This is a genomic window from Vibrio sp. YQ_11, from assembly GCF_043103065.1.
Lineage (GTDB): Bacteria > Pseudomonadota > Gammaproteobacteria > Enterobacterales > Vibrionaceae > Vibrio > Vibrio parahaemolyticus.
The window spans coordinates 1-57,671 of record NZ_JBICJM010000047.1 but is presented as its reverse complement, the minus strand read 5'-3'; the positions used below and the strand labels follow the sequence as shown (position 1 = coordinate 57,671).

The following is a 57,671-nucleotide window of genomic DNA, read 5'->3' as shown; positions in this document are numbered from 1 at the left end:
AAGAATATGGGTACGTCGAAGATGGACGTCGTTACTGGTTAGGGTTAGACGTAGCATTCTAATCTCTTTCAAAGAAGGCTGGGCTATGTCCCAGCCTTTTTAAATCATGCTTTACTATGATTCATTAGGTGCGTTTTTCAGCCTTATCAGGTACTATCTGTGCCACGAAATTTTTGGTGGGGCGAAGGATAAATGCTAAAAGTTGCGATCAATGGATTTGGACGTATAGGTCGTAATGTTCTGCGAGCTGTCTATGAAAGCGGCAAACATCAGCAGATTAAAGTGGTAGCGGTTAATGAGCTTGCTCAACCAGAGGCAATGGCTCACCTTCTACAATATGACACCAGTCATGGCCGTTTTGGTAAGAAAATCTCCCACGATCAAGAGCATTTGAATGTTCACCATGAAAGCGGTGAATATGATGCCATCCGAATTCTTCATCTCTCTGAAATTGAACTGCTTCCGTGGCGCGACCTTGAAGTCGATATCGTTTTAGATTGTACCGGCGTTTATGGTTCAAAGGCGGATGGTCTTGCCCATATCGAAGCCGGAGCGAAGAAAGTGCTCTTCTCTCACCCAGGAGCGAACGATCTCGATAACACCATTATTTACGGTGTGAACCACGAAACCCTTAAAGATGAACACCGCGTGGTGTCCAATGGTTCATGTACCACCAACTGTATTGTTCCCATCATCAAAGTATTGGATGAAGCATTTGGGATTGAGTCAGGTACCATTACCACAATCCACTCATCCATGAACGACCAACAAGTTATTGATGCTTACCATAATGACTTACGTCGTACTCGAGCTGCGAGCCAATCTATCATTCCTGTTGACACCAAGTTGCATAAAGGAATTGAAAGAATCTTCCCGAAATTTTCCAACAAATTCGAAGCCATTTCCGTTCGAGTTCCGACAGTTAACGTCACTGCAATGGATTTAAGTGTCACAATTAATACAAATGTGAAAGTTAATGACGTAAATCAAACCATTGTTAACGCATCTCAGTGTACATTACGTAACATTGTTGACTATACTGAATCGCCACTCGTTTCCATCGACTTTAACCACGATCCCCATAGCGCGATAGTGGATGGAACTCAGACAAGAGTGAGTAACGGGCAATTAGTAAAAATGCTCGTTTGGTGCGATAACGAATGGGGCTTTGCTAACCGGATGCTGGATACCGCTTTAGCAATGAAAGTTTCTTCACAAGTGGAGCTATAAAGGTGAAGAAGTGATGGAGAGAATTTTTATTTCAAGCCTTGAAATAAATCTGACGTATCTCCATATCTATAACCAGTTTGAAGAATTAACAGGCTTGGCAGGGTTGCCGAGTTTTCAAAAACTTTAATTATTAAATATTTGAGAGGACACATCATGTCTGTAATCAAGATGACTGACCTGGATCTTGCAGGTAAACGTGTATTCATCCGTGCTGACCTAAACGTGCCAGTAAAAGACGGTAAAGTAACTTCTGATGCACGTATCATCGCATCTCTTCCAACTATTAAGCACTGCCTAGAAGCTGGCGCTAAAGTAATGGTTACTTCTCACCTAGGTCGTCCAACTGAAGGTGAATACGCTGAAGAGTTCTCTCTACAACCAGTTGTTAACTACCTAAACGACGCACTAGATTGCGAAGTTAAACTTGCTAAAGATTACCTAGATGGCCTAGAGCTAAACGCTGGTGAGCTTGTTGTTCTAGAAAACGTTCGCTTCAACAAAGGCGAGAAGAAAAACGAAGAAGAGCTATCTAAGAAATACGCAGCACTATGTGACGTATTCGTAATGGATGCATTCGGTACGGCTCACCGTGCTCAAGCGTCGACTCACGGCGTTGGTATGCACGCTCCTGTAGCTTGTGCTGGTCCTCTACTAGCAAACGAACTAGAAGCTCTAGGCAAAGCAATGGACAAGCCTGCTCGTCCAATGGTTGCTATCGTAGGTGGTTCAAAAGTTTCTACTAAGCTAACTGTTCTTGAATCTCTATCTAAAATCGCTGACCAACTTGTTGTTGGTGGTGGTATTGCTAACACATTCATCGCTGCTGCTGGTCACAACGTTGGTAAATCTCTATACGAAGCTGACCTAGTAGACACTGCTAAGAAGCTAATGGACGAGTGTGCAATTCCAGTGGCAACTGACGTTGCATGTGCGAAAGCATTCGACGAGAACGCAGAAGCAGAAATCAAACACGTTTCTGAAGTACAAGACGACGACATGATCTTCGACCTTGGTCCAGAATCAACAGCTGCTCTAGCTGAAATCCTTAAAAACGCGAAAACTATCCTATGGAACGGTCCTGTAGGTGTATTCGAATTCAAGAACTTCGAAGCAGGTACTAAAGGTATCTCTGAAGCTATCGCAGCTTCTGAAGGTTTCTCTGTTGCAGGTGGTGGTGACACGCTAGCAGCTATCGACAAGTTCGGTATCAAAGCTGACGTATCTTACATCTCTACTGGCGGCGGCGCTTTCCTTGAGTTCGTAGAAGGTAAAGTTCTTCCAGCAGTAGAAATGCTAGAAGCACGCGCTAAGTAATTAAAGCAAAGCGGGGGAGTTACTCTCCCGCTTTCTTGTTTGCTGCAACGTGAGAGGAACTCTGCTAGAATAGCCTCAGTTGTGAGCAAACGTTTGCAAGATTTTCAACTTAACAAGTTTTGTTTAAAAACGACAGATAAATAGGATTACATCCATGTCTAAGATCTTCGACTTCGTAAAACCAGGTGTTATCTCTGGCGATGACGTTCAGAAAGTATTTGAAGTTGCAAAAGAAAACCACTTTGCACTTCCAGCAGTAAACTGTGTTGGTACTGACTCTGTAAACGCAGTACTTGAAGCAGCTGCAAAAGTTAAAGCTCCAGTTATCGTTCAGTTCTCTAACGGTGGCGCTGCTTTCTTTGCTGGTAAAGGTCTAAAACTTGAAGGTCAAGAAGCTCAAATCCTAGGTGCTGTTGCTGGTGCGAAATACGTTCACGCTGTAGCTGAAGCTTACGGTGTTCCAGTAATCCTACACACTGACCACGCTGCTAAGAAACTTCTACCATGGATCGACGGTCTACTAGACGCAGGTGAAGAGTACTTCGCGCAAACTGGTAAACCTCTATTCTCTTCTCACATGATCGACCTTTCTGAAGAGTCTCTAGAAGAGAACATCGAAATTTCTGCTAAGTACCTAGAGCGCATGGCTAAAATGAACATGACTCTAGAAATCGAACTTGGTTGTACTGGTGGTGAAGAAGACGGCGTTGACAACTCTGATATGGACGCGTCTGAGCTATACACTTCTCCAGAAGACGTTGCATACGCATACGAGAAACTAAACGCTATCAGCCACCGTTTCACTATCGCAGCATCTTTCGGTAACGTACACGGCGTTTACAAGCCAGGTAACGTTGTTCTAACTCCAACTATCCTACGTGATTCTCAAGCGTACGTTTCTGAGAAATTCGGTCTTCCAGCGAACTCTCTAAACTTCGTATTCCACGGTGGTTCTGGTTCTTCTCTAGAAGAAATCCGTGAATCTATCGGCTACGGTGTTATCAAAATGAACATCGATACTGATACACAGTGGGCAACTTGGGATGGTATCCGTCAGTACGAAGCTGAAAACCACGATTACCTACAAGGTCAAATCGGTAACCCAACTGGCGAAGACGCGCCAAACAAGAAGTACTACGATCCACGCGTATGGCTACGTGCTGGTCAAGCTTCAATGGTTACTCGTCTTGAGCAAGCATTTGCTGACCTTAACGCAATCGACGTACTATAATTCGTCTGAATTGAGTTATCTAAAAACCCGCTCTTTGAGCGGGTTTTTTTGTGTCTGTCATTTGGCTTTCTTCAACGTCAATAGATTTATACCCATGCTGAATAGAAGAATGGATGGGGCATGTAAGTACATATCAATAATGCGCCAATAATCATTAGGTTGTTTTTTAGTCGCTTCGCATGAAACTAGGTAATAGAAGTGGCGAAATGTTAAAGCATTGCGTACTCTGTAACAGGTCGATGTCAGAAAATTCTGATAAAGCCTTGTTTTGCATATCTTTGCGAAACTCTGACTTTGCAAAATGTCAAAGTTGGGATATCGTGCCAAAAATCTGACACTGTTCAGTTGGGCAATAGGGATATTGTTGTAGATAAGGGCCTATAGAAAACAAGGCTCATAAGTTAACGGCAATTAGATTTATATATCTTTATTTTTGAGGATAAGAATTATGGCAGGTGAATCGATGGGTATCGATACCACTCTAACAGATGGGCTGACTCAAGCTGAGACTTGGCTTACAAACAACTCAGACCTACTTATTCAGTACGGTGTGAACATTATTTCAGCGCTGATTATCCTATTTATCGGTAATATTATCGTTAAAGCAGTCGCTGGCAGTGTTTCCAAAGTACTTGAAAAGAAAAACATGGATAAGGCGGTCGTAGAATTTATTCACGGTCTTGTTCGTTACCTACTATTCGTTATCGTACTTATCGCAGCTCTGGGCCGTTTAGGTGTTCAAACGGCATCTGTTGTTGCTGTAATCGGTGCGGCAGGTCTTGCTGTTGGTCTTGCTCTACAAGGTTCTCTATCAAACTTTGCGGCAGGCGTACTGATTGTTGCATTCCGTCCATTTAAATCTGGCGACTATGTAGAGATTGGCGGCGTAGCGGGTAGTGTTGAAGCGATTCAAATCTTCCAAACAGTTCTAAAAACACCAGACAACAAAATGGTTGTTGTACCTAACTCGTCTGTTATTGGTGGTGCAATCACGAACTACTCTCGCCATGCAACGCGACGCGTAGATTTGGTTATCGGTGTTTCATACAAAGCCGATCTTAAGCTAACGAAGAAAGTGATTCGCGAAACGCTAGAAAAAGATCCTCGTATCTTGAAAGATCCTGATATGACTATCGGTGTTCTAACACTAGCAGATTCTTCAGTTAACTTCGTAGTGCGCCCTTGGGTTAAAACTGAGGATTACTGGGGTGTGTACTTTGATTCAATGCAAGGCATTAAAGAAGCATTGGACGAGAACGGTATCGAAATTCCATTCCCACAAATGGATGTTCATTTGAACCGTGTCGAATCTTAATTCGAACGATAGATAATCTAAAAAGCGAGGCACTAGCCTCGCTTTTTTTATATTTCAAACAGAGGGTTATTACCTATCTGTAAGAGTGGTATTAAATGAATGCCTGCAATACCGAAGGTGCGCTCTGGTAGCCCTGGTGTATAAAGCAACTCTTCGTGATGATAGAGCTTGGTATCCACCACGATCGCAACCTCTGGTGGTAAACCTATCGGGCAAACAGCACCGGGTAGGCAGCCAAGTAATTCCTGCATGAGTTCATCACTGCCAATAGAAGGTCGCTTGCCAAATATTGAGTTAATCGTTTTGGCATCAAGGCGAGAGTCTTTATCGGTAATGAACACCATACCCGCCACCTTTGAGTGTTAAAAACAAGCTTTTGCTATGTGTGCCTTTCCAGCCGAGTTCTTTCGCGACTTTAAGGTCGGTGTCGAAGTCGAGAATGGCTTCGTGTTGCCATTCTCGAAATGGAGTCGAGAGCGAATGCAATCGCTCTTTGTTGATGCGATAGATGTTTTCCAGTGACTCCATGTCATTCATATCCTTTGGTTTGGATTACCAGTATTTAGTGATGAGCTCGCTCGCGAGTACATAAGCAATGGTGAACATCATCAGTGCAACGGCGATATCGATGCCTTTTTTTACTTTCGGTTTAGATAGCGTAGGCCCGAGTTTTGCGGCGCCCATCGACAAGGTATAGAACCAAACAAATGACGCCATAATAGTGCCTAACGCGAAAGCGATTCGATCATGGCCTTCAAATTGTCCACCGATTGAGCCTAAGATAACAACGGTATCTAAGTACAAATGTGGGTTGAGCACGGTGACAGCTAATGCGCCTAAAATTACCGTTCGGCGTCCACGAGCTACGACTTCCCCTTTTGATTCCGATTCATTCTCTGGCTTGAATGCGCTTTTAAGCGAAAGTAGTCCATAGAAGCTCAGGAAGGCAATACCACCAAGCGTCACCGATGTCAGTAGAATTTCATTTTGAGACAGAATAGCACCACCACCAAAGATACCTAGAGAAATGAAGATCATATCTAGGACGCTACAAATAGTGGCTGTCGTCAGGTGGTGATTGCGCTTTATGCCTTGATTCAAGACATACGCATTTTGTGCTCCGATCGGAATGATCATCGATGCCCCTAAACCAAATCCTTGCAATAAAACCCAAAAGCTCACAATACACCTCAGATAATTAAGAAAACGACAGAGAGGGGAAAGATAATGGCTTTGGTTAAATAAGTATAATTAATGATTTTAATATATTATTAGAGTTACTTATTTAATGGTTTGGTGTTGGTTTTTTTTTGGGGGGAGAAAGTGAATGCGAGGGTTGGATTACAAATGGATAGAAGCCTTGGATGCCGTTGTTTATCAAGGCAGTTTTGAACGAGCTGCTGAGCATCTGTTTGTCTCACAATCTGCCATTTCGCAGCGTATTAAACAGCTCGAAAAGTTCTTAGCGCAACCTGTGTTAATTCGAGAGCAGCCACCCAAGCCAACTCCTATTGGGAAAAAACTATTGGGGCTTTACCGTCGAGTTCGGTTGCTAGAGCACGAAATTTTACCTGAGATAAAAAACGATACTACAACGCGCCCAGTACAACTGTCTTTAGCTACTAACGCCGACAGTTTGGCTACGTGGTTACTGCCTGCTTTGCAAGACGTCATGAAAACTCGTCAAGTAGAGTTGAAGCTGACGATTTACGGTGAATCACGTTCAATAGAAAAACTGAAAAGTGGTGAGGTCGCAGGGGCGATCAGTTTAGAGTCTCAAGCGATACCAAATTGTCGCGCCGATTACTTAGGACGAATTGATTACGTTTGCGTGGCTAACCCTGAGTTTTATCAGCGTTACTTTTCTGAAGGTGTAAACAATCAGACCTTAGCAAAGGCGCCAGCGGTTTCCTACGATCAGTATGATGACTTACATAAAAAGTTTCTCACGGAGCATTTCAATGTGCGTCCTGATAGCGTGATTCATCACAACATCAGCAGCTCAGAGGCTTTTCTCAAAATGGCGTTAGCTGGAGTGGCATATTGTTTGATCCCTCGTTTGCAAATTACTGATGAGTTAGAGCAAGGCTCGTTAATTGATATTACGCCTGGCTTCCTGATGTCTTATCGTATTTATTGGCACCATTGGCAGTTGGAAACTGGCGTATTGCAGGAGATTTCACAAGCGATTGTCAATTATGCACAGCGTCATTTACCACAGTAGTGATTGAATAGACGACCATTTCTGACGAATATTAAATGACGAATGGTTGAAATTACACCAAAGTTACACAGTCAAAGTTGTGTTAGAAGTGAAGTTAGGAGCTTGGATAATCACCGGAAGTTTCTATTATGAAACCACTTACTCCTACAGCTCGGCGACTTAACAAAGTCGGTGATGCTGATTTGTGGAGACACTTCACTATTGATATGGATGGATTTGTCGAATGAAACTGTATTCGTGTTTGCTGGCTTCAGCTCTTAGTCTTAGCAGTGTTTCAGTCTTGGCTGATGTGCCTGAATTTGCTCACGTAACAACAACGGGTTACGGTGAGGTGGTCGCAACACCAGACATGGCGACCTTTTCTGTAAAAGTGGTGGATACCACCATGACAGCGGAACAAGCAAAACAATCCGTCGATAAAACAGTCGAAGATTTTCTCCAATATCTGTCTGATGCTGGTTTATCAAAGGACAATATCACCAGCTCAAACCTGTATCTTGCGCCTCAGTATCACTACCCTAAATCGGGCAAAGCGGAGTTGGTTGGATACAGAGCATCACGCAGCATCAATGTAACAGTGACAGATTTAGCCGATCTTAACCAGTATTTGGATATGGCGTTGAAAGCTGGCATTAATCAGGTCGACAACATCCAATTGAAAGTGAGCAATCAAGCGGAATACCAACAAAAAGCACGCATGGCTGCGATCAAAGATGCGAGAGAAAAAGCGGCATCGCTTGCATCTGGCTTTGATAAAAAACTCGGCGGCATCTGGCAAATTAACTATAACCAAATGCATGTACAGCCTGTGTTGATGCGCTCAATGGCGATGGACAGCAAGCAAGGTGCGAACAGTTACCAAGACTCGACTCTTGTAATTCGTGACCAAGTGGATGTGGTTTACAAATTAAAATAATTTGTTTTGGTAACACAAAAAGAAAAGGCAGGGATAATCCCTGCCTTTGTTGTATGGATTCTTCTTAATGAAGAATACGAGCACGAATCGTGCCTTCAATGCTTTTCAGCTTAGTTAGTGCTTCTTCTGAACGCTCAGTTTCCACATCAATAACTACGTAGCCGATCTCAGCTTCAGTTTGTAGGTACTGCGCTGCGATGTTGATGCCTTCTTCTGCGAAGATGGTGTTAATTTGAGTCAGAATACCTGGGCGGTTTTTGTGAATGTGCAGTAAGCGAGAGCACTCACGACCGTGTTCAGGCAGAGATACTTCAGGGAAGTTAACGCTTGATAGTGTTGAACCATTATCTGAATATTTCGCCAGTTTACCCGCAACTTCCACGCCGATGTTTTCTTGTGCTTCTTGAGTAGAGCCGCCCACGTGTGGTGTTAGAATGACGTTATCGAATTTCTGTAGTGGAGATTCAAACGGGTCAGCGTTTGTTTTTGGTTCAACTGGGAATACGTCGATTGCTGCGCCAGCTAAGTGACCTGCTTCTAGGCTGTGGCAAAGCGCAGGAATATCAACAACGGTACCGCGAGCGGCGTTGATGAAGATTGCGCCAGGCTTCATGCGAGCAAATTCTTCTTCGCCCATCATATTCTTCGTTTCAGGTGTTTCTGGTACGTGCAGCGAAATAACATCACATTTGTTTAGCAGCTCGCTCATCGTGTGGATTTGCGTTGCGTTGCCAAGTGATAGTTTGTTTTCGATGTCGTAGTAGTACACGCGCATACCTAAGTTTTCAGCAATAATGCCCAGCTGAGTACCGATATGGCCGTAACCAATGATACCAAGGCGTTTACCACGCGCTTCGTAAGAGTTGTCTGCGCTCTTCTTCCAAATACCACGGTGTGCTAAAGCGTTCTTTTCAGGAATCCCACGAAGGAGCAGAAGAATCTGACCAAGCACTAGCTCAGCTACACTTCGTGTATTTGAAAACGGTGCATTGAATACAGGAATGCCACGTTTTGCCGCCGCACCAAGATCGACTTGGTTAGTTCCGATACAAAAACAGCCAATCGCAACCAGTTTGTTTGCCGCATTGATCACTTCCTCGGATAGATTCGTTCGGGAGCGGATACCGATGAAGTGCGTATCTTTAACTGCTTCAATCAGTTCTTCCTCTGAAAGCGAACCTTTGTGATATTCAATGTTGGTGTAACCAGCTGCTTGAAGAACTTCAACTGAAGAAGGGTGAAGTCCCTCGAGTAAGAGGATCTTAATCTTTTCTTTTTCCAGTGAAACTTTGGCCATTTTTTCTCGTCCTTAAAATGGAAAGGTGGGCTAATGTGGCGCACATTGGGCAAAACCATTAAAAAGGGGATAATTAATAGTTTTGTAGGAGGACAAACGTTTCCTTGTGCGTCTTCTGTTCAATAAAGTAACAAAAAAAAATTGCTTTGGGTAAGAAAATTACGGAATAAGAGATAATTTTCTTAGAGAAAGGAATAAAAAACGGTGCCTTGCAGCACCGTCTGTAATGAAATAACAGAAAACTGAATCAGATAGACCGATTCATGGCTGTTATTTACTCTTCAATTTTTGCGCCTTCTGGCGTACCAGTGATCACAACATCAGCACCACGGTGAGCAAAAAGACCAACCGTTACCACACCCGCGATACCGTTGATTTTGTCTTCCATCTCTTTCGGGTTGGTGATTTGCATGTTGTGCACATCTAGGATGATGTTGCCGTTATCCGTTACAACACCTTCACGGTATGCAGGGTCGCCACCAAGTTTCACCAACTCACGAGCAACGTAAGAACGTGCCATTGGAATCACTTCCACTGGAAGAGGGAACTGGCCAAGCACGTCAACCGCTTTCGTGTCGTCAACGATACATACAAACTTTTCAGAGATTGCTGCAACGATTTTTTCACGAGTTAGCGCTGCACCGCCACCTTTGATCATTTCACGCGCAGGGTTGATTTCGTCTGCACCATCAACATATACGTCTAGCTTAATTACGTCGTTGCACTCAAAAACTTCAATACCAAGCTCTTTTAGACGCTCTGTAGAAGCAACTGAGCTAGACACTGCACCTTTGATATCATCTTTGATAGTGCCTAGTGCATCGATGAAGTGATTCACGGTAGAGCCTGTGCCAACACCGACAATGCTGCCTTTCTCAACATATTTAAGTGCTGCCCAACCAGCCGCTTTTTTCATTTCATCTTGAGTCATGCCAATCTCCTGAATAGATGTTCGTTAACGTTTGCGGGCGTGATTATAGCGGCTAAGCGTTACTTTTCCCATTGCCATATTTGGCTTGGAGTCACGATCTTAGGTAATGGAATATCCCAGCTTTCAATTGGTAAGCGTTCTACATGCTGGCAATCGTGAGCAATGCCAATCGGTTTGCCTCCTTCTCCTGTCTTGAACCAATGAGAAAGAGTGCGATCGTAGTAGCCTCCACCCATACCTAAGCGGTGTCCGATACTGTCGAAGCCGACCAAAGGCGTGCAGATTACATCTAATTGTTTGACGGGAAGAAGGTGGCGAATATCGAGTTTTGGCTCGAGAATGCGGTACTTATTGTAGACCAGTTGATCTTCATTCACGTATTGAAGAAACAATAACTGGCCTTTTGAGAAAGGATGGATGACGGGTAAATACACCGACTTTCCCTGTTGCCATAACCATTCAATCAGTGGCTTCGTATCGAGTTCACCATCGGCAGAGAGATAAATGGCAATGTTCTGCGCTTGTTGGATTTCTGGAAGTTGGGCGAATTGAGTAACTAGGTCTAGCCCCGCTTGAAACTGCGTATCGCTACACAAGGCGTTGCGTTTTTCACGGATAAGTTTGCGGAAGTCTTGTCGGGAGCGTGATGATATGGATTGTGATGACATAAAGGAATACCCCAGGGTGCCGTTGAGGATTGTGGCCCTTGAACCAGCTGGTTCAAGGCGGATCAGCAATGATAACCGTAGGCTTCTCGGTGCATGCCAAGCTTGCTCAATAGCTATCAAGTACTAACCCTTTGGTATTGCTTATCGGCTCAGGGACTTAAATCCGTCTGACGAACACCCCAGGGTAAATTTTGTATCTACGGCTGTCCTTGCGTAACTTTGCTTAGTGCGTTCTCTAAAGACGCGGTGAGCTTTTCCATGCGCTCAGTAATTTCTTGCTGTTGACCGTTTGATTCGTATGACTTGGTGTGCAACTCATAACAAATGTTTAATGCAGCAAACGTCAGCAGTTGAATTTCATTGGTTACCTTAGTACGTTCGCTCATCTCTTTCAATCGGCGATCAAGATCTTTTGCTGCTGCAACGAGAGACTCTTCTTGCCCTGCTGGACAATTTACTCGTGTAACTTTGCCTAGTATTTCTACGTCGATCGCTTGATTGCTCATGATGAATAAACTCTATATTCGCGCTATCTAAGGTGTTGCTACGTGCAACTACCGAGGAGGAAACTATAGGAAAACCGTTATTAAGATTCAAGCATTTCCCATCACAGAAAGAGAAATGATGACGTGATCACACAGGAATTGGGCAAATTGAACAAATGGTGTTCAAAATTGAATTTGATAGCCGTTTCAGACGACTAACCTTGATGGTAGGATATGTCGATACATTATTACGCAAGAATGAGCCAAGTTATGAGTGAAATCACCCTTCCAGAATATCAATCTATTGCTGCAGAGCTACAATCTGCAAGTTTAGCTGTGACACCTGCGGAGCTGCACGGTTTGCTTGTCGGCATGCTAAGTGGTGGATTGGCGATTAACGATCAAACCTGGCAACCAATTCTATTCGATTACACCAATGATGGCATGGGCTGGCCAACGACTGCGTTAGCTTTTGCACAGACGGTCTTCAAAGTGACGGCGAACGAGCTAACGGGTTCATCCATGGAGCTGTCACTACTTCTGCCGGATGAGTCGGGCGAAGAGGGTTTATTCGCGTTGGCAGATAGCTTGTCTGATTTTGTGAATCACTTTATATCTGGTCTTGGTTTAGCAGGCATTGCGCTGAACAATGCATCGGATGATGCAAAAGAAGCGTTGGCTGACCTAGAAGAAATTGCCAAGTTAGGCATTGATGAAGATGACGACTTTGGTGAACAAGCACAATTGCTGGAACAAGTCATTGAACACGTGAAAGCTTGCGTACTTACCATTCATGCAGAGTTCGGAGCTCGCCCAGAAAGCAGCGAAAGCAAACCGACGATTCATTAATCTAGATAGACCAGAGGTTAACATGAAGCAATATGACGTAGTAATTGCTGGTGGTGCCATGGCTGGGGCTACACTAGCTTTAGCGATTGAGCATTTGTCTCAAGGGGCTTTGCGTGTTGCCGTTGTTGAACCGTTTAAAGCGCAATCTGATCAGCATCCGGGCTTTGATTCGCGCTCGATTGCTTTGTCTTATGGTACGGTTAACCTGCTGCGTCACTTAGAGTTATGGTCTGCGATTGAACCTTTTTCGACCCCGATTGAACACATCCATGTGTCTGATCGTTCTCATGCGGGAATGACGGACATCACTAAGCACGACGTTGGCGTTGAAGCGTTAGGTTATGTCGTAGAGTTAGCCGATGTTGGTCGTGTTTACCAAGAATTGCTGACTCACAGTACCGCTATCGATTTGTACTGCCCAGACTCCGCGAAGCACATTACCCGAACTCAAGAAAATGTGACGCTTGAGCTTGCTAGTGGTGAGTTGCTTAATGCGAAATTACTTGTTGCCGCCGATGGTGCGGTTTCGCAATGTTGTCAGCAAATTGGTTTGGAGCTTTCTGAGCATGATTTCGACCAAGTTGCCGTAATTGCCAATATTGTGACTCAAGAGCCGCATCAAGGTCGCGCATTTGAGCGTTTTACTGAAAACGGCCCAGTTGCCCTGCTGCCGATGAGTGATAATCGAATGTCGCTCGTATGGTGCTTACGTCCTGATGACGCTCAAATTGTAATGGAATTGTCCGAAAGCGAATTTCTTGAACGGCTTCAGCAAGATTTTGGTTGGCGATTAGGTGCGATGCAAAAAGTGGGGCTCCGTGCGAGCTATCCGTTGTTGCTTCGCCACCGTAAGCAAAATATTTCACACCGTTTTGCGATAGTCGGTAACGCAGCACAAACGCTGCATCCCATTGCTGGGCAGGGCTTCAACTTGGGGATCCGAGACGTGGTCACTCTCGCTGAAGAACTGGTCAAGCAAGGTGAAGATGTTGGGCGTTACCAAGGCCTGATCCGCTTTAGTCAACGCCGAGAAGCAGACCGCAACGAAACCATTTGGCTAACAAGCTCGTTAGTCCATGTTTTTTCAAACGATTTACTCGCGATGCGAATTGGGCGAAATACAGCCTTAGCCGCGATGGATAACCTTTCTATTTTTAAGCAGCCGCTCTTGCGCCATACTCTTGGCTTAGTGAAACGATGATTGACTGCAACAAACTAGGTAACAACCAGTTATTAGGTAATAAATAGCAATGATGCAAAGTGTAGATATCGCCATCATCGGCGGAGGGATGGTTGGGTTGGCGCTTGCCGCCGCATTCAAAGACAGTGACCTGCGTATCGCCGTGATCGAAGGTAACGTGCCAGATGAAACGTTGAATGAACTGCCTGATGTGCGAGTTTCTGCACTGAGCCGCTCAAGTGAAACCATTTTACGTAAGCTAGGAGCTTGGCAGGGTATTGAGCAACGCCGTGCTGCACCTTACTACGGTATGGAAGTGTGGGAGCAAGACAGCTTCGCAAAAATAGAGTTTGATGCACAAAGTATGGCGCAACCTGATTTGGGTCACATCGTTGAAAATCGCGTGATTCAGTTAGCGTTGTTGGAACAAGTGCAAAAGCTAGAGAACGTAACGTTATTCATGCCTGCGCGCTGTGCGACACTCGCGGTCGGTGAACAAGAGAGTTGGTTAACGCTCGATAACGGCCAAGCGATGACAGCGAAGCTGGTGGTGGGCGCAGATGGCGCGAATTCGTGGCTGCGTAACCAGATGGATATTCCTTTGACGCATTGGGACTACGGTCACCATGCGTTGGTTGCTAATGTGAAAACAGCGGATCCGCACCACAGCATCGCGCGTCAGATTTTTACACCTCACGGGCCTTTGGCATTCTTGCCAATGTCTCAACCAAACATGTGTTCTATCGTTTGGTCGACAGAGCCAAACCGAGTGGAAGAATTGCTGGTCATGAGCGATGAAGCGTTCAACAAAACGCTAACCAGCGAATTCGATGCTCGTTTAGGCGTGTGTGAAGTGGTGGGAGAGCGAGCGGCGTTTCCGCTAAAAATGCGTTATGCCCGAGACTTTGTAGTTGAGCGTGTTGCACTGGTTGGCGATGCGGCTCATACCATCCACCCATTAGCAGGCCAAGGCGTGAATCTCGGCTTATTGGATGCAGCCAGTCTGGCGCAAGAAGTACTGACTCTTTGGAAACAAGGGCAAGACATTGGTAGTAAACGCAATCTGCGTGGCTATGAGCGTTGGCGTAAGGCTGAAGCGGCGAAGATGATTGCGGCGATGCAAGGTTTCCGTGATTTATTCTCTGGTGGCCATCCAGCGAAAAAACTGGTTCGCGGTATTGGCTTGAGTTTAGCGGGACAATTACCGGGTGCTAAAGATGAGATCATGAAGCGTGCACTGGGTTTGAAGGGGCACCTACCAGAACTGGCTCGTCAATAGCTCTGAGTTACATTACCTAAAAACACAAAAGGCTGGATAATCCAGCCTTTGTTTTACTTGTCTTTTTGACATCGATGAAGTGCTAAGCGTATGCGCATCGGAGTTTCATTATTTCTTGGTTAATCTCTTTTACCGCTCGAAAATGACGTTGCTCCGCTTTTTCCGGTAGTATCAATTTACCGTTATCAAACTCGAATCTTCCGACCCCGTAAATATAGATTCTTCCCTTAAAAAGACGACTTATATGTTTAGCAATCATACTTGGTGTATAGCGCTTAAACAGTCTCATATTTACTTTCCTTTTCTCTTACCTAGCCCAGTTATTTTACGTTTTGGACGTAAAAATTATTGTGACAGCAATAGTATTAAGTACAGGTGAAATGTATCGCTTTGGAGAATTGTGCTGCCTTAGACAAATTGACAGACTGATATCTCAAATAGCGTGAGGATTACCCCAAAAAATTACACTGGAAGGAACCCAAATGTTTCTGTTCTCCTTCATACGTGGTGCATTAAGCAATAGTTTTGTTACAGAAATAAGAATAGAAGGAAAATGATTGTTTGCTAATTGTTTCCTTTTCAAACCTACACCTTCTATCTAAGTGTTATAGCTTGCTTACACAAGATTAGATGAGACTGCTTGAAAAAAGTTCCAAGCAAAAAAAAGCCCGCTTGAGCGGGCGAATAGTCACAGATGCATTACACAAAAGTGGATAGCTGACATCACGAGCGTGGTCATGCCTGTCAGCCGATTCACTTTATGTTGGTTAAGTGCTTGTTGAAAACTTAACCAACAGAATCAGCATATACGAGTTTTATAATGGTGACTATTTATGTTTTAATTTTGATTAAAAATTCTGTGGCGTGTTTTTATAGATATGAGGGAGATCACGCAGTGATGAGAACACTGCGCTTTATTGCATTATGAATTGGATGTTAACGACAGATTTCGGCCACGGTGGGTTGGCATAGCTGAACCAAATCGTCGATGGATAACGCCAGCCCTGCCATGCGGTCCCCACTGCTGATGGTGACTTCACGTTCTTCCAATAAGCTTGGGTCAAACACAATCGGCATCTGTCGTTTGAGTAATAACGGCGTCACAGTGCCAATTTTATAACCAGTGATGGCTTCTACATCGGCCTGGTCGACACAAGTCATGCGGCGACATTGCAGTAAAGCTCGTACCTTTTTCGGATCCACACTGCGATCACCAGGGGCGCAGGCGAGGGCGTATTGATTGCCCATGTCTCGCAGCAATATCGCTTTGACCATTTGAGAAGGGCGAATGCCGCGTTGTTGCGCGGCATCCTCAATTGTTGTGGCTGGTCTTTGATGCGGAAGCAGACGAAACGTGATGTTTTGGTCGGCAAGAAACTGCATCAAAGGAGTATGAATGGCATTATTCATCATCAAGGCTGTAAGGCAATTCTGCGATGGTCCATTCACAATCAGGCTGAGACGTCAAACGAAGGCGAGTGTCGTCATCCAGATTATTTGGTAACACGATCAAACCCATAGCTTGGTTATCACTGAATTGATAGTGAGTCAGTAACGTGCCGACTGAGCGCCAGTTGTCGCCTACGCTGCGTTCTAGTTCAATCGCATCATCGTTTAACGCGGTCGACGTTACGCCTTTCACGATGTACATAGCGCGCTTGTTTGTGCCGCGGTATTTCGCTCGAGCTACGGTTTCTTGGCCTGTGTAACAGCCTTTAGTGAAGCTAATGCCACCTAGGGCTTGAATGTTCAAGGCTTGTGGAATGTGCTCGTTTTGCGCTGTAGCAGAAACGAATGGCAGTGCTGATTCAATGTCGAAACGAGTCCAAAGCTCGCGTGTTGTCAGCGTAGCATCGCTGTTTTCGATCAGTGCTTGCGCCGCTTCTTCTGTCACAACAAGTAACCAACGGTTCGCCTCTACTTTTACCGCAGTGCCGCCATTGATGATGCGTACATCACCGGCATCTTCATTTAAAGCAGACACAAACGCATCGGCGTTGACACCTGCAACGCCAAGAATCACATCGTTAGATTCTTCAATCGTGACTTTGGAAAATACGGCGTATTTTTTTATTTCTTTCAGTTCGATTTCAATCGCAGATTTCGGCTGGATCATGCCGTAGCCATCACCATGATGGAACAAGCGGAATACACTCCACACTTTACCTTTCGCGTCGCAGTGCGCACCGAGTGTTGATTGGTCTTTTTCTAGAGAAACCACATCACAGGTAACTTGACCATGCAGGTACGATTTTTTGTCATCGCCTACCATGGTGATCATGCCTAGATGATCGAGTCGTGAGATAGACAGTTCTGGTAGAGCATCTTGAGTCGATAGGTTGAGCGGTGAAAAGCGAGTTTGCCATTCCATGATTACAATGCCTTTTGAAGATATTTTTCAGCTATGTTAAATGCAGATTCACCATTTGTCAGCTTTCAATATGCCCAAGTCACCTTAAGGTGTTCGGTTTAGCGAGAACCGCTCAGTTTTCAGATGTAGCGGTAATTTGGAAATCTAATCAACCTTGAGTAAGAAACGTCAACAACGTATGCCAATCAAGGATAGGTGACGTTTTCTATCGTGATTTCATGGCAGAATAATTAGGAAAGAGCTCGCTGTTGCTAAACGTGAGGTTCAGTGGTGTTGAATCAGTGACCAGCTTTGAATCTGACACCTTGAAGTTACTTAACGTATTGTGACCCGCACACTAGTGACGTAGCACATCCCTTGTTACACTCCGCATTAATAATAAGACATCTATGAAGGAATAATGAATGTACACTCCTGAAGAAAAGGCGCGTATTAAATGGGCTTGTCGTCGTGGCATGCTTGAGCTGGATGTGGTGATTATGCCGTTTTTTGAAGAGTGCTTTGATGCGCTGAACGAACAAGAACAGCGTGACTTTGTTTCTCTGCTTGAATGTGATGATCCAGATCTGTTCACTTGGGTGATGGGACATGGTCGTAGCGAGAACCTAGGCCACGCAGCAATGGTTGATAAAATTGTTGCCCACAACCTCAGCAAAGTTCGTTAATCTTAACGTATCTTCCTCAATTACGGCTCAAGTCAGCAATCTGACCGTTTTCTTAAGCTTGACTTGGGCCGTGTCTCTTTCCGACATTCCGCTCGTATTATCGATTTATTTGTTATTACTGATTGCTAGCAAGCTACGTGATCCAGGCTTTGTCCTTTTGTCGAGTCAAGGGCATTGGTATGTGCACAGCGACGGCACGGTAAAAAATGAAACGAGTAATTCGCATATCAAACACGTCAACCTGACGACGCTGCCTTTTAAACTCTCCTTTACGCTAGAGTCGGGTGAAATGGTGACGATTTGGCGAGACAGTTGTGATGAACGGTGCTATCGGCAACTTTCCTTGATTTTGCGTCAATGGAAAATGAAACAGGGAGCCAAAGCTCCCTGTTGATAAGCGTTAGATTCGATATTAATTATCGGTTAACTGCTTTGCTGGTACCAGAATTGTCGGACCGCTGTTTTCCAGTTGATTTGGGTAATCAAGCGTGTAGTGCAGGCCGCGGCTCTCTTTACGCTGCATTGCACAGCGAACCATAAGCTCTGCAACTTGCAGTAGATTACGCAGTTCCAACAAGTTATTAGATACGCGGAAGTTACTGTAGTACTCATGCGTTTCTTGTTGTAGCAGTTGAATGCGGCGCAATGCACGCTCTAAGCGCTTATCGGTACGCACAATGCCCATGTAGTCCCACATGAACAGGCGAAGTTCGTGCCAGTTGTGTTGAATAATAACTTCTTCATCACTGTTGGTGACTTGGCTTTCATCCCAACATGGAACACGTGAAGGCAGCTCAACGCTGGTGTGATGTTTCAGAATATCTTTTGCAGCAGACCACGCATAAACCACACATTCCAACAGTGAGTTCGATGCCATACGGTTAGCACCATGTAAGCCGGTATAGCTCACTTCGCCAATCGCGTATAGGTTTTTCAAATCCGTATGACCGTTTTGATCCACCATCACGCCGCCACAGGTATAGTGCGCAGCTGGTACGATTGGAATAGGCTCTTTGGTCATATCAATGCCCAAGTCCATCAAGCGCGAGTAAATGGTGGGGAAGTGCTTGGTGATAAAGTCCGCTGGTTTATGACTGATGTCGAGATACATGCAGTCTGCACCCAAGCGTTTCATTTCGAAGTCGATGGCACGAGCGACAACATCGCGGGGGGCGAGTTCTTTACGCTCATCAAAATCTGGCATAAAGCGAGTGCCGTCTGGGCGACGAAGGTAAGCGCCTTCACCACGAAGGGCCTCGGTCAGCAAGAAGTTGCGAGCTTCAGGGTGGTAAAGGCAAGTTGGGTGGAACTGGTTGAACTCTAAGTTTGCCACTCGACAGCCCGCTCGCCACGCGATAGCAATACCATCACCCGATGAGACATCAGGGTTAGAGGTGTATTGATAAACCTTTGATGCGCCACCTGTCGCTAGAACCACAAATTTGGCGCGCACGGTTTCTACGTGCTCTTCGTTTCGGTTCCAGATATAGGCACCGATGACTTTGTTTTTATCACCACCGATTTTATCTTCAGTGATCAAGTCCAGAGCGTTGTGGCGTTCAAGAACATGAATATTGGGATGGTTGTGGGCGTTGTCCTGCAATGAGGTTTGCATTGCCATACCGGTTGCGTCTGCAGCGTGCAGAATACGGCGGCGGCTGTGGCCACCTTCGCGAGTTAGGTGGTAACGAGGTTCATCGTCAGAATCATCGTCTTCACGGTCAAACGGTACACCGCCGTCAATCAGCCATTGCACACATTCTTTTGAGTGTTCTGCAATGAATCTCACGGTCTCTTCGTCACAGATACCATCCCCGGCAATTTGGGTATCTTCAACGTGCGACTCAATGGTGTCGGATTCATCAAACACAGCGGCGATACCGCCTTGAGCGTAGTAAGTTGCCCCTTCGCTGCGCGGTCCTTTGCTGAGTACCATTACTTTACAGTGGTTTGCGACACGTAAAGCCAACGACAAGCCCGCAGCGCCACTCCCTACCACTAACACATCACATTCATGTTCACGATTTGTGTTCATATAACTTTTATAATCCCAAGCTAAGGTAACAACGTTACCTTGTGTATTATTTGCACACCATGTGCATTCCATATGCGTGACATCCGTCACTAAGGGCTAAGTTGGGAGACTTATCTAAATCACAGTTACTCTGGTGACTTGAGCCACTCTTCTTTTTGCATGCTTAGGTCATTGAGGCCTAATGACACACGGTTGTTTTCTGAGTTTTGGTTGAAAACGCGTTATTCAGACAGCCAATAGCCATGCAAATGAAAAGTAATAGTTTGTCAATCTCATTGCTTTTCTAGTTTCTACCCAGCACAATCTGGGACAGAGATCATCCATTATACCCATTTCCCTTTAATATGCTCGCTTGTCAAATTAGACATAAGTCAGGCAGTGCATGGGATTTGGCGCATGACATCACACTGTGAAAAAACAATGACAAAAAACTTGAGAAACCATGGAACTTTCTCATTCACATTGGAGTCACAATAGTGCTCAAGTAAGCAGTGGTGTCAATACTACGTTTTGCATAATTAGTACCCATATCTGAGAAGAGTAGGGGCATAACAAATAGGAGTATCCGCTCGAATGAACGAGCAGCTGACCGATCAAGTATTGATTGAGCGAGTTCAGAATGGTGATAAGCAAGCATTCAACCTGCTGGTAACAAAGTATCAGAACAAGGTGTGTAATCTTATTTCCAGATACGTTAGTAATCCTGGCGATGTACCAGATGTAGCACAAGAAGCCTTTATCAAAGCTTACCGAGCTATCCCTAGCTTTCGCGGGGAAAGTGCGTTTTATACGTGGCTGTATCGCATTGCAGTGAATACTGCGAAAAATCACATTGTGGCTCAAGGGCGCAGACCCCCAGCGACAGATGTTGATGCTGAAGAAGCTGAATTTTACGAAACAGGTAGTGCACTTAAAGAAATTTCGAACCCTGAGAACTTAACGTTGTCCAAAGAATTGCAACGGGTAGTGTTCAGTGCAATCGAAGCTTTACCTGAAGATTTAAAAACAGCAATGACATTGCGAGAGCTCGATGGCTTAAGTTATGAAGAAATTGCTGAAGTGATGGATTGCCCGGTAGGAACGGTACGTTCACGTATCTTCCGTGCTCGTGAAGCGGTGGAAAAGAAAATCAGACCTCTTTTACAGCGCTAGTACAAGTAATAACTATGGTGAAAACAATGGCTGACAAAGAACAACTTTCAGCTCTCATGGATGGAGAATTGGTCGATAAGGCTTTAATTCAAGAGTTAGAGCAAGACCAAGAGAGCCGTGAAGCTTGGCAGAATTATCACCTAATTGGTGATGTGATGCGAGGCGAGGCGCCAGCAAAACCTGAGTGGAATATTGCTGAAAGCGTAGCGTTAGCGTTAGAAGACGAACCTGTGCATCGTGCGATCGATTCGCGCAGTGCCAATGTCATTTCAATCGCTGATGCGCCTAAAGAGTCGCAACCAGAACCGCAAAAAGCCAAACGTCAGTTGCCAGCGTGGTTAACTCAGTTTGGGCAAGTCGCTGTTGCTGCATGTGTGTCGCTAGTCGTTATCTTAGGTGTGCAGCAATACGGTGGTAGCGATCCAATGTCGCCACAAGCTGAACAGTTACCAGTTTTGCAAACCGTTCCGTTTGCAGGCAGTGCTGAACCTGTGAGCTTAACTCGTGAGTCCGTAGAGCGCTCAGTGGGTGAGGCAAATATGCAGGAGCAACGTAAACGCGTTCATGCTATGCTGCGTGACTACGAATTGCAGTTAAGAATTAACAGTGACGCATCTCAGCAAGATGCGCATCTGACTCCGGATAGTGAATGAAAAAATTTCTGATCAGCGCTTGCGCTCTGTTCAGTATGATGTCTTCGCAAGCCTTTGCTGGTGATAAGCCGGCGGAGGCTTTATTGCATCAAATGAGCGAGGCGAGTAAGAATTTAAGTTACGAACTTTCTTACATCCTTATCAAAAAGAACAGCATTGAGCCTTTGCTGTATCGTCACGCGACACACGGCGAAGATCAGTACGCTCATCTTGTTTATTTAAGTGGACCTGTACGTGAGGTGATTCGTCGCGGAACAGAAGTGAGTTATATCGAAACTGGCGTGGAACCGTTCACTATCGAATCAGGCAAAATGGTTGCACCAACGATACCGATGCTTAACACCAATATCGACGAGCTAAACCTGTATTACGACTACGTTCAAGTAGGGCGTGCGCGTGAAGCCGGTGTTCCAACTCAGGTATTACGCATTGTGCCGAAAGACGGACTACGTTATTCCTATGTCCTTTGGATTGACGAAAAGAGCAAATTGCCACTTCGCGCCGATCTTGTCGATCGTGATGGCGAGATGCTAGAGCAATACCGCACGATCTCTTACACAGTAAACCCTAAAATTGCAGAGTTGATGAGCGGCCTTGAAGACGTTCAACTTCCTGCTGTGCTTACAATGCCGAAAGGTGAAATTGGCACGAGCAATTGGACTGTGGGCTGGACTCCAGACGGTTTTCATCCAAACGATCTCAACCGCTACCGTATGGCATCAACAGACCAAATGGTAGAAAGTCAGTTGTATTCTGATGGCTTGTTCAACTTCTCTGTTTACGTAGCAAACAAAGATGAGCATTCATTAAAAGGACAACTGGTTCGTCAAGGCCGTAGAACCTTACACAGTTTTGTTAATGGTGATTATGAAATCTCTGTGGTCGGAGATATTCCGCCAGCTACGGCGCAGCGCATTGCTCAATCTGTCACATTTAATGTAACAAAGAGTAAGCAATAATGATGACTGCGTTGGCTACCGTGACCGGAGTAGAGCGTCACGGTAAGCAGTACGAGATAGATTTAAGCTGCGAGCAGCAAACGAGCTGCAGCAGCTGCTCCTCGCAAAAAAGTTGTGGCACAGGTGTTGTCACTAAAGCGATAGGTAATAAGAGCCTGTCGTGGCATCTGCGCACAGAAAAAAACGTGCAAGTCGGTCAAGTCGTGGAAATCGGCTTTCCTGAATCCAGCCTTATCAAGTCAGCCATGGCGGTGTATCTACTGCCTTTATTTGGTTTGATTCTTGGTGCTATGGTTGGTCATTTCTTACTGACTCCTTTGACCGCTGGTGGAGAAGGCATTGTTATTCTCGCATCCGTGCTATTTGCAGGCGGTGGTATGTGGTTCGCAAAACGCCTATCAAAACCGCTTGAAGATGAGTCAAAACGCCAAGTCACCCTCATTCGAGTTCTCGGTGAACCTATCCAATAAGCTCTACACTTTAAATTAGGTGCGCCCGTTAACGAAATTCGGTAGAATCTGCCAACTTGATTGAAATGCCGTCAAATGATGGCTTTCTTACTGTCCCAATTTGTAAAGAGTTAGTCACCCTAAATCTATGAAGCACATTCGTAACTTTTCGATTATCGCCCACATCGACCATGGTAAGTCGACCCTATCAGACCGTCTAATCCAAGTTTGTGGAGGATTAAGCGATCGTGAAATGGCCGCACAGGTTCTGGATTCTATGGATCTTGAACGTGAGCGTGGTATCACCATTAAATCTCAGAGTGTGACGCTAAACTACACCGCTAAAGACGGTGAAACTTATCAGCTGAACTTCATCGATACTCCGGGACACGTAGACTTTGCATACGAAGTATCACGTTCTCTAGCGGCTTGTGAAGGCGCGCTATTGGTTGTTGATGCTGGTCAGGGTGTAGAAGCGCAAACACTTGCTAACTGTTACACCGCGATCGAAATGGATCTGGAAGTAGTGCCAATCCTAAACAAGATCGACTTGCCAGCCGCTGATCCTGAACGTGTAGCTGAAGAAATTGAAGAAATCGTTGGTATTGATGCGATGGAAGCAACACGCTGTTCTGCGAAGACAGGTCTGGGTGTTGAGGACGTTCTAGAAAACATCGTATCAGCAATTCCAGCGCCAGAAGGTGATCCTGATGCGCCGCTACAAGCGCTGATCATTGACTCATGGTTTGATAACTATCTTGGCGTAGTATCTTTGGTACGAATCAAAAACGGTTCACTGAAGAAGAACGACAAGATCAAAGTAATGAGCACAGGCCAAGCTTGGGGTGTAGACCGTTTGGGTATCTTTACACCTAAGCAAGTGGATACTGATGTTCTAAATACTGGCGAAGTAGGTTGGGTTGTTTGTGGTATTAAAGACATCCTAGGCGCACCAGTAGGTGATACGCTAACGTTAGCGAAAAACGGCAGCGACAAGCCACTTCCTGGCTTTAAGAAAGTGAAACCTCAGGTATACGCGGGTCTGTTCCCTGTATCATCTGACGATTACGAAAACTTCCGTGACGCACTGGGTAAATTGAGCCTAAACGATGCATCGCTATTCTACGAACCAGAAAACTCAGCAGCGCTTGGTTTTGGTTTCCGTTGTGGTTTCCTTGGCATGCTGCACATGGAAATTATCCAAGAGCGTCTAGAGCGTGAATACGATCTCGACCTGATTACCACAGCGCCAACGGTAGTTTACGAAGTTGAGAAAACGGATGGTGAGCTACTGTACGTTGATAGCCCAGCGAAGCTACCTGCAATTAACGACATCGAAGAGATTCGTGAGCCGATTGCGCGTTGTAACATCTTGGTGCCTTCTGATTACCTAGGTAACGTGATCACACTGTGTGTGGAGAAGCGTGGTCTCCAAGTTGATATGGTTTACCACGGTAACCAAGTGGCAGTAACTTACGATATTCCAATGGCAGAAGTAGTACTCGATTTCTTCGACCGTCTGAAGTCTACATCACGTGGTTACGCATCTCTGGATTACAACTTCCAACGCTTTGAAGCGTCAAACATGGTACGCGTCGACGTACTATTGAACGGCGACAAAGTGGATGCACTTGCGCTTATCACGCACAAAGATCAGTCTCAGACTCGTGGTCGTCAGCTGGTTGAGAAGATGAAAGAATTTATCCCTCGTCAGATGTTCGATATCGCGATTCAAGCGGCTATTGGTAACCACATCATTGCGCGTTCTACCGTTAAGCAGCTACGTAAAAACGTAATCGCAAAATGTTACGGTGGTGACGTGAGTCGTAAGAAGAAACTTCTGAAGAAACAGAAAGAAGGTAAGAAACGTATGAAGCAGATCGGTAACGTTGAACTGCCTCAAGAAGCGTTCCTAGCAATTCTTCACGTCGGCAAAGATTAGAGTTGAACTTTGTCCCACTATTGTTGGTCATAAGACGTTAGAACTTAAATAAGTGAAAGGGTTTAGGCTCTTTCACTTTCGTATTTTTAGATAAGGGAATTTAATGGCGAATACATTCTCACTGATGCTGGTTATCGTAACCTTGGTAACGGGTGTAGTTTGGCTACTGGAAAAGCTGGTGTTTGCAAAAAAACGTCAAGCGAAAGTAGCGGAGATTCACGCGCAAACTACAAATGGTTTGGATGCGGTCACTCTACAGAAAGTGGAGCGCCAGCCATGGTGGATTGAAAACAGTGTGTCTATTTTCCCTGTTATCGCTTTCGTCTTAGTATTACGTTCTTTTATCTATGAACCGTTTCAAATCCCGTCAGGCTCAATGATGCCAACCTTGCTGGTTGGCGATTTCATTTTAGTTGAGAAGTACGCGTACGGTCTAAAAGACCCAGTATGGCGTACTCAGCTAGTGGAAACTGGTAAGCCTGAACGTGGTGATATTGTTGTCTTTAAATACCCACCTCAACCAAGCGTTGATTACATCAAACGTGTCGTTGGTTTGCCGGGTGACATTGTTCGTTATTCTGGTGATAAGCAGTTGTGCATTCAAAGCCAAGGCGAATCCAGCTGTAAGCCAGTTAAACTGAGCAATGTAGAAGAGAGTCAATTCAAATCAAACGGTATCCCAATGATCCAACTGGATGAGAAATTGGGTAACGTTGAGCACAATATTTTGGTTAACCCACTTGTACGTAACCGTGTGGAGCAATACTTCCCACGTAGCGGTACAACTGAATGGGTGGTACCACAAGGTCAGTACTTTGTGATGGGTGATAACCGTGACAACAGTGCAGACAGCCGCTACTGGGGCTTTGTTCCTGAAGCTAACCTTGTCGGCAAAGCTGTTGCCATTTGGATCAGCTTTGAGTTTGATCGTGGCGCAGATAGCGTTCTACCTTCATGGATCCCAACTGGTGTGCGTTTCAACCGCATCGGTGGTATTCACTAACTATTTAATATCGAGAGAGTATGAATTCTCCAATTGATAAACTAGAGAGAAAGCTCGGCTACCAATTTAAGGATGCTGGGCTTATCAACTTGGCGCTGACTCACCGCAGCGCCAACAGCAAGCACAATGAACGTCTTGAGTTTCTGGGCGATTCAATTTTAAGTTTTGTCATCGCTGATGATCTGTACCATCGTTTTCCGAAAGTGAACGAGGGTGACATGAGCCGTATGCGCGCTACTCTGGTACGTGGGCACACATTGGCGGAACTGGGTCGTGAATTCGATCTAGGAGATTATTTAAAATTAGGTCCAGGTGAATTGAAGAGTGGCGGTTTCCGCCGAGACTCTATTCTAGCCGATGCGGTAGAAGCCATTATTGGTGCGATTTACCTAGATAGTGATATTGAGAAAGTACGCAGTATTGTTCTGAGTTGGTACAACTCGCGTCTTGAAGCCATCAAACCTGGCGTATCACAAAAAGACCCAAAAACTCGCCTACAAGAGTTCCTGCAAGGCAGAAGAAAACCGCTGCCTGTCTACACAGTGACTAATATTAAAGGTGAAGCGCACAACCAAGAGTTTACGGTTGAGTGTGAAGTAGCAGGTGTGGATAAGCCTGTAATCGGTAAAGGCACCAGCCGCCGCAAGGCAGAACAGGCGGCAGCAGAAACAGCACTAGAGCAATTAACTAATGGCTGATAACGAATTCGACATCGATGCGTTTTTCGCATCACATGGTGAGGTGAGCTCACCGGAAAACCAGCATTGTGGTTTCATTGCCATTGTTGGTCGTCCTAACGTGGGTAAATCGACGCTTCTGAACAAAATTCTAGGTCAGAAGATTTCGATCACGTCACGTAAGCCACAAACGACGCGTCACCGCATCATGGGCGTCGACACAGATGGCGATTACCAAGCGATTTACGTTGATACACCAGGACTTCACATTGAAGAAAAACGTGCAATCAACCGTTTGATGAACCGCGCTGCAAACTCATCGTTGAGTGACGTGAACCTAGTTTTCTTCTTGGTCGATGGTACCCATTGGACTAAAGACGACGAGATGGTGTTGACCAAGCTTCAGAAATCGAACTTCCCTGTTGTACTTTGTGTTAACAAAGTCGATAACGTGCAAGATCGTAATGAAGTGATGCTACACATGGCTGAAATGTCTAAAAAAATGGACTTTGTCGATGTAGTGCCAATCTCTGCGAAGCAAGGTAAGAACATTGATGTATTGCGCAAGCACGTACGTAATCACCTGCCGAAAGCGACGCATCACTTCCCTGAAGAATACGTAACGGATCGCTCTCAGCGTTTCATGGCTTCAGAAATCGTACGTGAAAAGCTAATGCGCTTTACTGGTGATGAACTGCCATATTCTGTAACGGTTGAGATTGAGCGTTTTGATTACAACCCAGAAACGGACGGTTTCCATATCAATGCTTTGATTCTTGTTGAACGTAATGGTCAGAAGAAGATGGTTATTGGTAAAGGCGGCGAGAAGATCAAAACCATTGGTCGTGAAGCACGTCTAGATATGGAAGAGTTGTTCGGTCGTAAAGTTTATCTAGAGACTTGGGTGAAAGTGAAGTCTGGTTGGGCAGATGACGAACGTGCACTACGCTCACTGGGTTACATCGACGATCTATAATTTGAGGCGAGAACACTTCGTTTCAATATTAAGTAGAATCCAATATCGATTAAAATAAGGAGCCGCATGGCTCCTTATTTTTTATTATTCTGGCATTAGATTTTTAGGCACACAGATTTAGATGAGCAACTTATCCGTAGAAGGTTTTCAACGCTGCTTTGTCCTGCACCGACGCCCTTACAGTGAATCGAGCTTAATCCTTGATGTATTTAGCGAGGAATATGGTCGTATCACGCTAATGGCCAAGGGCGCGCGTAGTAAACGTTCCAATCTAAAAGGCGCACTGCAACCTTTTACGCCTCTATTGCTTAAATGGTCTGGTAAAGGGTCGATGAAAACGTTGCGCCAAGCAGAGCCTATCAGCCTTGGTTTACCTTTGTTTGGGATCAACCTGTACTCAGCCATGTACGTCAACGAGCTCGTTGGGCGAGTGCTAATGGCAGAAGTCCCAATGCCTGCACTGTTTCATGATTACCTGCATGCCTTAACCGAGCTCGCTCAATGTGAAAACCCAGAACCCGCATTACGCCGTTTTGAGTTGGCTTTGCTCTCTTCAATGGGGTATGGCGTCGACTTTTTGCACTGTGCTGGCACGGGTGAACCGGTCGACCCTGAGATGACGTACCGCTACCGAGAACAAAAGGGATTTATCGCATCAGTAAGGCGGGACAATCTAACATTTTTGGGTAATGAGCTGATTGCAATCAGCGAGCGGCGGTTTGTCACTAAAGAGCAGTTAAAAGCGGCAAAACGCTTTACACGTATAGCCTTAAAGCCGTATCTTGGCGGCAAACCTTTAAAAAGTCGTGAATTGTTTATTCAGACACCCAGAGCACGGAGTAATGGAAAATGAGCTCAATTTATTTAGGCGTTAATATCGACCATATTGCCACTCTACGTAATGCGCGTGGTACAAAATACCCAGATCCTGTACACGCTGCGGAAATCGCAGAGCGTGCTGGGGCGGACGGCATTACCATCCACCTGCGTGAAGACCGTCGCCATATTTTGGATCGTGATGTGCGTATTCTACGTGAGACGATTCAAACACGTATGAATCTAGAAATGGCGGTCACTGAGGAAATGGTTGAGATCGCACTAAAAACTAAGCCAGAGTTTGTTTGTCTCGTACCAGAAAAGCGTGAAGAGCTCACCACTGAAGGCGGCTTAGATGTGGTTGGCCAACTTGAGAAAGTAAAAGCGGCAACACAAAAGCTGACGGAAGCGGGCATTAAAGTTTCTCTGTTTATTGATGCGGATCGTCAGCAAATTGAAGCGGCGAAGCAGTGTGGTGCACCATTTATCGAGCTTCATACTGGTCATTACGCTGATGCAGAAACAGAAGAAGAGCAACAAGCAGAATTGAAGAAGATTGCTGCGGGTGCAAGCTACGCTGATGACCTTGGTATTATTGTGAACGCTGGCCACGGTCTGACTTACCACAACGTGGCACCAATTGCTGCGCTACCAGAAATTTACGAGTTGAACATTGGTCACTCTATCATTGGACGTGCAGTGTTTGATGGCCTAGAAAAGTCAGTGGCAGAGATGAAAGCACTGATGATCGCGGCACGCAAATAACTAGGTTCTGCGAATGGCTATTTTAGGTTTAGGAACCGACATTGCTGAAATCGAGCGTATAGAGAAAGCACTAGGCCGCAGTGGTGAACCTTTTGCTCGACGTATTCTCTCTGAGGATGAAATGGCAAAGTTTTCGCAACTCAAGCAGCAAGGGCGTTATCTTGCTAAGCGTTTTGCAGCTAAAGAGGCAGCATCGAAAGCGCTAGGTACAGGAATTGCTCAAGGCGTAACTTTCCATGATTTTACCGTCTCGAATGATGAGTTGGGTAAGCCAGTTTTAATGCTGTCTGGCGTGGCTCAAAAAATGGCGCAGACGATGGGCGTTAATCACGTTCACTTATCCATTTCTGATGAACGTCACTACGCGGTTGCGACCGTGATTCTTGAATCCTAACCCTTTAAGCTGAATAACAAAAGCCAGAGCAAATGCTCTGGCTTTTTTGTATGAAGTTTAGTCTGGATGCTACTGCTCTAGATAAAGTTTTGCGGTGGTGGTGACCTTAATCATTTCATCTTGCAGTTCAAACATTTCAGGTTCAATTTCCTCAATGCTGGCTCCTAAACGAAGTGCGTGTTCAAGCGTAGCACAGAGAGATTTTAGCCTTGGTACGCCACAATAAGAGCTACTGCCGTGCAGTTTGTGGATCACATGAATTAATTCTTCACGCGAATAATCGTCTTGCTCAAGTGCGTGGTCGACAACTTCTTCTACTTCTGGAATGAAATCGATCAACATACGCAGCATATCTTTGGCTAAGTCTTCCTTATTAGCGCTCTGTTTCAATGCGGCTTGCCAGTCAATAATCACATCAGGTTGTGTATTTTCAGCTGTAGCAGGTGCTTCACTTGCTGGTTCATCGACGTAGGACGGCGCAACTTTCCCTATGCTTTCTGTACAGGTATTCGGATTCCAGTGGACCAACACTTGTTGCAGTACATGCTCTTCAATTGGTTTGGTGAGGTAATCATCCATACCTGCGGCGAGCAGACGATCGCGCTCCCCGGCCATGGCGTGCGCGGTAACGGCGATAACTGGTGTGTCTTTGTTTAACTCAAGCTCTTTGATGTTCTGACAAGCGGTCACGCCATCCATTAATGGCATTTGGATGTCCATAAAAATCAGGTCGTATTTCTTCTCGGTAGCGAGATTTACGGCTTGCTGACCATTGCTACAAGCCGTTACGGTTTCAACTCTTTCTTTCAGTAGTGCTGAAATCAGTTTTAGGTTTGCAGGGTTATCATCCACCGCGAGCACCGTCAGTGGCAGTCGTTCGCTTTCTTCTGTTTCAACTGGGGCGGCAATAGCTTGAGGTGCTTCAACATGTTCATTGATCAAACTTTGCAGCAGCTTACGGCGAGATAGCGGTTTGGTTAAGCACTGGATTTGATGCTCGGTCATGATTTGGTCGGCAAGCGCTAATTCGGTGCTCGGTGTACCCATGATGACACTTGGCGCCATGCGCTTAGCTTGCTCAATCCAAGCAGCGACTGATTGCTCGTCATAAGTTTGGTTAGCTGCCAAGTTCAGCAATACGTAATCGTAGTGCTCTTCGTTCTCTGGTAAGGAAGAACGATAGGTTACGAGAATACCTTCTTGACTCAAGATCTGCTGAGTCACCGATGCCGCTTGCATGTTTGGTTCTACCAACAGCAACTGTTTACCCGTTAGTAGCTCGACTTCAATCAGATCGCTCATTGGCATTTCTGTCGAGTTGAGGCGAAGCGTAAACCAGAATGTCGAACCTTGGTGAAGACGACTGGTCAAACTGATTTCGCCGCCCATCTGACTTACCAGTTTCTGGGTGATGACTAAGCCAAGACCCGTACCACCATATCGACGAGATATGCTGGCATCCGCTTGGCTGAATGCTTGGAATAACTGCGCTTGTTGACGCTCTGAAATACCGATTCCGGTGTCTCGCACCATAAATTGCAGCTCAACCGAGTCACCTGCTTGTGAACGCATTTCGACGCTAACATCGATGTTTCCGCGCTCAGTAAACTTAATAGAGTTCCCCACCAAGTTGGTCAAAATTTGTTGGATACGTAGCGGGTCTCCGACTAGACCTGGAGGGATCTTCGGATCCACTTTCAAGGTGATCTCCAGACCTTTCTCATGCGCGCTGGTGGCTTGTAGGTTGATTACTTCTTCTAAGCTTTCACGGAAATCAAATGGAATGTTTTCCAACGCCAGCTTACCGGCTTCCAATTTCGAGAAATCGAGAATGTCATTGATGATGTTTAATAGGTTGTTTGCGGACTTCTCAATGGTTTGCAAGTAGTCGGTTTGGCTATTAGAAAGCTGCGTTTTGAGCATTTGACGAGTAAAGCCAATTACACCATTCAATGGCGTACGTAATTCGTGCGACATATTGGCCAAAAATTCTGACTTCACACGTGCGGCTTCTTGTGCGCGCTTCTTCGCAATATCGAGCTCAACGTTTTGAATTTCTAACTGTTCCAAGGTTTCACGTAGGTCTGACGTGGCTTGGTCTATACTGTGCTGCATCTCGACGTGGTATTCCGATAGCGAAACCGCCATGGCGTTGATACCGTTTTTCAATTGGTCTAACTCGCCGTGCATTTTGCCTTCGATACGCACATCCAAGTGACCACGACGAATACGATCAACGACGTTTTTCATGTGCGTGATTGGTTGGGTAACATCATGCATTAAGCGGGAAGCAAACACGCTTGCAAGCCCTAGACCAAGGATCAAAACAAGGAAAGCGGAGAAGACTTCTTGGTATTGCTGTAAGCGTAGAGAAGAAAGATCCATTTCTACCGCGATGTAGCCAATGGCTTTCGTGCCTTGGTTCTCGTTAGACAGTTCTGATAAATAGTGTCCTTCCGACAAAATCGGCACACGCAGGATCAGGGAGTTCTCATAGATTTCTGAATTTCCCAGCTTTGGGATCGGCTTATCTTTTGGGAACATCAGAGCTTCAAAATTAGGATGGAAGTTTGACGTGACGAACAGTTCATGGTGCTCATCAAATACGGCAATACTGCGAACGAGTTTGGAATTTTTACGGTGCGCGTAGCTAATCAGGCGACGTACGGCTTCACGGCTTTCAGCAAGTAGGTGAGATTCACTGGCGATCGCAAGAGGTTCAATGATGCTATTGCCCGTAGTGATAACTTGTTTCTCTAGGTCCTGATAGCGATTAAAGGAGAAAAAGCCGCTCAGTAATAAACCAATAATGAGAGTGGGAGCGAGAGTCAGCGTAATTACACGTGCTCGTAAGCCATATCTGGTCATGTTATCTAATTACATCGGAGTCTGGATATGGGAAAATAACGCATTATTTCTCAAGAGTAGTCATACTGCCTTGAGCAAAGAAGTGACGTCACCGGATAAACGGTAAGCATAATCAAGTCACTCGAATCACACAACGGCTGCAATCAAGAATAGTGAAGCAGCAGAGCAATTAGACACTAATCAGGCACAGAGCATGGCACGTATCTTTCAACCTAAAAAGAAAACGCAATTAAACACTCGTCACCAAGCGGTACAAGTAGAGCGTTTGGATCACCACGGCGCAGGTATTGCTTACCTTAAAAAGAAACCGTTGTTCATTGACGGCGCATTACCAGGTGAAGAAGTGGTGACGCAATTGGTGGAAGAGAAGAGCAAATTTGCTCGCGGCAAGCTGATTAAAATCCTAAAGCCAAGCGACGCGCGCGTTGAGCCATTTTGTCCGCATTATCATGAATGTGGCGGCTGTGATTTGCAGCACCTTAATTATGACCAACAATTGACGCACAAACAGCAGACGCTGCGTCAGTTAATGCGAAAATTTGCTGGCAGCGACATTGAGTTGGATGCGCCAGTATTGGGCGAGTCTTTAGGTTACCGACGTCGTGCTCGCGTGAGCTTGTTTGTCGATAAGAAAACGCGTCAGTTGCACTTCGGCTTCCGCAAAAAGCAAAGCAAGCAAATTGCACAAGTGACGGATTGTCCGGTATTGGCTCCTGAGTTGAATGTGCTATTGCCTGAGATTTATTCGGTGCTAACAGCGTTCAAAAAGCCAGAGCAATTGGGGCATGTAGAACTGGTGTTGGGTGACAACGGGCCTTGTATCACGCTGCGACACTTAAGCAATTTGGCCGATGAAGAAGTCAGTGCATTAGTTGAATTAGCGACACGCCATCAAGCCTCGTTGTATCTGATGCCAGAAACTGACCAACTTAACTTAGTTGCAGGTGAGGTGCCTTTCTATCAAGAAGCGGGCGTAAAAATCCCTTTTGCACCGAACAACTTTATTCAGGTCAACCAAGCGGTGAACCAGAAAATGGTGGAACAGGCGATTGAGTGGTTAGACCCTCAAAGTGACGAACGAGTGTTAGATTTGTTCTGTGGATTAAGCAACTTCAGCTTGCCGATCGCAAAGCGTGCTAAACATGTCGTTGGCGTAGAAGGTGTGGCTGAGATGGTCGAAAAAGCCTCAAATAATGCATCTTTGAACCAAATCAATAACGCGCAATTTTATCACGCTAACCTTGAGCAGGATTTTGACGGCCAAGCTTGGGCTGCAGAAAAGTTTGACAAAGTATTGCTGGATCCTGCACGAGCAGGAGCGAGTGGGATCATCGATCAAGTTTCTGCGCTTGGCGCTCAGCGTGTAGTTTATGTTTCTTGTAATCCTGCTACCCTTGCAAGGGACAGTCAGAGCTTGCTAGAGCAAGGCTATCAACTAACCAAATTAGGTATGCTGGACATGTTCCCTCATACCAGCCATCTAGAATCGATGGCACTGTTTGAAAAGTCTTAACTTTTAAGACTTTGGCCGCTTACTTGTGGTGGGCGGTCATAAAGCCAACACTCAACGTGGAGGCAAAGAACTAACCTGGACGGTGTTAGTCAAACCACACAAATATAATAATTAGGATGATGAGATGGTTGCGGTAAGAAGCGCGCATTTAAACCAAAATGAACAGTTTGAACTTGAAAACTGGGTGGCTAGCCTAGGACAAGAGAAAAGCACAGCATCACGCTTAATCGAAGTTTATCGAGATTGCCAAACGATTTTGGCGGGTCACGAACAAGCCGAACTCCTGTTGTGGCGTGGACGAGAGATGATCGAAATTCTGATCACCTTGTCGATGGACAAAGCAACATTAGTGGCGGCTCAACTGTTTCCTTTGGTTTCAAGTGGTGCTTTCAACAGAGAACTTCTTGAAGAAAAATACAGCAAAGAAATCATTAAGCTCATTGATGGCGTAGAAGAAATGGCCGCTATCGGTCAGCTTAACGTCACGATGGAAGGCAGCGCTGCGTCGTCTCAAGTAGACAACGTTCGTCGCATGCTGCTTGCCATGGTGGATGATTTTCGTTGCGTTGTCATCAAGCTAGCAGAACGAATTTGCAACCTTATTGAAGTCAAAAAAGCACCGGACGAAGTTCGACGTGCTGCGGCGAAAGAGTGTGCCAACATTTATGCTCCACTGGCTAACCGCCTAGGTATCGGTCAGCTTAAGTGGGAAATCGAAGACTACGCTTTCCGTTATCAACAACCGGACACTTACAAGCAAATTGCAAAGCAGCTTGCTGAGCGTCGTATTGTCCGTGAGCAATACATCAAAGATTTTGTCGAAGACTTATCTCAAGAGATGAAAGCTTGTGGCATTAATGCCGAAGTAAGTGGTCGTCCTAAACACATCTACAGCATTTGGCGAAAAATGCAGAAGAAGAGTTTGGCGTTTGATGAATTGTTTGATGTGCGTGCAGTACGTATCATCGCCGACAAACTGCAAGATTGTTACGCTGCGTTAGGTGTGGTTCATACCAAATACAAGCACTTACCGAGTGAGTTCGACGACTACGTTGCAAACCCAAAACCAAATGGTTACCAATCGATTCACACCGTGATTCTTGGCCCTGAAGGCAAAACTATCGAGATTCAAATTCGCACCAAGCAAATGCACGAAGAATCTGAGCTGGGCGTTGCCGCGCACTGGAAATACAAAGAAGGTGCGAGCAGCCGCAGTGGTTACGATGAGAAAATTACCTGGCTGCGTAAACTGTTGGATTGGCAAGAAGAGATGTCCGATTCTGGAGAGATGTTGGATGAACTCCGAAGCCAAGTCTTCGATGACCGCGTCTACGCATTTACACCTCGCGGCGATGTTGTCGACTTACCAATGGGGGCAACTCCACTAGACTTTGCCTACCACATTCACTCAGAAGTCGGGCACCGTTGTATTGGCGCCAAAGTTGGTGGCCGAATCGTGCCGTTCACCCATAAACTCCACATGGGCGATCAGGTCGAAATCATCACAGCAAAAGAGCCAAACCCATCGCGAGACTGGTTAAACCCATCGCTAGGCTTTGTTCACTCAGGTCGTGCTCGTGCGAAGATCAACGCTTGGTTCCGTAAACAGAGTCGTGAGAAAAACCTCGAAGCGGGACGTGAAATCCTCGAACACGAGTTGGTGAAGATTGGTGCGACGTTAAAAGATGCAGAGCATTACGCCCTAAAACGCTTCAACGTCAATACGCCGGATGAACTTTACGTCGGTGTAGGCAGTGGCGACCTGCGTATCAATCAGATCATCAACCACATCAATGCACTGGTGAATAAACCAACGGCGGAAGAAGAAGACCAGCAAGCGCTAGAAAAACTTCAAGAAGCCGAGCACAAAGCACCAGCGCAAAGTCGGCCGAAAAAAGACGCGGTAGTAGTAGAAGGTGTTGATAACCTAATGACGCACCTAGCTCGCTGTTGTCAGCCAATTCCAGGTGATGACATTTGTGGTTACATCACCCAAGGCCGAGGCATCTCAGTGCACCGCAGTGACTGTGAACAGCTCGAAGAACTGCGTCATCACGCTCCAGAACGTATCATTGATACCGTATGGGGCAGCGGATTTGTAGGGTCATACATCCTCACCGTGCGTGTCGAAGCGATGGAGCGAGGCGGTCTATTGAAAGACATCACCACACTATTTGCCAACGAGAAAATCAAAGTGACCAGCATGAAGAGCCGTGTCGATTACCGTCGTCAGCTCGCCATCATGGATTTTGATCTTGAAGTGACCAATATTGAGGTGCTCTCTCGCGTTTCGAAACGTGTCGAGCAGATCAAGGATGTTATGTCGGTAAAACGCTTAGGCTAACTTTCACGTCGTACTTGTCACTTTTACTGCGTTTTCTCCGGAGTGCCGGCCCAGGCTCATCACATAGGCGAGCTATGCTCAGGAGTCGCGAAAACTTGTTGCCTTGTCAAAGTAACAATTACTTAGTGAAAGCTGCTGAGAAAATATAATGTAGAAGGTGAGTGGTTTTGGCTGCTCACCTTTTTCTTTAGATAGAAAGGTTTACAGGAACAGAAAATGAGTCATCCAATTGAACAATTAGAACGAATCATGGTGAAGCTACGTGACCCAGAAAGCGGTTGCCCTTGGGACTTAAAACAAACCTTTGACACCATCGTTCCGCACACCATCGAAGAAACCTACGAAGTGGTGGATGCGATTCAGAATCGTGATTGGCCAAATCTGAAAGAAGAGCTGGGTGATTTGTTATTCCAGGTGATTTTTTACAGTCAATTAGCGAAAGAGCAAGGGCTGTTCGAATTTTCGGATGTGGTCGAAACCGTGAACGAAAAACTGACGCGTCGCCATCCGCATGTTTTTTCGGATGTTGAGTTTGAGTCTGACGAGGAAATTAATGCCAACTGGGAAGCGGAAAAAGCAAAAGAAAAAGCGCAAGTAGGCAAAGCTGAAGAAAGTATCCTAGACTCAATACCAAACTCTTTACCGGCGCTTTCTCGTGCTACAAAGATTCAGAAAAAATGTGCGAAATACGGATTCGATTGGGATTCGCTTGGGCCAGTAGTCAGTAAGGTTCAAGAAGAAGTGGATGAGGTGATGGAAGAAGCGCTTCAAATCGAACCAGATGAAGAGAAAGTCGAACTTGAGTTAGGGGACTTGTTGTTTGCCACGGTCAACTTAGCACGTCATCTTGGCAAAGACCCAGAAGTGGCATTAAGCAAAGCGAACATTAAGTTTGCCAAGCGTTTTAAGCAAGTTGAAGGTAAGGTCGCGCAATCAGGAAGAACACTCACCGAGTGTACGTTGTCAGAACTCGACAATTTTTGGAATGAAGTGAAAAAAGAAGAGTGAAGTTGCAGACAAAATAGTCACAGCGCGATTTATGGGACAAGTCTGACTCAGAACATAAATAAGCACTTTGCTTTGTCTCTACCCACTTTGATTTGAAGCAAAAAATAAAAAATTACGGTGTGATAGATTTCACGTTGTGGCGGTAAGGAGCTTCTGGTATATTTATCTCCCGTCCAGAAGCACTCCATTTCCCTCATTCAACCAATTTCAGGTTAAACATGACGACAAATTACATTTTTGTTACTGGCGGGGTTGTATCCTCTCTAGGTAAAGGTATTGCAGCAGCATCTCTTGCAGCTATTCTAGAAGCTCGTGGTCTTAAAGTGACTATGATGAAGCTTGACCCTTACATCAACGTTGATCCAGGCACAATGAGCCCAACTCAGCACGGTGAAGTGTTTGTTACGGAAGATGGCGCAGAGACTGACCTTGACCTTGGTCACTACGAGCGTTTCATCCGTACCAAGATGACCAAGCGTAACAACTTCACTGCAGGTCGTGTTTATGCCGACGTACTTCGTAAAGAACGTCGTGGTGACTACCTAGGCGCAACAATTCAAGTTATCCCTCATATCACTAACGCTATCAAAGACCGCGTGATCGCAGGTTCTGAAGGCCACGATATTGCTATCGTTGAAGTTGGTGGTACGGTAGGTGATATCGAATCGCTACCATTTATGGAAGCAATCCGTCAGCTAGCAGTAGAACTTGGCCGTGAACGCGCAATGTTCATGCATCTAACTCTTGTTCCTTACCTAGCAGCTGCTGGCGAAGTGAAAACTAAACCGACTCAGCACTCTGTTAAAGAGCTACTGTCTATCGGTATCCAACCAGACATCCTAGTTTGCCGCAGCGATCGCATGATCCCAGCGAACGAGCGTAAGAAGATTGCACTTTTCTGTAACGTTCCTGAGAAAGCGGTAATCTCAATGAAGGACGTAGATTCAATCTACAAGATCCCTCAACTTGTTAAGTCTCAAGGTCTTGATGACCTAGTGTGTACTCGTTTCGGTATTGATGCGCCAGAAGCTGACCTTTCTGAATGGGAACAGGTCATCTACGAAGAAGCGAATCCAACAGGTGAAGTAACTATCGGTATGGTCGGTAAATACATCGAACTACCAGATGCGTACAAATCTGTGAACGAAGCACTTAAGCACGCAGGCTTGAAAAACCGCCTAAACGTAACCATTAAATACGTAGACTCTCAAGACATCGAAACTAAAGGTGTTGAGCTTCTAGAAGGTCTAGACGCTATCCTAGTTCCAGGTGGTTTCGGTGATCGTGGTGTTGAAGGCAAGATCCGTGCGGCTCAATACGCACGTGAAAACAAAGTGCCTTACCTAGGTATCTGTCTAGGTATGCAAGTTGCACTTATCGAATACGCGCGTAACGTTGCGGGTATGGAAGGTGCTCATTCAACAGAATTTAACAAAGACACGAAGTACCCTGTGGTAGGTTTGATCACAGAATGGGTTGATGAAACAGGTAACGTGGAAGAGCGTACTGAATCATCTGATCTTGGCGGTACGATGCGTCTAGGTTCTCAGCTATGCCACCTAGAAAAAGGTACAAAAGCTCGTGAACTGTACGGTAGCGCGACGATCCATGAACGTCACCGTCACCGTTACGAAGTGAACAACGTTCTTCGTCCACAAATTGAAAAAGCAGGTCTTAAAGTGTCAGGCCTATCTGCGGACAAGAAGCTAGTGGAAATGATTGAGAACCCAGCTCACCCATGGTTTGTAGCGGCTCAGTTCCACCCTGAATTCACATCGACTCCTCGCGATGGTCACCCATTGTTTGCAGGTTTCGTTAAGGCTGCGGGTCAATACTCACGCGGCGAATTCGAGAAGTAAAAGGATACGGGCGGCGGCGAAGGTTGTGCTGCTGCCCTTTAAAATTGACATTTATATTTGAAACGAGAGGAAACATTAATGTCTAAGATCGTTAAAGTTCTAGGTCGTGAAATCATCGACTCACGTGGTAACCCAACTGTAGAAGCTGAAGTACACCTAGAAGGCGGTTTCGTAGGTATGGCGGCAGCTCCATCTGGCGCATCTACTGGTTCTCGCGAAGCTCTTGAGCTACGTGACGGTGACAAAGCACGTTTCCTAGGTAAAGGTGTTCTTAAAGCAATTGAAGCTGTAAACGGCCCAATCGCTGAAGCTCTAGTTGGCAAAGACGCTAAAGACCAAGCTGCAATCGACGCAGTAATGATCGAACTAGACGGCACTGAAAACAAATCTAAATTCGGTGCGAACGCTATCCTAGCAGTTTCTCTAGCAAACGCTAAAGCAGCAGCAGCAGCTAAAGGCATGCCTCTATACGAGCACATCGCTGAGCTAAACGGTACTGCTGGTCAGTTCTCTATGCCTCTACCAATGATGAACATCATCAACGGTGGTGAGCACGCAGACAACAACGTTGACATCCAAGAATTCATGATTCAACCAGTTGGCGCTGCAACTCTTAAAGAAGCTGTACGCATGGGTGCGGAAGTATTCCACAACCTAGCTAAAGTTCTTAAGTCTAAAGGCTACAACACAGCTGTTGGTGACGAAGGTGGTTTCGCTCCTAACCTTAAATCTAACGCTGAAGCTCTAGAAGTTATCGCAGAAGCTGTTGCTGCTGCTGGTTACGAGCTAGGCAAAGACGTTACTCTAGCTATGGACTGTGCTGCATCTGAGTTCTTCGACAAAGAAGCTGGCATCTACAACATGAAAGGTGAAGGCAAAACTTTCACTTCTGAAGAGTTCAACCACTACCTAGCTGGTCTAGTTGAGCAATTCCCAATCGTATCTATCGAAGATGGTCTAGACGAGTCTGACTGGGATGGTTTCGCACACCAAACTCAACTTCTAGGCGACAAGATCCAACTAGTTGGTGACGATCTATTCGTTACAAACACTAAGATCCTAGCTGAAGGTATCGAGAAAGGCATCGCTAACTCTATCCTAATCAAGTTCAACCAAATCGGTTCTCTAACTGAGACTCTAGCTGCAATTAAGATGGCTAAAGACGCAGGTTACACAGCAGTAATCTCTCACCGTTCTGGCGAAACTGAAGATGCAACTATCGCTGACCTAGCGGTAGGTACAGCTGCAGGTCAAATCAAAACTGGTTCTATGAGCCGTTCTGACCGTGTTGCTAAGTACAACCAACTAATCCGTATCGAGGAAGCTCTAGGTGAGCGCGCTCCTTTCAACGGTCTTAAAGAAGTTAAAGGCCAAGCTTAATTCTTATTGAATTAGTTTAGCTAAATAGCTTTTTGAAACCCTCGCTAAGGCGGGGGTTTTTGTTTATAGGCGTATGTTTAAAAGCAGATGGTTAAGAGCGATGAGCCGTTCTGACCGTGTTGCTAAGTACAACCAACTAATCCGTATCGAGGAAGCTCTAGGTGAGCGCGCTCCTTTCAACGGTCTTAAAGAAGTTAAAGGCCAAGCTTAATTCTTATTGAATTAGTTTAGTTAAATAGCTTTTTGAAACCCTCGCTAAGGCGGGGGTTTTTGTTTATTGGCGTATGTTTAAAAGCAGATGGTTAAGAGCGATGAGCTGTTTTGACCGTGTTGCTGCTATACCTAAAAGAAAGCAACCAACTCATCTGTATCTAGCAAGCTCTTAGTTAGCTAACTGCCAGGTAATTGAAACCGAATCTTCCTCTTTCTAGCACGTAAACGGTTCTTTACTTTCTCGATTAAAGAGTGCCATCGAACTTAGGCATTTTTTATTTTCGTGCTTATTTCCTGTAAGGAGCGTGTGAGTCTCCCTTTATCCCCTAGAGGCAACTCGGCATTTATGCTATATATGTCACCTTATCTAATTCCTTCCGGTACAGAATGTTAGCAGCGATATGCGAATCTTTGTTATAGCCCTTACGTTACTGTTTGGTTGGCTTCAATACACTCTATGGTTTGGTAAAAACGGGGTGTCTGACTACTACACAGTAAAAGATGAAATTGAAGTTCAACAGCAGGTGAACAGCAAGCTACAAGCTCGCAATAATGAAATGTTTGCTGAGATAGATGACTTAAAGCAAGGACTTGATGCGATTGAAGAAAGAGCTCGTCATGAACTTGGTTTGGTGAAAGAAGGAGAGACCTTCTACCGCATAGTTGGTGAGGAAAACCCGTAAGATGTCAGAGAACGTTTCATCTCATATCGCTATTGTACCTGCGGCTGGTGTTGGTAGCCGAATGAAAGCAGATCGACCTAAACAGTATTTGTTAATCGATGGAAAAACGGTATTGGAACATACCGTAGAGAAACTGCTTGCTCACCCTAAAATCGCGAAAGTTGTGGTTGCGGTTACAGAAGGTGACCCATACTACCCTGAACTATCGATTGCCCTGCACCCAGACGTAATACGTGTCGCTGGTGGTAAAGAAAGAGCCGATTCAGTGCTTTCAGGGCTAAACTATGTAAGTGCGCAGCTTCCGTGTGAATGGGTTCTGGTCCATGATGCTGCGAGACCTTGCGTAACATTAAACGATATTGATCGTCTGATTGATGTTTGTTGTGTTCATCCTACTGGTGGCATTCTTGCCTCGCCCGTGAGAGATACAATGAAACGAGCGAACAAAGAAAACAACATCGATCATACCGTAGACAGAGAAGCATTGTGGCATGCACTGACTCCACAAATGTTTAAAACTCAGCAGCTAACAAGAGCACTGGCAGACGCATTGCAGCAAGGTGTTGCGATCACTGATGAAGCATCGGCTTTAGAGTGGTTGGGAGAAACGCCAGCTTTAGTTCAAGGTAGTGCGAATAACATTAAAATTACTCAGCCAGAAGATCTCGCCTTAGCCGAGTTTTATCTTAGCCGCGAGCGCGGTTAGAAAATAAAGGATAAAAAATGATTCGAATTGGTCATGGTTTCGACGTACACAAATTTGGCGGTGAAGGCCCTGTGATTATTGGTGGTGTTGCAATTCCTTACGAACAAGGCCTGATTGCGCACTCAGACGGCGACGTTGCTCTGCATGCTCTCACTGACGCTTTGTTAGGTGCGATTGCTGCGGGTGATATTGGCCGTCATTTTCCAGATACCGACGATAAATGGAAAGGTGCAAACAGCCGCGAATTATTGAAAGACGTTTACCGTCGAGTAAAAGAACAAGGCTACCGCCTTGGTAATGCAGACGTCACCATCATGGCGCAAGCGCCGAAAATGGCGCCTTACATTGATGCAATGTGTGCAGCCATTGCCGAAGATCTAGAAACCGATATTAGCAACATCAACGTAAAAGCAACGACGACAGAACGTCTTGGTTTTACTGGACGCAAAGAAGGCATTGCTACAGAAGCAGTCGTGCTTCTATTTAAGCAATAATCGAATAATTTGCTCCTTAAAGCTGCGTAAGCAGTGGAAATACATCATGTCAGATATTTTATCCTCATTGGCTTACCTCACAGGCAAGCCAGTAGCATCAGCAAAAATTAAAGCGCAACCAGAACACTTTCAGGTTCGCGAAGATTTGGGTTTTGCCTTCACGGGAGAAGGTGAACACTTAATGGTGCGCATTCGAAAAACAGGTGAGAACACCAGTTTCGTCGCTAACGAGCTAGCGAAAGCTTGTGGTGTTAAGTCTAAAGACGTTAGTTGGGCAGGCCTGAAAGATCGCCATGCAGTAACCGAACAATGGCTAAGTGTTCATCTGCCTAAAGGTGAGACTCCAGATTTTTCGACATTTTTGGCGCAATACCCAAGTATTGAAATTCTAGCGACCGATCGACACAACAAAAAACTGCGTCCTGGTGACTTAATCGGGAACGAGTTTGTGGTTACCTTGTCTGAAGTGACAGATGTGGCGGATGTAGAGCAACGCCTTGAAAAAGTTAAACAAGTTGGTGTGCCAAACTACTTTGGTAGCCAACGCTTTGGTAACGATGGAAATAACCTCGACGAAGCTCGTCGTTGGGGACGAGAAAACGTTCGTACGCGTAACCAAAACAAACGCAGCATGTACTTGTCTGCCGCGCGTTCATGGATCTTCAACCGCATCGTTTCTGCTCGTCTAGAAAATGGTGTGTTTGATAAATTCATCGATGGTGACATCGCACAGACATCACAAGGATTGTTGGCTGTTGATGCGAATAACCTTGCTGATATGCAAAACAAGCTTGCATTGAGTGAAGTTGAGATCACTGCCGCTTTAGCGGGTGATAATGCGTTACCGACCCAAGCTGATGCACTTGCATTAGAACAGCCATTTATTGATGAAGAACCTGATTTAATGGCTCTGATCCGTGGTAATCGTATGCGTCACGATCGTCGTGAAATCGCACTCAAACCAAAAGACTTAGCTTGGAACGTTGAAGGTAACAATATTACGTTGACCTTCTCACTCGATGCAGGCTCTTTTGCCACATCCATTGTTCGTGAGTTGGTGAATGAGGTCAAAGTAGAAAGAGAATACTAATGGAACTGGATTCACTAAATACAAAACCTTTAAGAATTCTAATTAGTAATGACGACGGTGTGCATGCTCAAGGAATTCACGCGTTAGCGGATGAGCTGAGAAGCATCGCGGAAGTGATCATTGTTGCCCCAGACCGAAATCGTTCTGGGGCATCAAACTCACTGACATTGGAACAACCTCTGCGAGTCACAGAAATTGCTCCTAATACTTATTCGGTTCAAGGGACACCGACAGATTGCGTTCATTTTGCTCTAAATGAGCTGATGAAAGATGACCTGCCAGATCTTGTATTATCTGGCATTAATCATGGTGCAAATCTGGGGGATGACGTTCTGTACTCTGGTACCGTCGCTGCAGCAATGGAAGGGCACTTTCTTGGCGTGCAAGCCATTGCATTTTCACTGGTTGGTAAACGTCATTTTGAGTCGGCTGCTAAAATTGCTCGACAGTTGGTTGAGCAACACTTGTCAGCGCCAATCCCAACCAACCGTTTGTTGAACGTAAACGTACCTGATTTGCCTCTCGAGAGTCTTGGTGAAATCGAAGTGACCCGTTTAGGTGCTCGTCATCACGCAGAGAATATGATCAAGCAGAAAGATCCGCGTGGGCATGATATCTATTGGTTAGGGCCTCCGGGGAAAGAACAAGATGCGGGTGAAGGTACCGACTTTTATGCGATTGAGCACGGTCGAGTTTCTATTACCCCACTGCAAGTAGACCTTACGGCTCATGAGTCTCTGCGTGCGATGGATAGTTGGTTGAAGGAAGAGAAGTAATGAGTAACCCACATGCTGACAGGTTGATAGCGTTTCTTATCTCCAGTGGCATCAAAGATCAACGCGTTTTGGATGCAATGCATTGTTTACCGAGAGAGAGCTTTGTTTCTCAAGCGATGATGCACCAAGCCTACGATAACAATGCGCTACCGATTGGTCAGGGACAAACTATTTCTCAACCTTACATCGTCGCTCGCATGACCGAGCTGCTTGAGCTTCAACGTGCTAGTAACGTTTTGGAAATCGGAACCGGTTCTGGATACCAAACCGCAGTTTTAGCACGAATCGTTGACCATGTTTATTCCGTTGAACGCATCAAATCTTTGCAATGGGAAGCGAAACGTCGTCTTAAGCAACTTGATATCTACAATGTCTCGACGAAGCATGGTGATGGCTGGTTAGGATGGGAAACGAAAGGTCCGTTTGACGCTATCATTGTTACCGCTGCTGCAGAAGTGATTCCCCAAGCGCTTCTCTCACAGCTAAAAGATGGCGGTAAAATGGTAATTCCTGTCGGAGATGCTGAGCAGCAACTACTTAAAATTGAACGCAAGGGTGACGAGTACCTTTCTACCGTTGTGGAAATGGTTCGATTTGTTCCTCTTGTCGCGGGTGATTTGGCTTAAGGATCTGAGGTTAGGTGAGTAAGTTACTGCGTCATATTGGTATTAGCTTTGTATTAGCTGCGGGACTTGTTGGTTGCGCGGCTCACTCACCTGCGCCTGTTTCCAGCTTAAAGAAGGATTATTCGAGCGTTGAGCGTGGCAGTTATAGAGGGAGTTACTACGAAGTAAAGAAAGGTGACACACTTTATTTCATTGCTTACGTCACAGATAAGGATGTAAATGATCTTGTACGTTACAACGAACTCTCTCAGCCTTACACCATTTATCCAGGTCAAAAGCTAAAACTTTGGGCTCCGAAATATGTCGCGCCAAAATATGGCCAAAAAGTTGAACCCGTTGTAGTACCTGTAGTTACAACGACACCGCCTCCAGTGGTGAAGCCAACGACGACGACAAAGCCTGTGACTTCAAGTAAAAACTCTAGTCAAAAGCCTACAACAACTCCGACTAAAGTCGCACAAAAAGAGCCGCCAAAGAAAGTTGAACAAACCAAAGCAAAGGAGTATGTTGGTTCAAAAGATAACCAACCTACTAAACCGAAGCCGCCAACAACGACGGTACAAAACGACAAAGTATCGAAGTGGTTGTGGCCGACAAAAGGGAGAGTAATCAAGAACTTCTCGGCGGGAGAACAGGGAAATAAAGGCATTGACATCGCAGGACAGCGTGGTCAGCCTATCGTTTCAACCGCAGCCGGCACGGTCGTTTATTCGGGTAATGCGCTAAGAGGTTATGGCAACCTAATTATAGTGAAGCATAACGACAATTATTTAAGCGCATACGCACATAACGACAAACTGCTGGTAACAGAAGGTCAGAGTGTAAAAAGCGGACAGAAAATTGCGACCATGGGTAGTTCAGGCGCAAAATCCGTCAAGCTGCACTTTGAAATTCGCTACCAAGGTAAATCAGTGAATCCAAAACGCTATTTACCGTAAGACTTTGAAAAACAACTTGCGAAATCATTTAGCGACATATTGAGTTGTCATGTCTTGCTAACTCGCCAGGGGGAGGCGTTATGAGTATCAGCAACACAGTATCCAAAGTTGAAGAGTTTGAATACGACAATGCGTCAGAGACGACCATTGATAACGAACTCGAAAAATCATCATCTACTACCGAAGGCAAAACAGCTGTCCGTGAAGAGTTTGACGCGAGCAGTAAAAGCCTAGACGCAACTCAATTGTATCTAGGTGAAATTGGCTTCTCACCTCTACTTACTGCTGAAGAAGAAGTCCTTTACGCCCGCAGAGCATTGCGTGGTGATGAAGCGGCTCGTAAGCGCATGATCGAAAGTAACTTGCGTTTAGTAGTAAAAATTTCTCGTCGGTACAGCAACCGTGGCCTAGCGCTACTCGATCTTATTGAAGAAGGTAACCTCGGTTTGATCCGAGCGGTTGAAAAATTCGATCCAGAAAGAGGCTTCCGTTTCTCAACTTACGCAACATGGTGGATCCGTCAAACGATCGAACGTGCGTTGATGAACCAAACTCGCACCATTCGCTTGCCTATTCATGTCGTGAAAGAGCTGAACATTTATCTGCGTACTGCGCGTGAACTTTCTCAAAAGCTCGATCATGAACCAACTGCAGAAGAAATTGCTGCTCAATTAGATATACCAGTAGAAGATGTCAGCAAAATGCTGCGTCTTAACGAGCGTATTAGCTCCGTTGATACCCCAATTGGTGGTGACGGTGAAAAAGCGCTTCTGGATATTATTCCTGACGCAAACAACTCTGATCCAGAAGTGTCGACTCAAGATGATGACATCAAATCGTCTTTGATCCATTGGTTGGAAGAGTTGAATCCAAAACAAAAAGAAGTGCTTGCACGCCGTTTTGGTTTGCTTGGCTATGAGCCGTCTACGCTTGAAGAAGTGGGACGAGAGATTGGTCTTACCCGTGAGCGTGTACGTCAAATTCAAGTGGAGGGTTTACGTCGACTTCGTGAAATCCTAATTAAACAAGGCCTAAATATGGAAAACTTGTTTAACGTCGAAGACGATTAATACTAAGCTTTCTCGAAACACAAAGGGCTATGGATAACCATAGCCCTTTTCTGTTTTAGGGGAGATTAGATATTCTCGTTAAAGCATTTTCTTCAAACGATACAGCTCTTCAAGGGCTTGACGAGGTGTTAAGTCGTCTGGATCGATGTTTGATAACGCTTGTTCAATTTCGCTAGGTTCAGGGATTAAGCTGAGCTGATTTGCTACATCCACAGTGCTTGGACGAGGCGAGTCGCTAGCTTGGCCGAGTTGCTCTAGTTGAGACAGTTTAGTACGAGCATTTTTGATGACCGTTTTAGGTACGCCAGCTAAGCCCGCAACCGCCAAGCCGTATGATTTGCTTGCGGCGCCCTCTTGAACAGCGTGCATGAAAGCAATGCTGTCGCCATGTTCTACCGCATCTAGGTGAACATTCGCTAAGTTTGGTAGTAAGTTCGGTAATTCGGTTAGTTCAAAATAGTGCGTAGCGAAAAGTGTCATCGCGCCAATTTGTGTTGCAAGCCATTCGGCACTTGCCCATGCCAATGAAAGACCATCGTAAGTACTGGTACCGCGACCGATCTCATCCATTAACACCAAGCTGTTCTTGGTTGCGTTGTGGAGAATGTTGGCCGTTTCTGTCATCTCTACCATGAAGGTTGAACGACCTGATGCCAAGTCATCTGAAGCACCGATACGAGTAAAGATGCGATCCAATGAGCCAATTTGTGCTGACTCTGCAGGTACATAAGAGCCGATGTGAGCCATCAACGCAATTAGCGCAGTTTGGCGCATGTAGGTTGATTTACCCCCCATGTTTGGACCCGTGATGATGAGCATTTTACGGCTTGGGCTTAATTCTATTGGGTTAGCAATGAACGGGTCCGAGGTGACTTGCTCTACTACCGGGTGGCGACCTGCTTGAATGTGAATACCTGCGTCTTTAACTAGAGTAGGGCGGCAATAATCCAATGAGTCTGCGCGTTCTGCTAGGTTTTGTAACACGTCCATCTGTGAAACGGCAGAAGCTAGGTTTTGCATTTGTTCAAGATGAGGCATCAGCAAATCGAACAGCTCTTCCCACAGTTTTTTCTCTAGTGCGAGTGCTTTTGATTTTGAGTTCAGAACTTTGTCTTCATGCTCTTTAAGCTCAGGAATAATGTAGCGCTCGGCATTTTTCAGAGTTTGGCGACGCACGTAATGTGGCGGTACCAAATGGCTTTGGCCACGGCTTACCTGAATGAAGAACCCATGTACGGCGTTGTAGCCAACTTTCAGCGTATCGATGCCATGACGCTCGCGTTCATCCGCTTCGAGCTTTTCTAGATACTCGGTTGCACCATCAGCGAGCTTGCGCCACTCATCCAATTCTTCGTTATAGCCTTCTGCAATCACACCACCATCGCGGATCACTACCGGCGGGTTTTCTTTGATAGCACGCTCAAGAAGTTCACATACCTCATCTATTGGCGCAGCAAATTGAGCCAACTTCACTAGGTATGGATGAGTTAAGGATGCAGTGAGCGATTCTAGTTCAGGAAGTTGTTGCATGGCATGGCGTAGGCGAGCCATATCACGTGGACGAGCAGAACGTAGAGCAAGACGCGCTAAGATACGTTCAATATCGCCAATCTGTTTTAAAGTTGGCTGAAGATCGGTAAATAAGCCTTGATCTTTAATTTCACCAATCGCATCCAGACGGTTGTTTAGCGTATCAATACAACGCATCGGTTGATGCAGCCAACGCTTTAACATGCGGCTGCCCATCGGGGTTGAGCAATGGTCGAGAACTGCGGCGAGTGTATTGTCCGTGCCGCCAGCTAAATTTTGGGTGATTTCTAGATTGCGACGCGTAGCTGCATCTAAAATTACAGAGTGATCTTGGCGATCAAACGTTAGTGAGCGGATATGTGGTAGAGCAGTGCGTTGTGTGTCTTTTACGTATTGGATCAAACAACCTGCGGCGCACAAACCAAGAGAGGCGTGCTCAACACCAAAACCGACAAGATCACGGGTGCCAAACTGCTGGTTCAGCTGTTGTTTGGCTGTATCTAGTTCAAACTCCCATACAGGGCGACGACGGTTACCGTTACGGTTCGACATCAAGTGGACTGGCTCGAAATCTTCAGGGAACAACAACTCACGCGGTGCGGTGCGTTGTAGTTCCGCCATCATGGCTTCTTCGGTTTCTGGCTCCGTTAATTGAAAACGGCCAGAAGTAACGTCTAACGTCGCATAACCAAACTTGCCGTTGTGATGGTAAATCGCAGCGATTAAGTTATCGAGACGTTCAGAAAGCAGTGCCTCATCGGTTACGGTGCCTGGCGTGACAATGCGTACTACTTTACGCTCAACAGGACCTTTGCTCGTCGCAGGATCCCCAATTTGTTCACAGATTGCGACTGACTCACCAAGCTGAACTAGTTTCGCGAGATACCCTTCCACTGCATGGAATGGCACTCCCGCCATAGGAATAGGTTCTCCGGCCGATGAACCGCGCTTGGTTAATGAAATATCAAGCAGTTGAGACGCTCGTTTCGCGTCATCATAGAAGAGTTCGTAGAAATCGCCCATGCGGTAGAACAGCAAAATTTCTGGGTTCTCAGCTTTTAGCTTGAGATATTGCTGCATCATCGGAGTGTGTTTTTGTTCAGCTTTCACAGGTAAGTTCTTTTGTTTATTTCCGTAGCGGCTTAGGATACGTGAATCCCTATCAAGTAAAAAGAGACAAAGGGCATTTTGGCTATGGAAAAAACAACAAAATTAAGTGCTGATTTAGGTGTGTTACTTGCGCGACATGGGCATGTGCTGACCACAGCAGAGTCCTGTACTGGCGGTGGCGTTGCAGCCGCAATTACTGATATTGCAGGTAGCTCCGGTTGGCTTGACCGCGCTTTTGTTACGTACAGTAATGAGGCCAAAATGGAGATGCTTGGAGTGCAGTTTCAAACACTCGAAGCGTATGGCGCAGTGAGTGAGCCGGTTGTAATCGAAATGGTGCAGGGGGCATTAAAACATTCCAATGCAACAATTGGGGTGTCTATCAGTGGCATCGCTGGTCCTGGTGGTGGCAGTGAGGAAAAGCCGGTTGGAACGGTGTGTTTTGCCTTTGCAGATAATCAGGGGTGGCAGTTAGTAGAAACCATGCATTTTTCTGGAAATCGAGCAGAAGTTCGCGAACAAGCGGTGATTCATGCATTGAGTCAATTGCACCAACACTTAATCTAGATTTTTTGGAACTGCGTAAGCCCAGAGAAAACAAGGGCTAGAGAAAACTGCACGATATTGTGAGCCAAATTTTTTTCATACAGGTATGGACACTGTATGAATCAACAGTATAATGACTTTTATTGCTGAGCAGAACTTCTGCTTAAGAAAAATGAATTACTATTCGTCGCCCAAAGAAGATGAATAAATCGGAGAAAGTAATGGACGAGAACAAACAGAAAGCGCTCGCCGCTGCGCTAGGTCAAATTGAAAAGCAATTCGGTAAAGGCTCTATCATGCGCCTTGGTGATAACCGCGCAATGGATGTAGAAACCATTTCAACGGGTTCGCTTTCTCTTGATATCGCTTTGGGTGCTGGTGGTCTACCAATGGGTCGTATCGTTGAGATTTACGGTCCAGAATCTTCAGGTAAAACAACACTAACTCTTGAACTTATTGCTGCTGCGCAACGTGAAGGCAAAACTTGTGCGTTTATCGATGCAGAGCACGCTTTAGATCCTGTATATGCAAAGAAACTTGGCGTTGATATCGATGCACTATTGGTATCTCAGCCAGACACTGGTGAGCAAGCTCTAGAGATTTGTGATGCATTAGCTCGCTCTGGTGCAATCGACGTAATGGTTGTTGACTCTGTTGCTGCTCTAACACCTAAAGCTGAGATCGAAGGTGAAATGGGCGACAGCCACATGGGTCTCCAAGCTCGTATGCTTTCTCAAGCAATGCGTAAGCTTACAGGTAACCTGAAACAGTCTAACTGTATGTGTATCTTCATCAACCAAATCCGTATGAAGATTGGTGTGATGTTCGGTAACCCTGAAACGACTACTGGCGGTAATGCGCTTAAGTTTTACGCTTCTGTTCGTTTAGATATCCGTCGTACTGGCGCAATCAAAGAAGGCGACGAAGTTGTAGGTAACGAAACGCGTATCAAAGTGGTTAAGAACAAGATTGCAGCACCATTTAAAGAAGCAAACACGCAAATCATGTATGGCCAAGGCTTTAACCGTGAAGGTGAGTTGATTGACTTAGGCGTGAAGCACAAGCTAGTAGAAAAAGCGGGTGCTTGGTACAGCTACAATGGCGATAAGATTGGTCAAGGTAAAGCAAACGCTTGTAACTACCTGCGTGAGCATCCAGAAATCGCGAAAACAATCGATACCAAACTGCGTGAAATGCTACTTTCTCCAGCTCAACCAGAAGCACCTACTGCCGGTGAGAAGCCTGAGCAAGAAGAAGAGTTTTAATCTTCTGATAGACTAAAACAAAGCCCTGCGTTGCAGGGCTTTGTTGTATTTGTCGAAATCAAAATCGAAGAAATTTAAGGCAAACGAAAAGCCTGTACAGCTAAATTACCTTTAGGATCACTATGTACCAAAAGCGACAAGCACCGACGCTATCTAGCAAAGAAGCCGCGATTCAGTTACTTAGTCGTCGAGATCATGGCTTATATGAGCTCCATCAAAAGCTTGCGATGAAAGGCTATGAAGAGGCTGATATTGAAGCTGCGATTAACTTTTGTTTAGAACACAATTATTTGGATGACTTGCGTTACGCCAAAAGCCAAGTGCGTCAACACGTTTACAAAGGTCATGGTGAGCGTCGTATTCGCCAAGAGCTTAACCAGAAGCGCGTTGCAGAATCTGTCATTGAACAAGCAATGGCAGAAGAACCCCAAGATTGGTTTGAATTGGCAAAATTGGCAGCAGAGAAGAAATTTAAAGGAATAAAGGCCAAAGACCAGAAAGAGTACGCTAAACAGGTTCGTTTCTTACAATATCGTGGCTACAGTTTTGACCAAATTAGCTATGCGTTAAGCTTTGAAGACGAAGATTAGGCGTGAATTATTCACACTGATTTTTGTTTTGCTTCAAATTTTTTCTTCTACCCCCTCTTTTCCGCAAGAAAACTAGTCTCAGCTGATTGCATGATCTACAATACGGCAAAATTCTAACTCGACTATTTTCAGGAAGAGCTGCATGTACATGAGCACTGACGAGGTTCGTAACGCGTTCCTCAAGTTCTTTGAAAGCAAAGGACACCAAATCGTAGAAAGTTCATCGTTAGTTCCACATAACGACCCAACCCTGCTGTTCACAAACGCAGGTATGAACCAATTTAAGGATTGTTTCTTAGGCTTGGAAAAACGAGCCTATACTCGAGCGACTACGGCTCAACGTTGTGTACGTGCTGGCGGTAAACACAACGACCTGGAAAACGTGGGCTTTACAGCTCGTCACCATACTTTCTTTGAAATGCTAGGCAACTTCAGCTTTGGCGATTACTTCAAAGAAGACGCGATTTCATTCGCTTGGGAATTTCTAACAGACGTTCTTAAGCTGCCTGCAGACCGTCTATTGGTGACCGTTTACGAAACTGATGACGAAGCATTCGATATCTGGAACAAGAAAGTAGGTGTTCCTGCAGATCGCATCATCCGCATTGGCGACAAGAAAGGTGGTAAGCCATACGAGTCAGACAACTTCTGGCAAATGGGTGACACTGGTCCTTGTGGTCCATGTACTGAAATTTTCTACGATCACGGTGAGCACATCTGGGGTGGCCGTCCTGGCACACCTGAAGAAGATGGTGACCGTTTCATCGAGATCTGGAACAACGTATTCATGCAGTTCAACCGTCATGCTGATGGCACGATGGAACCGCTACCAAAACCGTCGGTAGATACAGGTATGGGTATCGAGCGTATCTCTGCAATCATGCAAGGCGTTCACTCAAACTACGAAATCGACGTATTCCAAGCTCTTATCAAAGCAGCCGCAGAAGTGATCGGTTACGAAGACCTATCAAACCAATCGCTACGCGTTATCGCTGACCACATCCGTTCATGTTCATTCCTGATTGTTGATGGTGTTATGCCTTCAAACGAAGGTCGTGGCTATGTTCTACGTCGTATCATTCGTCGTGCTGTTCGTCACGGTAACAAGCTAGGTGCGCAAGGTGCATTCTTCCACAAATTGGTTGGTGTACTAGCTGACATCATGGGCACTGCAGGTGAAGAACTGAAACGTCAGCAAGCTGTCGTAGAAAAAGTACTGCGTATCGAAGAAGAAAACTTCGGTCGTACGCTTGAACGCGGTATGGCGATTCTAAACGAAGCGCTAGATAACTTAGATGGTAAAGTGCTCGACGGTGAAACCGTATTCAAACTTTACGATACTTACGGCTTCCCAGCTGACTTGACTAACGACGTTGCGCGTGAACGTGAGTTCGCGATTGACGAAGAAGGCTTCGAGAAAGCAATGGAAGAGCAGCGTCAGCGTGCGCGTGAAGCGGGTCAGTTCGGTACAGACTACAACGCAGCAATTAAAGTTGATACACAAACTGAATTCTGTGGCTACGTTGGAACAAAAGGCTCTAGCTCAGTGGCTGCAATGTTCGTTGAAGGCAACGAAGTGGATTCTCTATCTGCTGGCGACAAAGCGATCATTGTGCTTGGTGAAACCCCATTCTACGCTGAGTCAGGCGGTCAATGTGGTGATGCGGGTGAAATCCGCACTGAAGCTGGTGTATTCCGAGTAGAAGATACTCAAAAGTTAGGCAACGCAATCGCACACCACGGTGTTATGGCGGAAGGTGTTCTAGCGAAAGGCGATGAAGTCGCTACTATCGTTGACGCAGAACGTCGCGCAGCTATCTCTCTAAACCACTCAGCAACGCACTTGCTACACGCCGCACTTCGTCAAGTTCTTGGTGAGCACGTGACGCAAAAAGGCTCTTTGGTTAAAGCAGAAAACCTACGTTTTGACTTCTCTCATCTAGAAGCGGTAACGGCGGCAGAGCTAAAAGAAGTTGAACGTCTAGTGAACGCGCAAATTCGTCGCAACCACGTTATTGAAACCAACGTGATGGACATTGAGTCTGCGAAGAAGAAAGGCGCAATGGCACTATTTGGCGAGAAGTACGATGATGAAGTACGCGTACTGTCTATGGGCGATTTCTCTACAGAGCTTTGTGGTGGTATCCACGCTTCTAACACTGGCGATATCGGCTTATTCAAGATCACCTCTGAGAGCGGCATCGCGGCGGGCATCCGTCGTATTGAAGCAGTAACAGGTGAAGCAGCTCTAGATGCGATCGAAGCTCAAGCTGCAAAATACGAAGAGAAACTAGCAGAATCTGCACAAAAAGCGAAAACGCTAGAAAAAGAACTTCAGAAGCTTAAAGACAAGATGGCTGCTGCTGAAAGCGCAAACATCATGGGTAAAGCAGTGGAAGTAAACGGCACGAAAGTACTGGTTGCTGCACTAGAAGGCGCAGATAGCAAAAACCTACGTACAATGGTTGACGACATCAAGAACCAAATGGGCTCAGGTGTTGTGCTTCTAGCAAACGTAACTGATGACAAAGTTGGCTTGATTGCTGGTGTGACGAAAGATCTGGTAGGCAAAGTTAAGGCGGGCGACCTCGTTAAAATGGTTGCAGAGCAGGTTGGTGGTAAGGGCGGTGGTCGCCCTGACATGGCGCAAGCTGGTGGTACTGATGTGTCAGCATTACCAGAAGCGATCAAAACTGTTCAGCCTTGGCTAGAAGAGCGCTTATAAGCATTACATAACGAATTTACGCTCAATCAAGTTTCTTTGATTGGGCGTAATTTTTTTACGGTAACCAAGTGGTTTAATTGACCGAAAAATAACCAGGTCATTTAAGCTGCTTGGTTTTTGTTGTAACTACCGCTTATATAATTTCAACTAGTGGAATATAAGTGGTCCGAATGAGACTTTGGTCTTGGGAAGGTGAAGACTGGTGAAAAAGCCCCTTATCGTGCAAAAGTTTGGTGGAACCTCCGTGGGTTCAATTGAAAGAATCCACCAGGTCGCTGAACACATCATTAAGGCGAAAAATGATGGTAATCAAGTTGTCGTAGTTGTGTCTGCAATGTCAGGCGAAACAAACCGACTAATGGACCTAGCGAAACAAGTAGATAGTGTTCCTACGGCTCGAGAACTTGATGTTTTGCTCTCTGCTGGTGAGCAAGTGTCAATGGCGTTATTGGCGATGACACTCAATAAACTGGGCTATGTAGCTCGCTCACTTACCGGAGCACAAGCGAACATTGTGACGGATAATCAACACAATGACGCGACGATTAAACATATTGATACCTCAACGATTACGGATTTACTTGAACAAGATCAAATCGTCATTGTCGCAGGTTTTCAAGGTGTGAATGAAAATGGGGATATCACCACATTAGGTCGAGGCGGCTCTGATACGAGCGCCGTGACGCTTGCAGGCGCATTGCGCGCTGACGAGTGTCAAATCTTTACCGACGTTGATGGTATTTATACTTGTGACCCACGTGTAGTGAAAAATGCTCAGAAAATGGCGGTCATTGACTTTCCTTCAATGGAAGCAATGGCAAGTCGAGGAGCAAAAGTTCTACATTTACCTTCTGTGCAGTTCGCATGGAAGAATAATGTACCGCTACGCGTGCTTTCGACCTTTGAAGTTAATGAAGGCAGTTTGGTTAAGGGGGAATCAGGCCATCAAGCCGTCTCTGGTATAGCCATTCAACGTGACCTTGCCATTATTGAAGTCGATAAAGAACATTTATCTAGTGCTACAAAACAATGTCAGATGTTAGGCATAGACATTTGGAATGTGATCGAGGAAACAGAACGAACAGGTATCATGATAAAACAAGAAGCATGTGCCAAGTTCGATCTGGTGTTCAGCGATAAAATCCGTAATAGTGAAGCTGTAAGCCTGTTAACCGCTGTAGGGCTTGAAGTCAATGGAATGGTGGAACATGCATGCGGTTTGTTGGCTCAGCAAGATATTGCGATCAATTTCTGCGCAACGAATGCACTCACTATGATGCTGGTATTGCCACCTGAGAGTGTGGATACAGCAGCAAACATTCTTCATGATGCTTACATTACGTCTAGTGAAGCATTGAACATTCAGCAAAAACATGCCTTTTTAGGCTGATTTTCCGTGACAAGGTAGTTTACGAAAATATAACTTTTGTTGGATAATAGCTTTGTAGCAAGAAAATTTAGAGATTACTCAAGGAGCAAAGAATGCTAATTTTGACTCGCCGCGTAGGCGAAACACTTATGATTGGTGATGAAGTGACTGTAACTGTACTAGGTGTTAAAGGTAACCAAGTACGTATCGGTGTTAACGCTCCGAAAGAGGTTTCAGTTCACCGTGAAGAAATCTACATGCGCATTCAGGCTGAAAAAGGCAATGGCAACGTTGCTTCAGGTAACTACTAAGTCGCTCCTGTTTACAGAGCTTAGTTTGAATGAAAAAGGCTAGCCGATCGGCTAGCCTTTTTAGTTTCTGATAAATGTCATTTTTTAAGAGAAGATTCTCTTTTTTTCATCATAATAGAGTGATAAGGTTTGTTTTATAGTCACTTTGATTAAATCTGCATCGGTTAAGCGTTTTTTGCGTTTTTTTTCAAAGAAAGTGTTTGACATATTTTCGGTAAAACGTAATATGTGCCTCCGCAAGACGGTGAGGTGGCCGAGAGGCTGAAGGCGCTCCCCTGCTAAGGGAGTATACGGTTTATCCCGTATCGAGGGTTCGAATCCCTCCTTCACCGCCATTCTTGCAACGTTGATTTATCAACAAAAAGTGCGTCCTTAGCTCAGCTGGATAGAGTACCTGGCTACGAACCAGGCGGTCGGAGGTTCGAATCCTCCAGGACGCGCCATATCTCTTTTGAGATATAACAATGAAAACGGTGAGGTGGCCGAGAGGCTGAAGGCGCTCCCCTGCTAAGGGAGTATACGGTTTATCCCGTATCGAGGGTTCGAATCCCTCCTTCACCGCCATTCATTGACTGGCCCGATGGCCTTTTTTTTGTTTCGCAAGAAATGAATGTGATTTACTTCACAACTTCCTAGCAAGAAGATCTGCGCGTCCTTAGCTCAGCTGGATAGAGTACCTGGCTACGAACCAGGCGGTCGGAGGTTCGAATCCTCCAGGACGCGCCACTATTTAATAATTCGTTTGATAAACGGGTTATACAAAGTAAAATAAAGATTATTGCGCGTCCTTAGCTCAGCTGGATAGAGTACCTGGCTACGAACCAGGCGGTCGGAGGTTCGAATCCTCCAGGACGCGCCACTCTTTAGGGTTTCCTTGTGAA

53 protein-coding genes, 5 tRNA genes, 1 other RNA gene and 2 pseudogenes (1 of these 61 running past the window's edge) are annotated in these 57,671 nt (G+C 45.5%); 48 read left to right on the top strand and 13 right to left on the bottom strand.

The features are described from left to right. The 5 genes from ACF8EG_RS18330 to mscS form a co-directional block, all read left to right on the top strand. A protein-coding gene (locus tag ACF8EG_RS18330) for a ligand-gated channel protein (protein ID WP_005493890.1) crosses the window boundary here: on the top strand, positions 1 to 62 show its 3' end. 1,897 nt of this gene lie to the left of the window's left edge; 62 of the gene's 1,959 nt are visible here — the last part of the coding sequence; its start codon lies beyond the left edge, outside the window; it ends in the stop codon at positions 60 to 62. 130 nt (positions 63 to 192) lie between these two features. Beyond that, positions 193 to 1,230, top strand: a complete 1,038-nt coding sequence (gene epd / locus ACF8EG_RS18325) for an erythrose-4-phosphate dehydrogenase (protein ID WP_015297286.1) — start codon at positions 193 to 195, stop codon at positions 1,228 to 1,230. 153 nt (positions 1,231 to 1,383) lie between these two features. Further along, positions 1,384 to 2,544: a phosphoglycerate kinase gene (locus ACF8EG_RS18320; protein ID WP_005482432.1), complete on the top strand. Its 1,161-nt coding sequence runs from the start codon at positions 1,384 to 1,386 to the stop codon at positions 2,542 to 2,544. Between the two features lie 154 nt (positions 2,545 to 2,698). Continuing rightward, positions 2,699 to 3,775, top strand: coding sequence for a class II fructose-bisphosphate aldolase (fbaA, locus tag ACF8EG_RS18315; RefSeq protein ID WP_005482445.1), 1,077 nt, complete (start codon positions 2,699 to 2,701; stop codon positions 3,773 to 3,775). Positions 3,776 to 4,223: 448 nt separating this feature from the next. Further along, entirely contained in the window at positions 4,224 to 5,090 is an 867-nt protein-coding gene (gene mscS / locus ACF8EG_RS18310) for a small-conductance mechanosensitive channel MscS (RefSeq protein WP_025795599.1), read from the top strand. A 47-nt stretch (positions 5,091 to 5,137) separates the two neighbouring features. On the opposite strand, the pseudogene ACF8EG_RS18305 reads toward mscS, so the two are convergent. Next, a pseudogene (locus tag ACF8EG_RS18305) lies at positions 5,138 to 5,618 on the bottom strand (YbaK/EbsC family protein). Positions 5,619 to 5,642: 24 nt separating this feature from the next. Next, positions 5,643 to 6,272, bottom strand: a complete 630-nt coding sequence (locus tag ACF8EG_RS18300) for a LysE/ArgO family amino acid transporter (protein WP_017449137.1) — start codon at positions 6,270 to 6,272, stop codon at positions 5,643 to 5,645. Positions 6,273 to 6,417: 145 nt separating this feature from the next. Here ACF8EG_RS18300 and ACF8EG_RS18295 point away from each other — a divergent pair, with 145 nt between their 5' ends. Both ACF8EG_RS18295 and ACF8EG_RS18290 read left to right on the top strand, forming a co-directional pair. Continuing rightward, a complete protein-coding gene (locus ACF8EG_RS18295) occupies positions 6,418 to 7,314 on the top strand; it encodes a LysR family transcriptional regulator ArgP (RefSeq protein WP_005482449.1) in 897 nt (298 codons plus the stop codon). A 223-nt stretch (positions 7,315 to 7,537) separates the two neighbouring features. After that, positions 7,538 to 8,230 carry an oxidative stress defense protein gene (locus ACF8EG_RS18290; RefSeq protein ID WP_069507032.1) on the top strand — a complete coding sequence of 231 codons (693 nt, stop codon included), beginning with the start codon at positions 7,538 to 7,540 and terminating at the stop codon, positions 8,228 to 8,230. Between the two features lie 64 nt (positions 8,231 to 8,294). On the opposite strand, the gene serA is transcribed toward ACF8EG_RS18290, so the two are convergent. The 5 genes from serA to ACF8EG_RS18265 form a co-directional block, all read right to left on the bottom strand. Next, complete coding sequence (gene serA / locus ACF8EG_RS18285) at positions 8,295 to 9,527, bottom strand: phosphoglycerate dehydrogenase (protein WP_005482463.1); 1,233 nt, start codon at positions 9,525 to 9,527, stop codon at positions 8,295 to 8,297. Positions 9,528 to 9,801: 274 nt separating this feature from the next. After that, entirely contained in the window at positions 9,802 to 10,458 is a 657-nt protein-coding gene (gene rpiA, locus ACF8EG_RS18280; protein WP_005493901.1) for a ribose-5-phosphate isomerase RpiA, read from the bottom strand. 59 nt (positions 10,459 to 10,517) lie between these two features. Beyond that, complete coding sequence (locus tag ACF8EG_RS18275) at positions 10,518 to 11,111, bottom strand: 5-formyltetrahydrofolate cyclo-ligase (protein WP_025631679.1); 594 nt, start codon at positions 11,109 to 11,111, stop codon at positions 10,518 to 10,520. A gap of 19 nt (positions 11,112 to 11,130) precedes the next feature. After that, a non-coding RNA gene (gene ssrS / locus ACF8EG_RS18270) (6S RNA) lies at positions 11,131 to 11,315 on the bottom strand. 8 nt (positions 11,316 to 11,323) lie between these two features. Beyond that, positions 11,324 to 11,632 (bottom strand): cell division protein ZapA, encoded by a 309-nt coding sequence (locus tag ACF8EG_RS18265; protein WP_005484120.1) that lies wholly within the window; start codon positions 11,630 to 11,632, stop codon positions 11,324 to 11,326. Between the two features lie 249 nt (positions 11,633 to 11,881). Here ACF8EG_RS18265 and ACF8EG_RS18260 point away from each other — a divergent pair, with 249 nt between their 5' ends. From ACF8EG_RS18260 to ACF8EG_RS18250, 3 genes are read left to right on the top strand one after another with little or no spacing between them, the layout of a single operon-like run. Further along, positions 11,882 to 12,460 carry a YecA family protein gene (locus tag ACF8EG_RS18260; RefSeq protein WP_005457285.1) on the top strand — a complete coding sequence of 193 codons (579 nt, stop codon included), beginning with the start codon at positions 11,882 to 11,884 and terminating at the stop codon, positions 12,458 to 12,460. A 22-nt stretch (positions 12,461 to 12,482) separates the two neighbouring features. Beyond that, entirely contained in the window at positions 12,483 to 13,661 is a 1,179-nt protein-coding gene (gene ubiH, locus ACF8EG_RS18255) for a 2-octaprenyl-6-methoxyphenyl hydroxylase (protein ID WP_025574916.1), read from the top strand. Positions 13,662 to 13,710: 49 nt separating this feature from the next. Then, positions 13,711 to 14,919, top strand: coding sequence for an FAD-dependent 2-octaprenylphenol hydroxylase (locus ACF8EG_RS18250; RefSeq protein ID WP_069507033.1), 1,209 nt, complete (start codon positions 13,711 to 13,713; stop codon positions 14,917 to 14,919). A gap of 82 nt (positions 14,920 to 15,001) precedes the next feature. Here ACF8EG_RS18250 and ACF8EG_RS18245 read toward each other — a convergent pair whose 3' ends face one another. The 3 genes from ACF8EG_RS18245 to ygfZ form a co-directional block, all read right to left on the bottom strand. Further along, positions 15,002 to 15,208 carry a DUF1107 domain-containing protein gene (locus ACF8EG_RS18245; protein WP_005380970.1) on the bottom strand — a complete coding sequence of 69 codons (207 nt, stop codon included), beginning with the start codon at positions 15,206 to 15,208 and terminating at the stop codon, positions 15,002 to 15,004. A gap of 647 nt (positions 15,209 to 15,855) precedes the next feature. Beyond that, a complete protein-coding gene (locus ACF8EG_RS18240) occupies positions 15,856 to 16,329 on the bottom strand; it encodes an aminoacyl-tRNA deacylase (RefSeq protein ID WP_005481229.1) in 474 nt (157 codons plus the stop codon). After that, positions 16,322 to 17,290, bottom strand: coding sequence for a tRNA-modifying protein YgfZ (ygfZ, locus tag ACF8EG_RS18235; protein WP_005481243.1), 969 nt, complete (start codon positions 17,288 to 17,290; stop codon positions 16,322 to 16,324). Before ygfZ ends, ACF8EG_RS18240 begins: the two co-directional genes overlap by 8 nt. 404 nt (positions 17,291 to 17,694) lie before the next feature. Between ygfZ and ACF8EG_RS18230 the strand changes: the two genes are divergently transcribed. After that, positions 17,695 to 17,955, top strand: a complete 261-nt coding sequence (locus ACF8EG_RS18230) for a succinate dehydrogenase assembly factor 2 (RefSeq protein ID WP_005458651.1) — start codon at positions 17,695 to 17,697, stop codon at positions 17,953 to 17,955. Continuing rightward, the gene (locus ACF8EG_RS18225; protein ID WP_074531431.1) at positions 17,915 to 18,349 is read left to right on the top strand and encodes a protein YgfX; all 435 of its coding nucleotides are present in this window, start codon (positions 17,915 to 17,917) and stop codon (positions 18,347 to 18,349) included. Before ACF8EG_RS18230 ends, ACF8EG_RS18225 begins: the two co-directional genes overlap by 41 nt. A gap of 18 nt (positions 18,350 to 18,367) precedes the next feature. Here the strand turns inward: ACF8EG_RS18225 and nadB are convergent, their stop codons facing one another. Continuing rightward, positions 18,368 to 19,990, bottom strand: coding sequence for an L-aspartate oxidase (nadB, locus tag ACF8EG_RS18220; RefSeq protein WP_005490333.1), 1,623 nt, complete (start codon positions 19,988 to 19,990; stop codon positions 18,368 to 18,370). Between the two features lie 573 nt (positions 19,991 to 20,563). Between nadB and rpoE the strand changes: the two genes are divergently transcribed. The 11 genes from rpoE to acpS all read left to right on the top strand — a co-directional run bounded on the left by rpoE (position 20,564) and on the right by acpS (position 29,776). Further along, the gene (gene rpoE, locus ACF8EG_RS18215) at positions 20,564 to 21,142 is read left to right on the top strand and encodes an RNA polymerase sigma factor RpoE (protein WP_005493913.1); all 579 of its coding nucleotides are present in this window, start codon (positions 20,564 to 20,566) and stop codon (positions 21,140 to 21,142) included. 26 nt (positions 21,143 to 21,168) lie between these two features. Next, positions 21,169 to 21,795, top strand: coding sequence for a sigma-E factor negative regulatory protein (locus ACF8EG_RS18210; protein ID WP_005481241.1), 627 nt, complete (start codon positions 21,169 to 21,171; stop codon positions 21,793 to 21,795). Then, entirely contained in the window at positions 21,792 to 22,754 is a 963-nt protein-coding gene (gene rseB / locus ACF8EG_RS18205; protein WP_005490311.1) for a sigma-E factor regulatory protein RseB, read from the top strand. The genes ACF8EG_RS18210 and rseB overlap by 4 nt, the downstream gene beginning before the upstream one ends. After that, a complete protein-coding gene (locus tag ACF8EG_RS18200; protein ID WP_025537343.1) occupies positions 22,754 to 23,224 on the top strand; it encodes a SoxR reducing system RseC family protein in 471 nt (156 codons plus the stop codon). Before rseB ends, ACF8EG_RS18200 begins: the two co-directional genes overlap by 1 nt. Before the next feature lie 127 nt (positions 23,225 to 23,351). Further along, complete coding sequence (lepA, locus tag ACF8EG_RS18195) at positions 23,352 to 25,145, top strand: translation elongation factor 4 (protein ID WP_025610634.1); 1,794 nt, start codon at positions 23,352 to 23,354, stop codon at positions 25,143 to 25,145. Between the two features lie 103 nt (positions 25,146 to 25,248). Further along, positions 25,249 to 26,148 carry a signal peptidase I gene (gene lepB, locus ACF8EG_RS18190; RefSeq protein ID WP_025629455.1) on the top strand — a complete coding sequence of 300 codons (900 nt, stop codon included), beginning with the start codon at positions 25,249 to 25,251 and terminating at the stop codon, positions 26,146 to 26,148. A 20-nt stretch (positions 26,149 to 26,168) separates the two neighbouring features. Then, complete coding sequence (gene rnc, locus ACF8EG_RS18185) at positions 26,169 to 26,846, top strand: ribonuclease III (RefSeq protein WP_005460683.1); 678 nt, start codon at positions 26,169 to 26,171, stop codon at positions 26,844 to 26,846. Continuing rightward, complete coding sequence (era, locus tag ACF8EG_RS18180; RefSeq protein WP_005460684.1) at positions 26,839 to 27,801, top strand: GTPase Era; 963 nt, start codon at positions 26,839 to 26,841, stop codon at positions 27,799 to 27,801. Before rnc ends, era begins: the two co-directional genes overlap by 8 nt. A 121-nt stretch (positions 27,802 to 27,922) precedes the next feature. Then, positions 27,923 to 28,654 (top strand): DNA repair protein RecO, encoded by a 732-nt coding sequence (gene recO, locus ACF8EG_RS18175; protein WP_069507036.1) that lies wholly within the window; start codon positions 27,923 to 27,925, stop codon positions 28,652 to 28,654. Then, entirely contained in the window at positions 28,651 to 29,382 is a 732-nt protein-coding gene (pdxJ, locus tag ACF8EG_RS18170) for a pyridoxine 5'-phosphate synthase (protein WP_005484124.1), read from the top strand. The genes recO and pdxJ overlap by 4 nt, the downstream gene beginning before the upstream one ends. Positions 29,383 to 29,395: 13 nt before the next feature. Beyond that, entirely contained in the window at positions 29,396 to 29,776 is a 381-nt protein-coding gene (acpS, locus tag ACF8EG_RS18165) for a holo-ACP synthase (RefSeq protein WP_005484129.1), read from the top strand. 69 nt (positions 29,777 to 29,845) lie between these two features. On the opposite strand, the gene barA is transcribed toward acpS, so the two are convergent. Further along, positions 29,846 to 32,644: a two-component sensor histidine kinase BarA gene (gene barA, locus ACF8EG_RS18160; protein ID WP_069490010.1), complete on the bottom strand. Its 2,799-nt coding sequence runs from the start codon at positions 32,642 to 32,644 to the stop codon at positions 29,846 to 29,848. A 193-nt stretch (positions 32,645 to 32,837) separates the two neighbouring features. Between barA and rlmD the strand changes: the two genes are divergently transcribed. From rlmD to rpoS, 14 genes and pseudogenes are all read left to right on the top strand, one after another. After that, positions 32,838 to 34,157: a 23S rRNA (uracil(1939)-C(5))-methyltransferase RlmD gene (gene rlmD / locus ACF8EG_RS18155; protein ID WP_069507037.1), complete on the top strand. Its 1,320-nt coding sequence runs from the start codon at positions 32,838 to 32,840 to the stop codon at positions 34,155 to 34,157. Positions 34,158 to 34,281: 124 nt separating this feature from the next. Further along, a complete protein-coding gene (relA, locus tag ACF8EG_RS18150; RefSeq protein ID WP_005490307.1) occupies positions 34,282 to 36,501 on the top strand; it encodes a GTP diphosphokinase in 2,220 nt (739 codons plus the stop codon). A gap of 216 nt (positions 36,502 to 36,717) precedes the next feature. After that, complete coding sequence (gene mazG, locus ACF8EG_RS18145; RefSeq protein ID WP_065764219.1) at positions 36,718 to 37,509, top strand: nucleoside triphosphate pyrophosphohydrolase; 792 nt, start codon at positions 36,718 to 36,720, stop codon at positions 37,507 to 37,509. Between the two features lie 218 nt (positions 37,510 to 37,727). Next, positions 37,728 to 39,368: a CTP synthase gene (locus ACF8EG_RS18140; protein ID WP_005455581.1), complete on the top strand. Its 1,641-nt coding sequence runs from the start codon at positions 37,728 to 37,730 to the stop codon at positions 39,366 to 39,368. Positions 39,369 to 39,446: 78 nt separating this feature from the next. After that, entirely contained in the window at positions 39,447 to 40,748 is a 1,302-nt protein-coding gene (gene eno, locus ACF8EG_RS18135) for a phosphopyruvate hydratase (protein WP_005455579.1), read from the top strand. 97 nt (positions 40,749 to 40,845) lie between these two features. Beyond that, positions 40,846 to 40,959: pseudogene (locus tag ACF8EG_RS18130) on the top strand (hypothetical protein); the annotation flags it as partial. Between the two features lie 403 nt (positions 40,960 to 41,362). After that, the gene (ftsB, locus tag ACF8EG_RS18125) at positions 41,363 to 41,644 is read left to right on the top strand and encodes a cell division protein FtsB (protein WP_005455577.1); all 282 of its coding nucleotides are present in this window, start codon (positions 41,363 to 41,365) and stop codon (positions 41,642 to 41,644) included. 1 nt (position 41,645) lies between these two features. Further along, a complete protein-coding gene (gene ispD / locus ACF8EG_RS18120) occupies positions 41,646 to 42,350 on the top strand; it encodes a 2-C-methyl-D-erythritol 4-phosphate cytidylyltransferase (RefSeq protein WP_031854291.1) in 705 nt (234 codons plus the stop codon). A gap of 17 nt (positions 42,351 to 42,367) precedes the next feature. Next, positions 42,368 to 42,844, top strand: a complete 477-nt coding sequence (gene ispF, locus ACF8EG_RS18115; protein WP_005455572.1) for a 2-C-methyl-D-erythritol 2,4-cyclodiphosphate synthase — start codon at positions 42,368 to 42,370, stop codon at positions 42,842 to 42,844. Positions 42,845 to 42,890: 46 nt separating this feature from the next. After that, positions 42,891 to 43,934, top strand: coding sequence for a tRNA pseudouridine(13) synthase TruD (gene truD / locus ACF8EG_RS18110; RefSeq protein WP_020835387.1), 1,044 nt, complete (start codon positions 42,891 to 42,893; stop codon positions 43,932 to 43,934). Next, complete coding sequence (gene surE / locus ACF8EG_RS18105) at positions 43,934 to 44,710, top strand: 5'/3'-nucleotidase SurE (protein ID WP_021450028.1); 777 nt, start codon at positions 43,934 to 43,936, stop codon at positions 44,708 to 44,710. Before truD ends, surE begins: the two co-directional genes overlap by 1 nt. Next, positions 44,710 to 45,336, top strand: a complete 627-nt coding sequence (locus ACF8EG_RS18100) for a protein-L-isoaspartate(D-aspartate) O-methyltransferase (RefSeq protein ID WP_069507039.1) — start codon at positions 44,710 to 44,712, stop codon at positions 45,334 to 45,336. Before surE ends, ACF8EG_RS18100 begins: the two co-directional genes overlap by 1 nt. 14 nt (positions 45,337 to 45,350) lie before the next feature. Continuing rightward, positions 45,351 to 46,274, top strand: a complete 924-nt coding sequence (locus ACF8EG_RS18095) for a peptidoglycan DD-metalloendopeptidase family protein (protein ID WP_005455560.1) — start codon at positions 45,351 to 45,353, stop codon at positions 46,272 to 46,274. Positions 46,275 to 46,354: 80 nt separating this feature from the next. Next, positions 46,355 to 47,344, top strand: coding sequence for an RNA polymerase sigma factor RpoS (rpoS, locus tag ACF8EG_RS18090; RefSeq protein WP_005478537.1), 990 nt, complete (start codon positions 46,355 to 46,357; stop codon positions 47,342 to 47,344). Positions 47,345 to 47,422: 78 nt separating this feature from the next. On the opposite strand, the gene mutS is transcribed toward rpoS, so the two are convergent. Next, on the bottom strand, positions 47,423 to 49,984 hold the full coding sequence (gene mutS, locus ACF8EG_RS18085) for a DNA mismatch repair protein MutS (RefSeq protein WP_017449150.1): 2,562 nt from the start codon (positions 49,982 to 49,984) through the stop codon (positions 47,423 to 47,425). A gap of 84 nt (positions 49,985 to 50,068) precedes the next feature. On the opposite strand from mutS, the gene pncC reads away from it, so the two are divergent. The 11 genes from pncC to ACF8EG_RS18030 all read left to right on the top strand — a co-directional run bounded on the left by pncC (position 50,069) and on the right by ACF8EG_RS18030 (position 57,649). Further along, on the top strand, positions 50,069 to 50,551 hold the full coding sequence (gene pncC / locus ACF8EG_RS18080; RefSeq protein WP_021450025.1) for a nicotinamide-nucleotide amidase: 483 nt from the start codon (positions 50,069 to 50,071) through the stop codon (positions 50,549 to 50,551). A 200-nt stretch (positions 50,552 to 50,751) separates the two neighbouring features. Next, positions 50,752 to 51,795 carry a recombinase RecA gene (gene recA, locus ACF8EG_RS18075; protein WP_023623298.1) on the top strand — a complete coding sequence of 348 codons (1,044 nt, stop codon included), beginning with the start codon at positions 50,752 to 50,754 and terminating at the stop codon, positions 51,793 to 51,795. Positions 51,796 to 51,917: 122 nt separating this feature from the next. Beyond that, complete coding sequence (gene recX / locus ACF8EG_RS18070) at positions 51,918 to 52,385, top strand: recombination regulator RecX (RefSeq protein WP_005455548.1); 468 nt, start codon at positions 51,918 to 51,920, stop codon at positions 52,383 to 52,385. Positions 52,386 to 52,527: 142 nt separating this feature from the next. Next, positions 52,528 to 55,110 (top strand): alanine--tRNA ligase, encoded by a 2,583-nt coding sequence (gene alaS, locus ACF8EG_RS18065; RefSeq protein ID WP_005455546.1) that lies wholly within the window; start codon positions 52,528 to 52,530, stop codon positions 55,108 to 55,110. Between the two features lie 202 nt (positions 55,111 to 55,312). Continuing rightward, complete coding sequence (locus ACF8EG_RS18060) at positions 55,313 to 56,500, top strand: aspartate kinase (RefSeq protein WP_045545344.1); 1,188 nt, start codon at positions 55,313 to 55,315, stop codon at positions 56,498 to 56,500. A gap of 92 nt (positions 56,501 to 56,592) precedes the next feature. Beyond that, positions 56,593 to 56,790 (top strand): carbon storage regulator CsrA, encoded by a 198-nt coding sequence (gene csrA / locus ACF8EG_RS18055; protein ID WP_004415691.1) that lies wholly within the window; start codon positions 56,593 to 56,595, stop codon positions 56,788 to 56,790. Between the two features lie 243 nt (positions 56,791 to 57,033). Further along, a tRNA-Ser gene (locus tag ACF8EG_RS18050) sits at positions 57,034 to 57,125 on the top strand. 31 nt (positions 57,126 to 57,156) lie between these two features. After that, a tRNA-Arg gene (locus ACF8EG_RS18045) sits at positions 57,157 to 57,233 on the top strand. A 29-nt stretch (positions 57,234 to 57,262) separates the two neighbouring features. After that, positions 57,263 to 57,354 (top strand) — tRNA-Ser (locus ACF8EG_RS18040). Between the two features lie 85 nt (positions 57,355 to 57,439). Continuing rightward, positions 57,440 to 57,516: transfer RNA gene (locus tag ACF8EG_RS18035), tRNA-Arg, on the top strand. 56 nt (positions 57,517 to 57,572) lie between these two features. After that, positions 57,573 to 57,649 (top strand) — tRNA-Arg (locus ACF8EG_RS18030). Positions 57,650 to 57,671 lie beyond the last annotated feature (22 nt).

What these genes read in the sequence shown, in the direction of transcription:
- epd (WP_015297286.1), top strand. Translation starts at nt 193, where the DNA reads ATGCTAAAAGTTGCGATCAATGGATTTGGACGTATAGGTCGTAATGTT.
- ACF8EG_RS18320 (WP_005482432.1), top strand. Translation starts at nt 1,384, where the DNA reads ATGTCTGTAATCAAGATGACTGACCTGGATCTTGCAGGTAAACGTGTA.
- fbaA (WP_005482445.1), top strand. Translation starts at nt 2,699, where the DNA reads ATGTCTAAGATCTTCGACTTCGTAAAACCAGGTGTTATCTCTGGCGAT.
- mscS (WP_025795599.1), top strand. Translation starts at nt 4,224, where the DNA reads ATGGCAGGTGAATCGATGGGTATCGATACCACTCTAACAGATGGGCTG.
- ACF8EG_RS18295 (WP_005482449.1), top strand. Translation starts at nt 6,418, where the DNA reads ATGCGAGGGTTGGATTACAAATGGATAGAAGCCTTGGATGCCGTTGTT.
- ACF8EG_RS18290 (WP_069507032.1), top strand. Translation starts at nt 7,538, where the DNA reads ATGAAACTGTATTCGTGTTTGCTGGCTTCAGCTCTTAGTCTTAGCAGT.
- serA (WP_005482463.1), bottom strand. Translation starts at nt 9,527, where the DNA reads ATGGCCAAAGTTTCACTGGAAAAAGAAAAGATTAAGATCCTCTTACTC.
- rpiA (WP_005493901.1), bottom strand. Translation starts at nt 10,458, where the DNA reads ATGACTCAAGATGAAATGAAAAAAGCGGCTGGTTGGGCAGCACTTAAA.
- ACF8EG_RS18265 (WP_005484120.1), bottom strand. Translation starts at nt 11,632, where the DNA reads ATGAGCAATCAAGCGATCGACGTAGAAATACTAGGCAAAGTTACACGA.
- ACF8EG_RS18260 (WP_005457285.1), top strand. Translation starts at nt 11,882, where the DNA reads ATGAGTGAAATCACCCTTCCAGAATATCAATCTATTGCTGCAGAGCTA.
- ubiH (WP_025574916.1), top strand. Translation starts at nt 12,483, where the DNA reads ATGAAGCAATATGACGTAGTAATTGCTGGTGGTGCCATGGCTGGGGCT.
- ACF8EG_RS18250 (WP_069507033.1), top strand. Translation starts at nt 13,711, where the DNA reads ATGATGCAAAGTGTAGATATCGCCATCATCGGCGGAGGGATGGTTGGG.
- ACF8EG_RS18245 (WP_005380970.1), bottom strand. Translation starts at nt 15,208, where the DNA reads ATGAGACTGTTTAAGCGCTATACACCAAGTATGATTGCTAAACATATA.
- ACF8EG_RS18240 (WP_005481229.1), bottom strand. Translation starts at nt 16,329, where the DNA reads ATGAATAATGCCATTCATACTCCTTTGATGCAGTTTCTTGCCGACCAA.
- ygfZ (WP_005481243.1), bottom strand. Translation starts at nt 17,290, where the DNA reads ATGGAATGGCAAACTCGCTTTTCACCGCTCAACCTATCGACTCAAGAT.
- ACF8EG_RS18230 (WP_005458651.1), top strand. Translation starts at nt 17,695, where the DNA reads ATGTACACTCCTGAAGAAAAGGCGCGTATTAAATGGGCTTGTCGTCGT.
- nadB (WP_005490333.1), bottom strand. Translation starts at nt 19,990, where the DNA reads ATGAACACAAATCGTGAACATGAATGTGATGTGTTAGTGGTAGGGAGT.
- rpoE (WP_005493913.1), top strand. Translation starts at nt 20,564, where the DNA reads ATGAACGAGCAGCTGACCGATCAAGTATTGATTGAGCGAGTTCAGAAT.
- ACF8EG_RS18210 (WP_005481241.1), top strand. Translation starts at nt 21,169, where the DNA reads ATGGCTGACAAAGAACAACTTTCAGCTCTCATGGATGGAGAATTGGTC.
- rseB (WP_005490311.1), top strand. Translation starts at nt 21,792, where the DNA reads ATGAAAAAATTTCTGATCAGCGCTTGCGCTCTGTTCAGTATGATGTCT.
- ACF8EG_RS18200 (WP_025537343.1), top strand. Translation starts at nt 22,754, where the DNA reads ATGATGACTGCGTTGGCTACCGTGACCGGAGTAGAGCGTCACGGTAAG.
- lepA (WP_025610634.1), top strand. Translation starts at nt 23,352, where the DNA reads ATGAAGCACATTCGTAACTTTTCGATTATCGCCCACATCGACCATGGT.
- lepB (WP_025629455.1), top strand. Translation starts at nt 25,249, where the DNA reads ATGGCGAATACATTCTCACTGATGCTGGTTATCGTAACCTTGGTAACG.
- rnc (WP_005460683.1), top strand. Translation starts at nt 26,169, where the DNA reads ATGAATTCTCCAATTGATAAACTAGAGAGAAAGCTCGGCTACCAATTT.
- era (WP_005460684.1), top strand. Translation starts at nt 26,839, where the DNA reads ATGGCTGATAACGAATTCGACATCGATGCGTTTTTCGCATCACATGGT.
- recO (WP_069507036.1), top strand. Translation starts at nt 27,923, where the DNA reads ATGAGCAACTTATCCGTAGAAGGTTTTCAACGCTGCTTTGTCCTGCAC.
- pdxJ (WP_005484124.1), top strand. Translation starts at nt 28,651, where the DNA reads ATGAGCTCAATTTATTTAGGCGTTAATATCGACCATATTGCCACTCTA.
- acpS (WP_005484129.1), top strand. Translation starts at nt 29,396, where the DNA reads ATGGCTATTTTAGGTTTAGGAACCGACATTGCTGAAATCGAGCGTATA.
- barA (WP_069490010.1), bottom strand. Translation starts at nt 32,644, where the DNA reads ATGACCAGATATGGCTTACGAGCACGTGTAATTACGCTGACTCTCGCT.
- rlmD (WP_069507037.1), top strand. Translation starts at nt 32,838, where the DNA reads ATGGCACGTATCTTTCAACCTAAAAAGAAAACGCAATTAAACACTCGT.
- relA (WP_005490307.1), top strand. Translation starts at nt 34,282, where the DNA reads ATGGTTGCGGTAAGAAGCGCGCATTTAAACCAAAATGAACAGTTTGAA.
- mazG (WP_065764219.1), top strand. Translation starts at nt 36,718, where the DNA reads ATGAGTCATCCAATTGAACAATTAGAACGAATCATGGTGAAGCTACGT.
- ACF8EG_RS18140 (WP_005455581.1), top strand. Translation starts at nt 37,728, where the DNA reads ATGACGACAAATTACATTTTTGTTACTGGCGGGGTTGTATCCTCTCTA.
- eno (WP_005455579.1), top strand. Translation starts at nt 39,447, where the DNA reads ATGTCTAAGATCGTTAAAGTTCTAGGTCGTGAAATCATCGACTCACGT.
- ftsB (WP_005455577.1), top strand. Translation starts at nt 41,363, where the DNA reads ATGCGAATCTTTGTTATAGCCCTTACGTTACTGTTTGGTTGGCTTCAA.
- ispD (WP_031854291.1), top strand. Translation starts at nt 41,646, where the DNA reads ATGTCAGAGAACGTTTCATCTCATATCGCTATTGTACCTGCGGCTGGT.
- ispF (WP_005455572.1), top strand. Translation starts at nt 42,368, where the DNA reads ATGATTCGAATTGGTCATGGTTTCGACGTACACAAATTTGGCGGTGAA.
- truD (WP_020835387.1), top strand. Translation starts at nt 42,891, where the DNA reads ATGTCAGATATTTTATCCTCATTGGCTTACCTCACAGGCAAGCCAGTA.
- surE (WP_021450028.1), top strand. Translation starts at nt 43,934, where the DNA reads ATGGAACTGGATTCACTAAATACAAAACCTTTAAGAATTCTAATTAGT.
- ACF8EG_RS18100 (WP_069507039.1), top strand. Translation starts at nt 44,710, where the DNA reads ATGAGTAACCCACATGCTGACAGGTTGATAGCGTTTCTTATCTCCAGT.
- rpoS (WP_005478537.1), top strand. Translation starts at nt 46,355, where the DNA reads ATGAGTATCAGCAACACAGTATCCAAAGTTGAAGAGTTTGAATACGAC.
- pncC (WP_021450025.1), top strand. Translation starts at nt 50,069, where the DNA reads ATGGAAAAAACAACAAAATTAAGTGCTGATTTAGGTGTGTTACTTGCG.
- recA (WP_023623298.1), top strand. Translation starts at nt 50,752, where the DNA reads ATGGACGAGAACAAACAGAAAGCGCTCGCCGCTGCGCTAGGTCAAATT.
- recX (WP_005455548.1), top strand. Translation starts at nt 51,918, where the DNA reads ATGTACCAAAAGCGACAAGCACCGACGCTATCTAGCAAAGAAGCCGCG.
- alaS (WP_005455546.1), top strand. Translation starts at nt 52,528, where the DNA reads ATGTACATGAGCACTGACGAGGTTCGTAACGCGTTCCTCAAGTTCTTT.
- csrA (WP_004415691.1), top strand. Translation starts at nt 56,593, where the DNA reads ATGCTAATTTTGACTCGCCGCGTAGGCGAAACACTTATGATTGGTGAT.